51 protein-coding genes (1 of these 51 running past the window's edge) are annotated in these 57,671 nt (G+C 58.5%); 36 read left to right on the top strand and 15 right to left on the bottom strand.

Annotation, left to right across the window (positions count from 1 at the left end; all coding sequences use genetic code 11):
- Positions 1-124 precede the first annotated feature (124 nt).
- Positions 125-1,420, bottom strand: coding sequence for an O-antigen ligase family protein (locus CIC12_RS00230; protein WP_168661067.1), 1,296 nt, complete (start codon positions 1,418-1,420; stop codon positions 125-127).
- A 381-nt stretch (positions 1,421-1,801) separates the two neighbouring features.
- On the opposite strand from CIC12_RS00230, the gene CIC12_RS00235 reads away from it, so the two are divergent.
- Positions 1,802-2,647, top strand: a complete 846-nt coding sequence (locus tag CIC12_RS00235) for a glycosyltransferase family 2 protein (RefSeq protein ID WP_168661069.1) — start codon at positions 1,802-1,804, stop codon at positions 2,645-2,647.
- 107 nt (positions 2,648-2,754) lie between these two features.
- Here the strand turns inward: CIC12_RS00235 and CIC12_RS00240 are convergent, their stop codons facing one another.
- Both CIC12_RS00240 and CIC12_RS33815 read right to left on the bottom strand, forming a co-directional pair.
- Positions 2,755-3,075 (bottom strand): hypothetical protein, encoded by a 321-nt coding sequence (locus tag CIC12_RS00240; RefSeq protein ID WP_168661071.1) that lies wholly within the window; start codon positions 3,073-3,075, stop codon positions 2,755-2,757.
- A gap of 85 nt (positions 3,076-3,160) precedes the next feature.
- Positions 3,161-3,244: a hypothetical protein gene (locus CIC12_RS33815; protein WP_446727883.1), complete on the bottom strand. Its 84-nt coding sequence runs from the start codon at positions 3,242-3,244 to the stop codon at positions 3,161-3,163.
- 437 nt (positions 3,245-3,681) lie between these two features.
- On the opposite strand from CIC12_RS33815, the gene CIC12_RS00250 reads away from it, so the two are divergent.
- Positions 3,682-4,605 carry a recombination-associated protein RdgC gene (locus tag CIC12_RS00250; protein WP_168661073.1) on the top strand — a complete coding sequence of 308 codons (924 nt, stop codon included), beginning with the start codon at positions 3,682-3,684 and terminating at the stop codon, positions 4,603-4,605.
- A gap of 235 nt (positions 4,606-4,840) precedes the next feature.
- Here CIC12_RS00250 and CIC12_RS00255 read toward each other — a convergent pair whose 3' ends face one another.
- The 4 genes from CIC12_RS00255 to CIC12_RS00270 all read right to left on the bottom strand — a co-directional run bounded on the left by CIC12_RS00255 (position 4,841) and on the right by CIC12_RS00270 (position 8,927).
- Positions 4,841-6,049: an MFS transporter gene (locus tag CIC12_RS00255; protein ID WP_168661075.1), complete on the bottom strand. Its 1,209-nt coding sequence runs from the start codon at positions 6,047-6,049 to the stop codon at positions 4,841-4,843.
- Positions 6,050-6,125: 76 nt separating this feature from the next.
- On the bottom strand, positions 6,126-6,602 hold the full coding sequence (locus tag CIC12_RS00260) for a VOC family protein (protein WP_168661077.1): 477 nt from the start codon (positions 6,600-6,602) through the stop codon (positions 6,126-6,128).
- A 57-nt stretch (positions 6,603-6,659) separates the two neighbouring features.
- Complete coding sequence (locus CIC12_RS00265) at positions 6,660-7,133, bottom strand: VOC family protein (RefSeq protein WP_168661079.1); 474 nt, start codon at positions 7,131-7,133, stop codon at positions 6,660-6,662.
- Between the two features lie 156 nt (positions 7,134-7,289).
- On the bottom strand, positions 7,290-8,927 hold the full coding sequence (locus CIC12_RS00270) for an SH3 domain-containing protein (RefSeq protein ID WP_168661081.1): 1,638 nt from the start codon (positions 8,925-8,927) through the stop codon (positions 7,290-7,292).
- A 268-nt stretch (positions 8,928-9,195) separates the two neighbouring features.
- On the opposite strand from CIC12_RS00270, the gene CIC12_RS00275 reads away from it, so the two are divergent.
- A complete protein-coding gene (locus CIC12_RS00275; RefSeq protein WP_168661083.1) occupies positions 9,196-9,663 on the top strand; it encodes a TOBE domain-containing protein in 468 nt (155 codons plus the stop codon).
- A gap of 191 nt (positions 9,664-9,854) precedes the next feature.
- Positions 9,855-10,364, top strand: coding sequence for a GAF domain-containing protein (locus CIC12_RS00280; protein WP_168661084.1), 510 nt, complete (start codon positions 9,855-9,857; stop codon positions 10,362-10,364).
- A 187-nt stretch (positions 10,365-10,551) separates the two neighbouring features.
- Here the strand turns inward: CIC12_RS00280 and CIC12_RS00285 are convergent, their stop codons facing one another.
- Complete coding sequence (locus tag CIC12_RS00285; RefSeq protein WP_168661086.1) at positions 10,552-10,770, bottom strand: DUF2945 domain-containing protein; 219 nt, start codon at positions 10,768-10,770, stop codon at positions 10,552-10,554.
- A 213-nt stretch (positions 10,771-10,983) separates the two neighbouring features.
- On the opposite strand from CIC12_RS00285, the gene CIC12_RS00290 reads away from it, so the two are divergent.
- On the top strand, positions 10,984-11,793 hold the full coding sequence (locus CIC12_RS00290) for a mechanosensitive ion channel family protein (protein ID WP_168661088.1): 810 nt from the start codon (positions 10,984-10,986) through the stop codon (positions 11,791-11,793).
- Positions 11,794-12,157: 364 nt separating this feature from the next.
- Here the strand turns inward: CIC12_RS00290 and CIC12_RS00295 are convergent, their stop codons facing one another.
- Both CIC12_RS00295 and CIC12_RS00300 read right to left on the bottom strand, forming a co-directional pair.
- Positions 12,158-13,276: an extracellular catalytic domain type 1 short-chain-length polyhydroxyalkanoate depolymerase gene (locus CIC12_RS00295; RefSeq protein ID WP_168661090.1), complete on the bottom strand. Its 1,119-nt coding sequence runs from the start codon at positions 13,274-13,276 to the stop codon at positions 12,158-12,160.
- Between the two features lie 85 nt (positions 13,277-13,361).
- Positions 13,362-13,787, bottom strand: a complete 426-nt coding sequence (locus CIC12_RS00300; protein WP_168661092.1) for a CopG family transcriptional regulator — start codon at positions 13,785-13,787, stop codon at positions 13,362-13,364.
- Positions 13,788-15,191: 1,404 nt separating this feature from the next.
- Here CIC12_RS00300 and CIC12_RS00305 point away from each other — a divergent pair.
- The 14 genes from CIC12_RS00305 to CIC12_RS00370 all read left to right on the top strand — a co-directional run bounded on the left by CIC12_RS00305 (position 15,192) and on the right by CIC12_RS00370 (position 34,856).
- Positions 15,192-16,271, top strand: coding sequence for a sugar transferase (locus CIC12_RS00305; protein ID WP_168661093.1), 1,080 nt, complete (start codon positions 15,192-15,194; stop codon positions 16,269-16,271).
- Between the two features lie 126 nt (positions 16,272-16,397).
- Positions 16,398-17,522, top strand: a complete 1,125-nt coding sequence (locus tag CIC12_RS00310) for a polysaccharide biosynthesis/export family protein (protein ID WP_238812266.1) — start codon at positions 16,398-16,400, stop codon at positions 17,520-17,522.
- A gap of 34 nt (positions 17,523-17,556) precedes the next feature.
- Positions 17,557-18,960 (top strand): UDP-glucose dehydrogenase family protein, encoded by a 1,404-nt coding sequence (locus CIC12_RS00315; protein WP_168661095.1) that lies wholly within the window; start codon positions 17,557-17,559, stop codon positions 18,958-18,960.
- Positions 18,957-19,394 (top strand): low molecular weight protein-tyrosine-phosphatase, encoded by a 438-nt coding sequence (locus CIC12_RS00320; protein ID WP_168661097.1) that lies wholly within the window; start codon positions 18,957-18,959, stop codon positions 19,392-19,394. The genes CIC12_RS00315 and CIC12_RS00320 overlap by 4 nt, the downstream gene beginning before the upstream one ends.
- A 106-nt stretch (positions 19,395-19,500) precedes the next feature.
- Complete coding sequence (locus CIC12_RS00325) at positions 19,501-21,807, top strand: polysaccharide biosynthesis tyrosine autokinase (RefSeq protein WP_238812254.1); 2,307 nt, start codon at positions 19,501-19,503, stop codon at positions 21,805-21,807.
- A 92-nt stretch (positions 21,808-21,899) separates the two neighbouring features.
- Entirely contained in the window at positions 21,900-22,763 is an 864-nt protein-coding gene (locus CIC12_RS00330) for a hypothetical protein (RefSeq protein WP_168661099.1), read from the top strand.
- On the top strand, positions 22,763-24,046 hold the full coding sequence (locus CIC12_RS00335) for an O-antigen polymerase (protein WP_168661101.1): 1,284 nt from the start codon (positions 22,763-22,765) through the stop codon (positions 24,044-24,046). The genes CIC12_RS00330 and CIC12_RS00335 overlap by 1 nt, the downstream gene beginning before the upstream one ends.
- Entirely contained in the window at positions 24,043-25,257 is a 1,215-nt protein-coding gene (locus tag CIC12_RS00340; RefSeq protein ID WP_168661103.1) for a lipopolysaccharide biosynthesis protein, read from the top strand. The genes CIC12_RS00335 and CIC12_RS00340 overlap by 4 nt, the downstream gene beginning before the upstream one ends.
- A 38-nt stretch (positions 25,258-25,295) precedes the next feature.
- Complete coding sequence (locus tag CIC12_RS00345; protein WP_168661105.1) at positions 25,296-26,444, top strand: glycosyltransferase family 2 protein; 1,149 nt, start codon at positions 25,296-25,298, stop codon at positions 26,442-26,444.
- A gap of 18 nt (positions 26,445-26,462) precedes the next feature.
- On the top strand, positions 26,463-27,842 hold the full coding sequence (locus tag CIC12_RS00350) for a BNR repeat-containing protein (protein WP_168661107.1): 1,380 nt from the start codon (positions 26,463-26,465) through the stop codon (positions 27,840-27,842).
- A 250-nt stretch (positions 27,843-28,092) separates the two neighbouring features.
- A complete protein-coding gene (locus tag CIC12_RS33820) occupies positions 28,093-28,248 on the top strand; it encodes a DUF3553 domain-containing protein (protein WP_446727881.1) in 156 nt (51 codons plus the stop codon).
- 1,759 nt (positions 28,249-30,007) lie between these two features.
- A complete protein-coding gene (locus CIC12_RS00360) occupies positions 30,008-31,432 on the top strand; it encodes a TolC family outer membrane protein (RefSeq protein ID WP_168661111.1) in 1,425 nt (474 codons plus the stop codon).
- Complete coding sequence (locus CIC12_RS00365) at positions 31,429-33,537, top strand: type I secretion system permease/ATPase (protein ID WP_168661113.1); 2,109 nt, start codon at positions 31,429-31,431, stop codon at positions 33,535-33,537. Before CIC12_RS00360 ends, CIC12_RS00365 begins: the two co-directional genes overlap by 4 nt.
- Positions 33,534-34,856 carry an HlyD family efflux transporter periplasmic adaptor subunit gene (locus tag CIC12_RS00370; protein WP_238812256.1) on the top strand — a complete coding sequence of 441 codons (1,323 nt, stop codon included), beginning with the start codon at positions 33,534-33,536 and terminating at the stop codon, positions 34,854-34,856. Before CIC12_RS00365 ends, CIC12_RS00370 begins: the two co-directional genes overlap by 4 nt.
- 1,262 nt (positions 34,857-36,118) lie before the next feature.
- On the opposite strand, the gene CIC12_RS00375 is transcribed toward CIC12_RS00370, so the two are convergent.
- The gene (locus CIC12_RS00375) at positions 36,119-36,361 is read right to left on the bottom strand and encodes a hypothetical protein (RefSeq protein WP_168661115.1); all 243 of its coding nucleotides are present in this window, start codon (positions 36,359-36,361) and stop codon (positions 36,119-36,121) included.
- A 160-nt stretch (positions 36,362-36,521) separates the two neighbouring features.
- Positions 36,522-36,833 carry a ribbon-helix-helix domain-containing protein gene (locus CIC12_RS00380; RefSeq protein WP_168661117.1) on the bottom strand — a complete coding sequence of 104 codons (312 nt, stop codon included), beginning with the start codon at positions 36,831-36,833 and terminating at the stop codon, positions 36,522-36,524.
- A gap of 296 nt (positions 36,834-37,129) precedes the next feature.
- On the opposite strand from CIC12_RS00380, the gene sctC reads away from it, so the two are divergent.
- The 15 genes from sctC to CIC12_RS00455 all read left to right on the top strand — a co-directional run bounded on the left by sctC (position 37,130) and on the right by CIC12_RS00455 (position 50,006).
- The gene (gene sctC, locus CIC12_RS00385) at positions 37,130-38,884 is read left to right on the top strand and encodes a type III secretion system outer membrane ring subunit SctC (RefSeq protein ID WP_238812258.1); all 1,755 of its coding nucleotides are present in this window, start codon (positions 37,130-37,132) and stop codon (positions 38,882-38,884) included.
- Positions 38,881-39,981 (top strand): hypothetical protein, encoded by a 1,101-nt coding sequence (locus CIC12_RS00390; RefSeq protein ID WP_168661121.1) that lies wholly within the window; start codon positions 38,881-38,883, stop codon positions 39,979-39,981. Before sctC ends, CIC12_RS00390 begins: the two co-directional genes overlap by 4 nt.
- A 128-nt stretch (positions 39,982-40,109) precedes the next feature.
- Positions 40,110-40,298 (top strand): hypothetical protein, encoded by a 189-nt coding sequence (locus tag CIC12_RS00395; RefSeq protein WP_168661123.1) that lies wholly within the window; start codon positions 40,110-40,112, stop codon positions 40,296-40,298.
- A 66-nt stretch (positions 40,299-40,364) separates the two neighbouring features.
- Complete coding sequence (locus tag CIC12_RS00400) at positions 40,365-40,697, top strand: hypothetical protein (RefSeq protein ID WP_168661125.1); 333 nt, start codon at positions 40,365-40,367, stop codon at positions 40,695-40,697.
- The gene (sctJ, locus tag CIC12_RS00405; RefSeq protein WP_168661127.1) at positions 40,697-41,518 is read left to right on the top strand and encodes a type III secretion system inner membrane ring lipoprotein SctJ; all 822 of its coding nucleotides are present in this window, start codon (positions 40,697-40,699) and stop codon (positions 41,516-41,518) included. The genes CIC12_RS00400 and sctJ overlap by 1 nt, the downstream gene beginning before the upstream one ends.
- A gap of 245 nt (positions 41,519-41,763) precedes the next feature.
- Positions 41,764-42,087 carry a hypothetical protein gene (locus CIC12_RS32860; protein ID WP_238812260.1) on the top strand — a complete coding sequence of 108 codons (324 nt, stop codon included), beginning with the start codon at positions 41,764-41,766 and terminating at the stop codon, positions 42,085-42,087.
- Complete coding sequence (locus tag CIC12_RS00415; protein ID WP_168661131.1) at positions 42,081-42,812, top strand: FliH/SctL family protein; 732 nt, start codon at positions 42,081-42,083, stop codon at positions 42,810-42,812. The genes CIC12_RS32860 and CIC12_RS00415 overlap by 7 nt, the downstream gene beginning before the upstream one ends.
- A complete protein-coding gene (locus tag CIC12_RS00420) occupies positions 42,809-43,780 on the top strand; it encodes a FliM/FliN family flagellar motor switch protein (RefSeq protein ID WP_168661133.1) in 972 nt (323 codons plus the stop codon). The genes CIC12_RS00415 and CIC12_RS00420 overlap by 4 nt, the downstream gene beginning before the upstream one ends.
- A 7-nt stretch (positions 43,781-43,787) precedes the next feature.
- Positions 43,788-44,435, top strand: coding sequence for an EscR/YscR/HrcR family type III secretion system export apparatus protein (locus tag CIC12_RS00425; protein ID WP_168661135.1), 648 nt, complete (start codon positions 43,788-43,790; stop codon positions 44,433-44,435).
- A complete protein-coding gene (gene sctS, locus CIC12_RS00430) occupies positions 44,432-44,707 on the top strand; it encodes a type III secretion system export apparatus subunit SctS (protein ID WP_168661137.1) in 276 nt (91 codons plus the stop codon). Before CIC12_RS00425 ends, sctS begins: the two co-directional genes overlap by 4 nt.
- On the top strand, positions 44,707-45,432 hold the full coding sequence (locus CIC12_RS00435; RefSeq protein WP_168661139.1) for an EscT/YscT/HrcT family type III secretion system export apparatus protein: 726 nt from the start codon (positions 44,707-44,709) through the stop codon (positions 45,430-45,432). Before sctS ends, CIC12_RS00435 begins: the two co-directional genes overlap by 1 nt.
- Positions 45,429-46,169, top strand: coding sequence for an EscU/YscU/HrcU family type III secretion system export apparatus switch protein (locus tag CIC12_RS00440; RefSeq protein WP_168661141.1), 741 nt, complete (start codon positions 45,429-45,431; stop codon positions 46,167-46,169). Before CIC12_RS00435 ends, CIC12_RS00440 begins: the two co-directional genes overlap by 4 nt.
- Position 46,170: 1 nt before the next feature.
- Complete coding sequence (locus tag CIC12_RS00445) at positions 46,171-48,246, top strand: flagellar biosynthesis protein FlhA (protein ID WP_168661143.1); 2,076 nt, start codon at positions 46,171-46,173, stop codon at positions 48,244-48,246.
- Between the two features lie 3 nt (positions 48,247-48,249).
- Positions 48,250-49,587 carry a FliI/YscN family ATPase gene (locus CIC12_RS00450; protein ID WP_168661145.1) on the top strand — a complete coding sequence of 446 codons (1,338 nt, stop codon included), beginning with the start codon at positions 48,250-48,252 and terminating at the stop codon, positions 49,585-49,587.
- Positions 49,584-50,006: a hypothetical protein gene (locus tag CIC12_RS00455; RefSeq protein WP_168661147.1), complete on the top strand. Its 423-nt coding sequence runs from the start codon at positions 49,584-49,586 to the stop codon at positions 50,004-50,006. Before CIC12_RS00450 ends, CIC12_RS00455 begins: the two co-directional genes overlap by 4 nt.
- A 104-nt stretch (positions 50,007-50,110) precedes the next feature.
- On the opposite strand, the gene CIC12_RS00460 is transcribed toward CIC12_RS00455, so the two are convergent.
- Entirely contained in the window at positions 50,111-50,986 is an 876-nt protein-coding gene (locus tag CIC12_RS00460; RefSeq protein ID WP_168661149.1) for a DUF1521 domain-containing protein, read from the bottom strand.
- A gap of 1,371 nt (positions 50,987-52,357) precedes the next feature.
- On the opposite strand from CIC12_RS00460, the gene CIC12_RS00465 reads away from it, so the two are divergent.
- Positions 52,358-53,023, top strand: a complete 666-nt coding sequence (locus CIC12_RS00465; protein ID WP_168661151.1) for a response regulator — start codon at positions 52,358-52,360, stop codon at positions 53,021-53,023.
- Positions 53,020-56,334 (top strand): ATP-binding protein, encoded by a 3,315-nt coding sequence (locus CIC12_RS00470; RefSeq protein WP_446727884.1) that lies wholly within the window; start codon positions 53,020-53,022, stop codon positions 56,332-56,334. Before CIC12_RS00465 ends, CIC12_RS00470 begins: the two co-directional genes overlap by 4 nt.
- Here CIC12_RS00470 and CIC12_RS00475 read toward each other — a convergent pair whose 3' ends face one another.
- Positions 56,335-56,502 (bottom strand): hypothetical protein, encoded by a 168-nt coding sequence (locus tag CIC12_RS00475; protein ID WP_168661155.1) that lies wholly within the window; start codon positions 56,500-56,502, stop codon positions 56,335-56,337. It lies immediately after the preceding gene.
- A 1,019-nt stretch (positions 56,503-57,521) separates the two neighbouring features.
- A protein-coding gene (locus CIC12_RS00480; RefSeq protein ID WP_168661157.1) for an EAL domain-containing protein crosses the window boundary here: on the bottom strand, positions 57,522-57,671 show its 3' end. The gene runs 813 nt beyond the window's last position; the window shows 150 of its 963 coding nt (coding positions 814-963); its start codon lies beyond the right edge, outside the window — the gene reads right to left on this strand; its stop codon occupies positions 57,522-57,524.

Raw genomic sequence — 57,671 nt, forward strand, 5'->3', positions numbered from 1 at the left:
CGCCTCGCGCGACAGCGGGCGCGGCCAGAGTGCAGGCGCGGGTGCGGAAAAACGCCCGATCGGCGGAGGTAGGCGCAAGCCGGCCCCGATCCCGCCGCGCCTGTTCACCCAACCCCGCCCGCCTTCAGACCTTGACGCCGCCTGTGCGGCGAGCCGCATGTGAAGCCGCCGCCGGCGCGCTCTGCAGTTCGCGCTTCCTTGCATCGACCACCGCGAGCAGCGTGGCGACCAGCAACGCGAGCAGCACCGTGACCATGATCGGCACGAGCACGTCGATGGTCAGCCCGAAAATCACCGTGCTGGTGGCGACCGCGAGGCCGGCGTAAGAGGCCGCGCGGATCGCCGGGTCGGGCGAATGCCGGTGCCGCCAGAAATAGACCGAGATCCCATAGTAGAACAGCAGCAGGCCCGCCACGCCGATCGCGCCCATCTCGGCAAGCGCCGAGAAAAAGTCGCTATGGGCGCGCTCGTTGACGATCTCGGCCTTCACTTCGCCGCGTTTGGCCATCACGCCCAGCTCCTCGGCCAGATGTCCCTTGCCGACGCCGTACACCGGGTGATGCATGAAAATCAGCCGTGACGCGTTCCACAGCTGCAGGCGCAGACCCACCGAGGTGTAATCCTCGCCCTTGTGCATCATCGAGACGTCGGTCGACACTTCGCTCAGGCGCTTCTGGATGCGCTCCGTCGACAGCAGCGTGCCGGCCACGAGCACGATCGCCAGCGTCGCGATCAGCAGACGCTTCTTGTGCGCAAACCACTGGTACTGCATGCCGAGCAGCAGCACGAATACGGGCACGGCCAGCCAGCCGCCGCGCGTGCCCGACAGATACGATGCGTAGCCGCCCGCGACCAGCGCGAGCACCCGCGGCATCAGCACGCGCCAGTCGCGCGGCTTGTCCCAGCCGAGCGTGAAGACCGACAGGAAAGCGAGCAGCAGCGCGGTATCGCCGAATGGAATCGCGTTCGTGTACGAATTATTCAGGCGATTCGCCTCCGTCCAGCCGCCGGGGGGCTGATCGACGATCGCCCAGAGTCCGACCGCCAGCGCGCCGGCCGCGCAGCCCCAGCCGATCATGCGCAAATTGCGCGATGGCAATTGCCGCAGCAGCAGGAAGATCGGCAGCGCGAGCACGAAGCGCGACAGCGCGTCGAATTGCCGGGGCAGCCAGTAGCCGAAGAGCAATTGCTGCGCGCCGACCGCGACGACCAGCGCCAGCATGCCGATGGTGAACCAGCGGTAGGTGCGCAGCGCCGAAAAATAGCCCGGCATGCGCCGGTTGGCGACGGCGGCGCCGAGCGCCAGCGCGAGAATTGCGAAAAAGCAGTAGCCGGTGCCGCCGCGCCACATCAGATTGACCGCGGGCGCGAGAAACAGCAGGGCTGTACAGAGCCAGACCAGACTGGAAGCAAAAATCATAGGGCAACGATTTGTATGAACACTACCGTTCCGGTGGTGGAGTTGCTGGGGGAGCCGGACCATTGAGAGACGTTTTTTCAAGACGGTAGAGCGAACGGGATTATAACCGTGCCCTTCCTTGCAAAAGGCCTGCGCACGCGCGCGGAAAGGTGCGGTAAGACGCAGGCGCGGCACGGCGCGGCGAATCGGCGGGTGAAGGGTGCGAACGCAAGGCGGCGCAGCGCTTTGCGCTCGGCGTGAGTGGCCCCCACCTGGCTGCGGCACGCCGGCCGGCGCCCCGGTATTTGTCGTACGGGCGCCCTGCGGCGGTACAATCCCGCGAAACTCATGGCCGGCGCGCGGGGCATGCCGTGCCCGCACCCGGCTCAACGGACCGAATCGATGTTCTCAATCATCATCCCCACCTGGAACAACCTGCCTTACCTGCGCCTCGTGATCGAGAGCCTGCGGCGTCACTCGACGCACGCGCACCAGATCATCGTGCATGTCAACGATGGCTCGGACGGCACGCTCGCGTGGGTGCGCGACGAGGGCATCGAACATACCGCATCGCCCGGCAACATCGGCATCTGCCACGCGGTCAATATCGCCGCGGCGCGCGCGACGCGCGATTACATCGTCTACATGAACGACGACATGTACTGCTGCCCCGGCTGGGACGACGCGCTCGTCAAACGCCTCGCCCAGATGCCCGCCGACAACCTGTTCATGCTGTCCGGCACGATGGTCGAGCCGGTCGACTCCGGCAATCCGTGCGTGGTGGTGCGCAACTTCGGCCGCGACGTGGAGACTTTCCGTGCCGACGAACTGGTCGCCGCCGCGCCCGGCATGGCGCGCGCCGACTGGCGCGGCGCGACATGGCCGCCGACGCTCGTGCATCGCGACTGGTGGTACAAGGTGGGCGGCTATAGCAGCGAATTGAGTCCCGGCATGAGCAGCGACAACGACTTTTCGATGAAATTGTGGGACGCTGGCTGCCGCGTGTTCCTCGGCGTCGGCGACAGCCTCGTGTATCACTTCCAGCAGAAAAGCACCGGCAAGGTCGTCAAGAACGACGGGCGCCGTCAATTCCTGAACAAGTGGGGCATGACCCAAGCCACGTTCGACCGCTACTATTTGCGGCGCGGCACGGCTGTCGAGGGCGGCGCGGCGGTGAGCGAGCCCGAGCGGACGGGGCGTCTGCGCCGCGCGCTGTTGAAGTCGCGAATCAAGCGGGCGTTCAGCTGACGCGGCCTCGTCGTGCGCAAGCGGGCGTGCGGTCAAACGCGAGCGCCCGAACCTCCTCGGCTACGCGTCGGCCCGCAACGACAGTCCGCGCCAGTCACGCACGCCCGTCATACGCCGCCCGTCACCAGCGGCAGCACCGTCAGATCAGGATGCGTGCCGTCGACGATGCTGCGTCCCACATGCACCCCTTCGTAGAGCGCGTCGTCCTTGCTGGCGAAGCTTTCGTCGCCGTCCGCATGGAACGGCACGGCATGGCCGGGAATCGCCGGATCGGCGCCCGGATGACAGACATAGCCGACATACGTGTAGCGCTTATCAGCGGTGGCTGACGGGTTGGCATCGTCGGGCGGGGTCTTGGGTAGAAGCGCCACGTGAATTTCGAAGCCCTCGTATTCCACCATTCGCGAGGGTGCGGTTTCATCGGCCATGGCCGCCTCCGTCTTGGTCGTGTCTATCAAAAAGTCTAGGTGATCCGCGCGCGAAACGCGCTCGAAGACGGATACTGCAAAACCACTACGGCTTGATCGCGCCAAGCTGTTCGAGCCACGTCAGATGGTCTTCGAGGTGCCAGTTCTCGACGATGCGGCCATCCTTCACGCGGTCCAGATCGAACGCGTGGAAATCGACGGTCTGGCCGTGGCCTTGCAGGTTCTAAACTGACCGGTGAACTGTCCACGCAAATGCAGATGGACTGACGCGCGCTCGCCGGCCCCACGAGGTCATCGATGTCCGCATGCAGGTCGGGCACAGCGGCATCGCTCGCGGCGCAAGGGCTCAGCGTGCCGGCGAGTCCGATGGCCAGCATGACGTGACGAAGGAGGCGCGAAACCCGTGAGGGGACATCGGTACTCCAGAGAAGTGTAAGTGTATGAAACAGATTCTCCGGCTAACGGTCACGTTTGATAAACGGCGCGACAATTGAAGGATCTTCACTTTTAATTTGAAAATGGTGGCCAGATCGGGCGCGTCTGCGCCGACGCGCCCGGGCGTTCGTCATATAGAATGGCGCGCTTTGCCCGGAAACGACCTCGCCCATGTGGTTCAAAAACCTTCAGTTGCACCGTCTTCCCGCTCCGTGGTCCGTCACGCCCGAACAGATGCACAAGTGGCTCGCGCCGCACGCGTTTGCCCCCGGCCATAGCGTCGAGATGCAAAGCCACGGCTGGGCATCGCCGCGCGACGACGATTCGCTGGTGTACGCGCTCAACGGTCAAATGCTGCTGGTGTTTCGCACGGAAAAGAAACTGCTGCCCGCGTCGGTCGTCACGCAGGTCACCAAGGCACGCGCGCTCGAACTCGAGGAACAGCAGGGCTTCAAACCCGGCCGCAAGCAGATGCGCGAACTGAAGGAGCAGGTCACCGACGAACTGCTGCCGCGCGCGTTCAGCATTCGCCGCGACACGCGCGTGTGGATCGACTGCAAGAACGGCTGGCTCGTGATCGACGCGGCTTCGCAAACGGTCGCCGACGAAGTGCGCGGGCTGCTGGTGAAGTCGATCGATCAACTGCCGCTCGGCACGGTGCGCGTCACGCAGTCGCCGGTCGCCGCGATGACCGGGTGGCTTCTCTCCGGCGAAGGCCCGGCGGGCTTCACGCTCGATCAGGATACCGAACTGCGCTCGTCCACTGAAGGCAACGCCACCGTGCGCTACGTCGGACATACTTTGGACACCGAAGATATGCGCCGCCATATCGAAGCGGGCAAGCAGTGCATGCGTCTCGCGATGACGTGGAACGACCGCGTGTCGTTCGTGCTGACGCCTTCGCTGACGATCAAGCGCATCGCGCCGCTCGACGTGCTGAAGGAAGCAAGCGACCCGACCGCGCAGAACGACGACGAGCGTTTCGATTCCGACGTCACGCTGATGACCGCCGAACTCGACCGCCTCCTGACCGATCTGCTCGACGCGTTGGGCGGTGAGCAGGGCGACGCGCTCCCGCAGGCAGCGGCGGCCTGATCCGTCGGCTGGTTCGGCAAGGACCGGCGCGTCGTGCGTTGACGCGCTGGCATCGACCCGCTGGATCAGCGATATCTGAAACCCGCGTGGTTCAATCGGGTCTTCACGCTCGGGCCGTTGCGTTGCAGGGCGGTGCGCGACAAGCTCGCGAGTCAGTCCTGAATAGCTCGATTAAATGGGTGAATTAAATATCTGTCCATTGCGTCGCTGCGCATGCCATTAACTGGAATGCGCGTCATTCGCCGAGTGCCAGCGCGCGCTTGCGTCGCAGCAACGAAGAGCGGAGCGACACCGCCGCGCCGATGCCGCCCATCGCCAACGACAGCGTCACGATCAGCGGTCCGGTTTGCGTGCGCGCCGAGAACAGCCCGACCAGCAGACCGGCGAGCGGCTGCGTCAGGTTGTTCAGCAGGATCACCACGCCGGTCGTCTTGCCGTAGTCCTCCGGCGGAATGATCCGCTGGCGCGCGCCGCGAATGTAGACGTTGAACATCTTGTCGAAGCCGACGATCAGCAGAAAGCCGAGCGCGTAACCGCTGGGCGCGGCACTCGCACCGGCGATCACGCCACCCGCGCAGATCGCCGTGAACGCAACCCGGCCGAGCATCCTCGCGGGCCATGCGGTTCGCGCGATTGTCAGCAGGATCAGCACCGTGGCGAGCGCGCCGGCCGTTTGCAGCGCGGCATAGTCGTGGTTCGATCGCGCGTGATAGCCGGTCACCATCGCGGCCGACGTGGCGAGCGTCACGCCGATCACGAGGTTTTCGGCGGCTGCGAGCAGCACGAGCTTCTTCAGGCCCGGCAACACCAGCACATGGCGCAGCGCGATGCGCAGCGGCCGGGTCCAGTGGCCCGCGAGACCGGGCGGCGGATTGCCAGGCTCGAAGCCGCTCATGCGCCGCCACAGCAGCAGCGCGCCATCGGCGGTGGCGAATAACACGCCGGTGGCGCCGACCACCCATTCCCAACGCCACCAGCCGAGCAGCAGCGCGGCCAGCATCGGGCCGAGGACGAAGCCTAACTGGTCGGCGAGTTGCGAGTAGGCGAGCACGCGTTGGAACTGCTGTGTGCTGAAGATCTGCGGCAGCATCACCTCGCGTGCCACCAGCCCCTGGCTCGTCAACACGCCGCAGATTGCCGAGAGCGCGATCAGCCAGCCGATCCCGCCAAACAGCAGGTACGCGAGCACGCCGCCAAAGCACGTCAGTGCCCGCACGGTCTGACTGACTCGCATCAATCTGAGCGGCGAAATGCGGTCGCACAGCGCGCCGAAGAAAGGGAACACGAGGTAACGCGGCAGCGTTTCGATGAAGAACGCGAGGCCCGACCACGAGACCTGACGCGTCGTCTGGAACACGACGAGCGGAACGAGAAACAGCAGAATCTGATCGGCGAGACGCGCGACAAACAGCGAGCAGAAGAAAGCCTGATGATTGACGCGCACCGTGGATGTCCAGTCGTTGAGGGGTCGACACCGATGCTATCAAAGATGGCTACGCTAGTCGCGCAACGAGGGCTGCTTACGCTGTACCGCGATACGCATGCTCCAGTTGCGCGACATCCAGCTTGACCATTTGCATCATCGCTTTCATCACGCGGCTTGCTTTCGCGGTGTCCGGATCGCGCAGCATGTCGCCGAGCGCGTCGGGCACGATCTGCCACGACACGCCGAAGCGGTCCTGCAGCCAGCCGCATTGCCACGGCTTACCGCCGTCGAGGAGCTTCGACCAGTAGTGATCGACCTCCGCCTGCGAGCTGCAATGCACGAACAGCGAAATCGCAGGGGTGAACGGAAATTGCGCGCCGCCGTTCAGCGCCATGAACTGCTGGCCTTCGATCTCGAACGTGACGACCAGCACGTCGCCTTCCGGGCCCGGTCCGGCATCCGTGTAATGCATCGTGGTGGCGATGCGCGAAGCGGAAAACACGGACGTATAGAAGCGGGCCGCTTCTTCCGCATTACCGTCGAACCACAGGCACGGCGCAATCTTTTGCATGACGGTTCTCCTCCTGCCGGGCGGATCGAGCTTGCGCTGCTTTCGCTTGACTGACGCCTAGCCGTCGCATTTCATCGTGGCCATGGCCTGCTGGATTTCTTCCGTGCTCAGATCGCGGGTGTGCGTGGCGAGCGACCACCGATGGCCGAACGGGTCCTGCAACTGGCCATAGCGGTCACCCCAGAACATGTCGGCGACCGGCATCAGGACGGTCGCGCCGGCCTCGACGGCCTGATTGAAGCTGGCGTCGACGTCCTGCACGTAGTGGTGAATCGTGACTGGCGTGCCCTTCAGCGTATTCGGGCCGAATGCCTGATGGTCGGGCCACTCGTCGGTCAGCATCAGCATGGAGTCACCAATCTTCAGGCAGGCGTGCATCACCTTGCCGCCGGGCCCCGGGAGGCGGAACTGTTCGACGGCGTTGAAGGCCTTCGCGTAGAACGCGATGGCGTCCGCGGCGTTGGCACAGATCAGATACGGAGTGAGCGAGTGCATCCCGTCGGGGATCGATTTGACAGCGGCGCTGGTCATGACGGTGACTCCTTGAAGTAACAGGTTCGCGAGTTGAAAGGCTGGCTGCGTGAGCCAGGTCTTCAACGTTACGACGAGTTCAGAGCGGTTGAATCGACACTCCGGAAAAAATATTTTCAGGGGCGGCGAGTTGCGGTAAAACCCGCCAGAACCCAATCATCCGGCTGGATTGTCGTCATCCGGCGGCGCGGGTGACGGCGGCGGCAGCACCCCATCCGGCGTGCCGAGAATGCTGATCTGGAACGTCCGTGTGGCCGCGAGCGATTGCAACGTGGCGTCCTCGGGGATGTGCTCGAAGAGCGGCAGGATCACCGAGCCGCCGATCACCGCGCGCCGGCTGTTGTCGGCTGGCCGTAAGCCCCACACGTCCTGGTAGACGACCGGCACCGTGACGCCGTCGCGCGTCGTGTTGCCGATGTACAGCATCACGTGGCCGCCGATGTAGATCAGCGTGCGAAACGCTTCGCCGTACCGGGCGAGATAGTCGAGCCGCTGCGCGGGCGTGAAGGCGGACAGGTCGACCATGCGCCCGGCGCTCATCTGCGTCGATGAATGGCGCGGCAGCCACACGCCGAACGCGGCGAAGATGCTTTGCAGTTCCGACGAACAGTCGTTGTAGAGCCCGCTATTGCCCCAGCCATACGGCCGCCCGATCAGCGTTTTCATCAGCATGGCCAGATGGCGCGGTGTGGCGGCGAGCGGCATGGGTGCGATTTGCGCTTCGCTCAGCGTGGCCGTGCGGATGAGCGCGCGGCCATCGGCATCGCGGACCGGGACGAGCACTTCGCGCAGCGCGGGGCGCGGGGTCATGTCGGCGGCGCGGTTGTCGGTCTCACTGGCGCTTCCATTGGCGGACGTTTGCCGCTCGATGGGCGCCGGCGAGTCGGACGACGACGGCAGCAGCGGCAACATCGTGCCCGCCGGCGCGTCGAAGCGGAACACGCCGCGGCTGTCGCGCACGGGCGCCGATGCGAGCGTCACCGCGCCGAGCGATTTGCCGGCCGCGGCGCGCCACGCGTCGATGAAGTGGTCGTCGGCCATCGCGACACCGTCGCTATGCACCCAGCCCTGCACATCGGGCGTCTGCACGTAATGCCACGCCCCGTCGACGCTGCTGCCCAGCACATACAACGGCGTGCCCGGCCGCGCGGCCGAAATCTGCAGGTTGTCGAACGGATAGCCTTCGCCGGCCAGACGATGGTCGTAGAACGAGGGATCGGTGGTCGGCAATTCGCGCACCATCAGGTTGGTGGTGGCCATTGCGCGGCGCCCGGGTTGATAGGCTGGCGCCTGCGTGAATTGCCCGACGTTCATGTTCTGCGCGATTGCCTCGATCCATGCCTTGTCGTGCGGGCGGAAGTTCTCGCCATAGCCGAGCGCGGCGCCGCTCCTGCCCGTGTTGTCAAATCTCGCGATGCGGCGCAGCTGCAATGCGGCAATGTCCGCGCCTTGCTGTCGATACACGCGCGTGCTCACGTAAGCTGAATTCCACGGCGATGCTGCGCTTGCACCGGTGCCGAAGTAGCGCGCGTAGAGCGCCCTGAAATGCGCCTGCTGATCCGCCGCGCTGAGGAACGGCTGGTCGTAGCCTGTGCTGTCCGGCCGGAGCCAGTGATCGACGTTCTGGTCGTAACCGGCGAGCGGAAACAGCGTGACGGTATCGACCGGTGTGTGGGCGTCGCGCGGCGGCGGGGTGCTGCACGCGGCGAGTGTCGCGAGAGCGGCGCACAGCGCGGCGGCGCGGTACGCGTTCGGCCATGAAGCGGCGAAGCGGGACAGGACGGCAACGGACATGGGGTTCGGCGTGGAGGTTCGAAGGACACGATGATAAGGTGTTCGCGACGCGCGCCGTGTTGTGCGGTGTTGTGTCGGCGCTGCGTTATGCATGCCCATGTACGGCGCTTCTGTGTTTTCATGCTGATGCGGAGCGCTCAGCGCGAGCACGCGAGCGCACGTCATGCATAGGCGGCCGCAGCCGGCCAGCATGCCGTTCGCCGTTTCATACCTGAATCCCCGCCTCGCAATGTTAGTGCGGGGCCCCTGATCAACCAAGGAGCACGACATGCAAACCAGCGCGCGCAATCAATTCTCCGGCGAAGTGGCCGAAGTCAAACACGGTGCCGTGAACGACGAAGTCACGCTGCGCACTCAGGAAGGTCTGGAGATCGTCGCGATCATCACGCATGGCAGCGCGACGTCGCTCGGCCTCGCAGCCGGCAAGAAGGCGTTTGCGCTGGTAAAGGCGTCGTCGGTGATCGTGATGGTCGACGTCGCGAAAAACCAGGTGTCGGCGCGCAACTGCATCGCCGGGACGGTGTCAGCGGTGACGAAAGGCGCAGTGAACTCGGAAGTGACGATCAGCGCGGGCGGTGCGCAGGTCGCGGCGATCATCACCAACGAGAGCGTCGAGCGCCTCGGCCTCGCGAGCGGTAAAGCGGCGACCGCGATCTTCAAGGCGTCGAGCGTGATTATTGGCGTCGATCAGCAAGTCGGTGATCGAAGGTCCGGCGCGGTGCCGGGCTTCTCGTGATCAGGCGGGAAACGGGCAAGGCCGCGGCGTGCGGCGTGCAAGGCGCGGCAAGCACGGCAGGGCACCGCACCGGAGCGACAGAACGATACCGCCGCGCCGCGCAGCGACGCGCCGCACATGAACTAACCGCCCGCTTGCTTTAAACTGCACACCCTTGCTGTTCTTCTTCCGCTTTCATCACGGACGCCGTCATGTTCGAAGTCTCCTCCGCCTCGCCTCTGTCCAAAGCCGCGCATTACGACGAACTGGTCGCCCAGGCGCGCGCGCTGCTCGCTGGCGAAACCGACTGGATCGCCAACGCCGCGAATTTTTCTGCCTTCGTGTTTCATTCGCTGAGCGATCTGAACTGGGCTGGCTTTTACTTTCACGATGGCCGGGAACTGGTCGTCGGACCGTTTCAGGGCAAGCCCGCGTGCGTGCGCATCGCCCTCGGCAAGGGTGTCTGCGGCACGGCCGCACAGACCCGTCAAACCCAGGTCGTGCGCGACGTGCACGAGTTTCCCGGGCATATCGCGTGCGATGCAGCGTCGCAGTCGGAAATCGTCGTGCCGCTCGTCGCGCCGGACGGCACGCTGATCGGCGTGTGGGATGTGGACAGCCCTGTCGTCGCGCGCTTCGACGCGGAAGATGCGAAGGGGATGGAAGCGTTGTGTGCGGTGTTCGTTGAAGCGGCGTTGCCGCGCGCGGCGGCTGCGCGCTGAGCAACGAGGTAGGCGGCGCGGCAGCCGATGCGTTCGCCGCCGAAGCGCTGGGGCGCCTCGCCGAACCGATCGGCTATGCCGGGACGACGCTGAACGTGACCGCGAGCATCGCGCAGCGTTGTCGGCGGCCTCGGCGGTGAACGGCAATGTGCTGCGGCGGTCGCGTCGAGCGTCGCGTTTATCCGTTTCAATCTTTCAGATGCCGCAGCGCATCGCTGCGATGAACGGCATGCTTGCCGCTCTTATCGCTTTCTACTTCATAACGCGGGTCGGATTCCGACGCGTCGATACTTTTGCCGTCCACAGTCGTGCGAGTAGAAATGACACGCACGACCTTGCCTTGCGTCATACCTCGCGGCGTGTTCCAACTGACGCGATCGTGCAGTTTGAGATGCAGGGAAGACATGGGGTACTCCTCGATTGATGGAGGACGCAATTGGCGCACGTCGCCAAAGTGCGGAGAGGCCTTATTTCCAGTGCTCGGGCAATCGATTCGCGCGAGTCATTCAGACAGGCGCGAGCAAGCGACATGCCTCGTCATGCTCGACGTCGGCGGCCGGGAACATATCCTGCTGCACCGCATCGAAGAAGATCTCTCGCACTGGAACACAGACTTACGATGAACGATCTTTTTACCCGTCTCATGCATTTTCAGCCATCGTTGCTCGTCACTATCACGCAGGACGCCCTCCATGTCGTGTTGGCCGTGCTGATCTTTGTGGTCGGTTGGTGGCTGTCGAACCGCGTCGGCGCGATGTTCGCCAAAGCACTCGCGCGCACGCGCGCGGATCCGACGCTCGCGCCGATGCTCGCTGCGATGGGCACGTGGGCGGTGCGCGTGCTCGCGTTCATCGCGGCGCTCGGCGAAGTCGGCATCGCGACCGCCAGCGTACTGGCGGTGCTCGGCGCGGCCGGTCTCGCCATCGGTCTCGCGTTGCAAGGTACTTTGCAGAACATTGCGGCCGGCATGATGCTACTGTTGCTGCGGCCGTTTCGTGTCGGCGACGTGATCGAGGGCGTTGGCGCGGCAGCCGGGATCGTGCGCGAAGTGGGCCTGTTCACGACGCGTATCGAGCGCGGCGACGGCAACGCGGTGTTCGTGCCGAATAGCCAGATCTGGAGCAATCCGGTGATCAACTACAGCAGCGGTGGCACGCAGCGCATCGAGGTCGAAGTGGAACTGGCCGAGCGCAAGGACGTCGATGCCGCGATCGGCGAACTGAAGAAACTGGTCGCTGACGAACCGCGTGTGCTGAGCGGCGCGACGCTTGCGCCGGTCGTCACAGTCACCAGTTACCCGGACGACGGCGGGGCGACACTGCGCATCGCCGCATGGGTGCGTACGCCGGACGTGCCGCTCGCCGGCAGCGATTTACAGGCGCATGCGCAGGCCGCGCTTGAACAGGCAGGGTGCCCGGTGGCGGCCTGAGGACTGTGGTGCGCGGTTAGAGCGCGGCATATGAGGCGCGCTCGCGCGGTCCACTTTGAGTACCTTGAGCGACAAAGGCGCAGCGTTTGTGGAGCGTGGTCTACGAACCTCCTGCTGTGTTTCTGCCTCGCGCGTGCCGGGAGTTGCTTGCAGGCGTTTATGTGCCGAGTCGGCGTCGCACAGGCGCATCTGCTGTAAGCGTCGGCGAGTGAGGCAATTGCCGCGTCGACTTCGACTGCGCATGCCGCGAAACACGCCACGTCTGCGATATGCGCTTCACGAAGCTTGCGCTGCGTCGGTGCATGAGGTGAGCCGGAGCGAAGCGCTGTGTTCAGGCGCTTACTCGTCGCGCCCGTGCCGCTTGTTAAGCCCGTGGATGAGCGAGAAAGAATCGCAGCATTTCCGCCGTGGCGTCCGGCCCGGCCGGATCCGTGTACGAGCCGCGCTGACTGCCGCCGGCCCATGCGTGCCCCGCGCCGTGTATCGACCAATACTCCGCTTCGACGCCGTTTTCCGCGACGAGTCGCTGCAACGTCGCAGTACGTCTGTTGCCTGACGCACCTGCCGCCGACGGCGGGGCGACCGTCGTGGCGTTTGCCCCGAAGCTAGCAACGAGCTCACGGGCGTTCGACGGATGTACCGTCGTATCCGCATCACCATGAAACACGATCAACGGGCGCTGCGGTGCGGCGCGCGTGGAGGCGCGCGACGGCTTGGCACCCTTCATCGCGGCGAGCGCGGAGGGCAGGTCCTTCGCGCATCCGTAGGCGAGCCCCGAATGCACACAGGCGGCGGCGTACAGATCGGGTGAGGTCTTCAGCATGATGTCCGCCATCGCGCCACCCGCCGATAGGCCCGCCACGTACACCCGTGCGGCATCGACGCGATAGCGCGTCATCACTTCGCGCGTGATGCCCGCGATCAACGACGGTTCACCGTGCTCACGCTGTTGATCGGCAGGCTTGAACCAGTTCCAGCATTTCGAATGATTGGCCGCTGGCGATTGATTCGGATAGACGACGATGAAGCCGTGACGCTCTGCCATTTCGTTCATGCGCGTGCCGGCCGCGAAGTCGTCGGCATTCTGCGTACAGCCGTGCAGCATGACGATCAAAGGCATCGGCTCGTGGTTGTAGACAGCCGGCACGTACAGCTTGTATTGACGATGGCCCGCGCTGTTGCTGAAAGTGTGAGTGCTGAAGGCGCCGGGTGTGTCGGCGTCGATTGTGTAGGGGGCAGGGGCGTGCGGGCGCGCGTGGGGGTGTGCCCGAGCCTGTGCTTGTGTCTCGGTTTGGACCTCGGTCCAGGCTCGCGTCCAGTCGCTCGCCGTCGACCGCGTTTGCGCTGTCTGCGCGTGGCTCCCTTGAGCGTCGGCGCCAGCGAGCGCGCGTTGAACCGCGGCGGTCGCTTCCTGGGGACCTTTCGTACGCAGCAGATCGAAGGCGTCTTTCATCGACTTCAGGAAATCTTCGTTCATGTTCATGGTGGGTTGTATTGCCTTTGTGTGGTGGCGTGAGTGAACCGGCGACATGCCGAGGTTCAACGATGCGATCGGTCGAGCGAAACGTCTAGCTGATGCGGCCGGCAAGCACCGCTTTGACCGCCGGCGACGCGTGAAATGCGCCCAGCACGACGACCGACGCGATGGTGGCTGCCGCGAGTTCCGGTGGCACATCGGCGGCGATGCTGGCGAGGCCGAGTACGTGAATGTCGAGCTGCTCGTGCGCGGCCTGAGCAGCTTCTAGATCCCGGCGCGAGAAGTGCTGCAAGCCGAGCACCATCGCGCGTCGCGTCACGGTTTCCGTGACGACCTGCGCGTGCACGGCAAGCTGATTGCGGATCGCCGTGCGGATCAGGTCGGTGCGATTCGTGTAAAAGCCTTCTTCGACCAGCAGATCGATCTGGCCGAGGTCGATCGGTCCCAGGTTGATGGTGATTTTTTCGGTCTCGCCGCCTTTGGGGCGGGCGCTGTCGACTAGATTGAGTTTGGGCACTTTAACTCCATACGGATTCCGGACGCCATCCAAATAACATCCAATGGGATGGTTATACGCCCTGAAACCGGGGGTGGTCAAATGGGTAATTGAGGGCCAGACGGAGAGTCGGCGTATCGGGAGATTCCGGTTGTGGAGGTGCCGTCGGGGCCACATTGACGAAACCGCAGCATGATGCCGGGCATGGTCGAAGCCCACCACGCGCGGCGTACCGTAGTAACGAATGCTGGCTACCGCCTTGGCATCGACGCGTTCGTTCGAGTTCGCCACGAGAAGTGACAGAGGCATAGAACGTGATGAACACGCGCCTGCTCAACGACGGGTTCATCGACGAGGACGTATCGCATGTCCGGCTCGGATTGCACGGCTCGGCGCAATCGCGAGGGGCGGGCGGCGACTGGAAGTCCCACTTGGGAAATCAATAGTTCAACGTGCCTGCCGATGATTGTTGCCCTGGGCTTGGTAGCGGGTCCATACTGCCCCGTCGAGTCGGGGCGACGGTTACTGCATTAGTTCAGTCGTGCAGCGGGCGCCACCAAAGAAGTGGTCGGAGCTTATCGAATCTCTTCTATGTTGCTCGCTTTAAGCGGGCTGTAGCATGGTTGCTTCAGTGATTGAGTGTCTGAAGTGCGTCGCGCAGGATATTCGATTTCTTTCATTATCGTAAATATGATTAGTAGTCTTGGATTGTTAATCTTCATTAACTGAAAGTGACCGTTTTATTTCTATAAACTCGCGAAGCGTTTGCAAGGAATGGAAATCTATTTCCGTGTGGTCGCCGGAAGTGTTGAGGGCGGTGGCAATCTCCGTCGTGCGTTTGCCCGGGCTGCGCTGTGTCTCTGCACGGTCTGCCTCATTATGCTGAACGTCGCTCCGATTGCAGGCACTGACGTCGACAACTCGACTCAGCGTAACAAGCCTCTCTTTTCAAAGGCACGACTGTAGTCGAGTTGCTCGAGCGGATCGCTCTGTATGGCGGTGCGCTCACGAAGGTAGCGGTACCCGACTACGTTTCGATTCGTCATGCCACGGGTCCTGAAGGATGCGAGCACCGGCTACGCGAGCATTGTGCGCAGTTGTTTCATCTGCTGCCGTGCAGTTCCAAATTCAATTTGATCGAGACCATCTGGACAGCAAGCAAGTACTGCTGACTTCAGTTCGTCAATCGGGGAGCGGGGACCCTGGACGAAGAGTCTTCGGGCGCGCTCGTCGTATGCGGTAAAGATTTCAAATCAACTCTACGAAACACTTAGGCGGGCACGCTGAGGTTGTCGAAAACAGAAAACGCGCATCGAAGGAAATGGCGGGCGCAGTGAAGTAAATATTATGTACCGAAAATCTTCGCCGCAAAATAAGTACACCGAATTGAGCGGAAACTTGGTGAATGGCGTGGAAGGGGCGATCATGAATGGATTTTTATCGCGCGTTATGGACGGCGCGCTCATTGTGCTTGGCGCCCTGTGCGCTTTGCACTTCAACGGAGCGGATAGTGCTGGAGCCGTGCGCTTCGACGGCTCACTCGTGGCGTTCGCTGTGGCGTTGGCGCTGTCGGTATTTCCTGCTTGCGGAACTTACCGCCCGGTGCGCACGCAGTCGTTGATCAATCTGATGAGTCGCACGATTCTCGCGTGGACCGTCGTCCAGGCATGCGGCTTCGCTCTGCTTTATGTATTGCACCGCTTTCATCTGGTGTCACGGGTGTGGTTCATTTACTGGACTATCACGAGCGGGCTGGGGATGCTGATGGCTCGCACGCTGGCGCTGGCCATTCTGCAGCTGTGCTGGCGTGCCGGAAAGCGCGCGCATCGTGCGGCGCTCGAAGGCGTGAGCGCGCAGGCTGCCGCGTCAGACGAGATCGCGAGCGTCGCCGATCCCGTTCGGCTGGCGTTTAAGCGCTGCTTCGATCTGCTGTTCGCGGTGCCGATGCTCCTTTCGCTCGCACCGTTCTTCGCGGTCATTGCATTGCTGGTGCGTCGCGATGGCGGGCCGTCGGTATTCGGTCACGAACGGATTGGATTGCATGGCCGCACGTTCCGCTGTCTGAAGTTCCGCACGATGATCGTCAACGCCGACGAGATTCTGGGCGAGCTACTCGAACACGATCCGGACGCTCGTGCCGAATGGGCTCGTGACTTCAAGCTAAAAAACGACGTGCGCGTGACGCCGGTTGGGCGCTTTCTGCGGCGCACGAGTCTTGACGAACTACCGCAATTGTGGAACGTCGTGCGTGGCGAAATGAGCCTGGTTGGACCTCGGCCGGTGGTGGAGCAGGAGCTGGAGCGGTATGGCAAAGACGTGGGCTACTACTTGATGACGAAACCGGGCATCACAGGTGTCTGGCAGGTGAGCGGACGCAACGACGTGGACTATGCGAGACGTGTGTCGATGGATGTGTTGTATGCGCAGCGGTGGTCGCTGGCATGGGACGTGGCAATTCTCGTGAAGACGATCGGTGTCATGGTGCGGCGCGAAGGCGCGTACTGAATGGTGCGCTGCGCTGAGAGTCAGGCCGCCATGGTTCAGCGGCGAGCAGGAAATCCAGAAAAATCGGGAAAAGGAATGAACGAAATGGCCAGAGTGACAAGAGCTGTCGCTATAGCTCATCTGACAATGCGACGCGGCACGTTCCTGGTGTGGGGCATGTCTGCGTTTCTGGCGGCGTGTTCTTCTGCGCCAGGGATGAGAATGATCACGCCACCCACACTGCCCGTTGCTGCGCAGAAGGCAGGCGATGCTGCCACTCAGCTGGAGATCCCGATTACCGACATCAACCTCGAGTTGATTGCGAAGCTGCGCGACGAAACTTCGCAAGTGCCTTTGAGTATGCCGTCCGTTCCGCTTCAGAGCGCGGCTGACGGCTACACGCTCGGCGTCGGAGATGTGCTGCAAATCACTGTATGGGATCACCCGGAATTCGCGGCCGCTTTGGGCACGCAGCCTGCCGCATCAGTGCGCGCAAGCGACCCGACGAACGGTATCGTCGTCAATCACAGTGGCGATATTCAGTTCCCCTACGTCGGTTCGCTTCACGTGGCAGATTTGCGACCTGAGGAAGTTCAGGAGGCAGTCACGCGAGGGCTGTCGAAGTTCTTCAAGGATCCACAAGTGACCGTGCGGATCGCGTCGTTTCGCTCGAAGCAGGTGTTTGTGGACGGTGAGGTGAGGACGCCGGGCGCCGTGCCAGTAACCGACATCCCCATGACGCTTTACGAAGCGGTGAGTGAAAGCGGTGGATTCACGGCGACAGCGGACCAGAGTCATGTCGTGCTCGTCAGGAACGGGACGTCGTATCCAATCAATTTGACCAGACTGTTGGAGCAGGGCAAAAGTCCATCGCAAATCGTTCTGAGAAGCGGAGATTTGCTGCGGGTCGGCGCACGCGACGACAGCGGTGTTTTTGTTATGGGTGAGGTCACGAAGCCCGCAACTGTGTTGCCGATGCGAAGCGGCAAGCTGACGTTGAGTGAAGCACTGTCGCAAGCTGGAAGCATCAATTCCATGAGCGCCGACCCACGGCAACTGTATGTAATCCGGGGTTCATTGAACGGCAGCCCGCAAGTATTTCATCTGGACGCCGCGTCCCCCGTCTCTATGGTGCTTGCCAACGAATTCGACTTGCAGCCGAAAGACATCGTGTACGTCGATAGCAACGGTCTCGTGCGTCTGAGCCGTGTGCTGAACCTGCTGCTGCCTGCTGTCAACGCAGGGCTGACGGGGGCGATTGTCACCAAGTAACGAAATCGATATCAATCAGAGAGCGAAACCAATCATGAAGATTACCGTCGTCGGCACTGGATATGTCGGACTGGTTACCGGCGCTTGTCTCGCAGAGATTGGCAACGATGTGATTTGCCTCGATCTCGACGCCAGCAAGATTTCGATGCTGAATTGCGGTGAGATTCCGATTCATGAACAAGGCCTCGAGGACATCATTGCCAGAAACGTGCGTTCGAAGCGACTCAGGTTTTCCACGGATATCGCAGCCGCCGTCGCGCATGGGGAGTTTCAGTTCATCGCGGTGGGTACGCCTCCTGACGAGGATGGGGCCGCCGACCTGCAGCACGTCCTTGCTGCGGCGATCAATATCGCCTCGTACATGAACGAGCCAAAAATCGTCGTTGGAAAATCCACTGTGCCGGTTGGGACGGGCGAGCGCGTCAAGAGAGCTATTGCTGACGTATTGGCCAAGCGTGGCGTCACGCACAGCTTTGCGGTTGTGTCAAACCCCGAGTTCCTGAAGGAAGGCGCGGCGGTGGAGGACTTCATGCGACCGCACCGGATCGTGATTGGCAGCGATGATGACGAGGCCAGTGTGGCCGCGCGCGAGCGTATGAGGCTACTTTATGAGCCGTTTAACCGGAATCACGAGCGCACGCTCTACATGGATCTGCGTTCTGCCGAATTCACCAAGTATGCGGCCAATGCCATGCTCGCCACCCGCATTTCGTTTATGAACGAACTTGCGAACCTTGCTGATCGCGTGGACGTCGACATTGAATCCGTACGTCGCGGTATCGGCTCAGATCCGCGCATCGGATATGACTTCTTGTACGCCGGTTGCGGATACGGTGGCTCGTGTTTTCCCAAGGACGTGCGGGCGTTGGTCCGCACCGCCAATGACGTAGATTGCCAGATGAGGATCTTGTCGTCGGTGGAGGAAGTCAATGCCGAACAGAGAAAACTATTGGCATACAAAGTGATTCGGCGCTTTGGGCAAGACCTCTCCGGAAAGCGTTTCGGTTTGTGGGGACTGGCCTTCAAGCCGAATACAGACGACATGCGCGAAGCGACGAGCCGTGTGTTAATCCGCGCATTGCTCTCCCGAGGGGCGTCGGTCGCCGCCTACGACCCTGTCGCGATCGAAGAAGCCGCACGCGTGATCGACATCGATCTTGGCGACGACTTGTCCGCGAAATCCCGGCTTTCGCTCGTCGCTGACAAGCTAGCCGCGATTGAAGGGGCTGACGCGTTGATTGTCGTGACGGAATGGCAGGAGTTCAAGAGCCTGAACTTCGCAGAGATTGGCGTGACCCTTAAACATCCAATCATTTTCGACGGGCGAAACCTGTACGAACCCGAAGACATGGCTCGGTTGGGGTTCGAGTACTACGGAGTCGGGCGTTCAAATATGCCCATGGAGAAACGCCGAAGTACGATCAGGAGCCCAGATTGATTGCCTCGATACTCGTCGTCTGCACGGGAAACATTTGTCGCAGTCCTATGGCTGAGGGCTTGTTCAGGCAACGCTTCCCGAAGCTTGAAGTTGCATCAGCCGGCCTCGACGCACTCTCCGGAAATCCGCCGGCTCCCGACGCGGTTGCTGTGATGAGGTCGAAATCCATCGATATCCACACGCATCGGGCCGTCCAGCTGGAAAGCTGGATGTGCAGAACGCATGACCTGGTGTTGGTGATGGAGGCGGCTCAGAAGCACGAAGTGGAGCGCAGGCATCCATTTGCGAGAGGCAAAGTCTTTCGCCTCCTCGAGTCTGAGGCTGCGGACGTAGTCGATCCGTATCTGCACGGGCCGGTCGCGTTCCAAACGACGCTTGACGTAATTGAACGCGGTGTGAGTGCGTGGAGTATCCGACTCAAAAGGGTGACGTGATCTGGCGCTCCAGGCGTCGCCTGTAGTTTGCAACGCTGCAGGAAAGTGCCGGGCCCGTTTCGATGCCGTCGCGTCTGATTCGCGAGAAAAAGACGGACGGTGTCGCATGGGTACGTTGCAACATTCCTGGGAAATCAGATCAGGTATTGAATTCAAGATGAAAAATTTAGAACGCCCGCATCAAATGGAAGTCCAGCCGGCAGACGACTATTCCTATCCGTTCCTGGACGTCATACTTTCGAGCAAACGGACGATTGCAGCAATCTTTGCCGTATTCCTGCTGCTGGGCTCTGCCTATGCGTTCCTCGCCCGACCTCGGTATCAGGCAGACGTTGTCGTCCAGATCGAGGATAGTCCACAAGGGACGATTTCGAAAGGAGTGCTCGGCGACGTCTCATCCCTCTTCGACGTGGAGTCGACGGGTGCCGACGAAACTTTGATCATGCAATCGCGACTGGTGGTGACGAGTGCGGTCGACAACCTGAAACTTTATATCGACGCCAGCCCGCACTATTTTCCGATTGTCGGATTCTGGATCTCGAAGTTTCATACCGATCGCGGTCATGGTTTGTCCGAGCCCGGCCTATTTGGGTTCGGCGGATACGCATGGGGTGACGAAAGTATCGATGTGGAAAAATTCGACGTACCGCAGGTCTACGAAAGCGATCGCTTCAAGCTAACTGTCCTGGCGGAAAACCGATATCGGATCGCCGGTTCCGACCTGACCGATCCGGTCGAAGGTGAGATTGGTGTCGAAAAGCGTTTTCCGACCGCCGCCGGCGCGATGACGGTAAAAGTGGCAAGCGTTCATGCCAATCCCGGTACGACCTTCTCTATCTACCGATATTCGCGGCTCGATACGATCCAGCGGTTGCAAACCAACCTGATCGTGCAGCAGTCGGACAAGCAATCGAATGTAATTGCCGCGTCGATCGAGGGAAAGGACCCGCGACGGATCACGCGAATCATGAACGAGATCGGGGACCAGTACGTCGCGCAGAATGTGCAGCGCAAAGCCGCGCAGGCAGCGCAATCGCTCACCTTTCTGAACAGGCAGTTGCCGGACCTCAAGCAACAGTTGCAACTGGCCGAGGAGCGTTATACGAAGTTCCGTAACGAACACGGCACCATCGATCTAACGGCAGAAGCGCAAATTTCTCTGCAGGAGCTATCGCAGAATCAGGCGCAGATCGTGGCATTGCAGGCGAAGCGCGGTGATCTGCTTCAGCATTTAACGGCGCGGCATCCCACTGTCTTAGGCGTCGATGAACAGATCCAGGTGTTGCGGCAGAGAGACGCGCAGATATCCGGGCAGATAAAGGGGTTGCCGTCCTTGCAGCAAGAAGTTGTACGTTTGATGCTGGATGTCAGCGTGAATACGCAACTCTATACATCCCTCTTGAATAGCGCCCAGGAATTACAGCTGGTCGAAGCAGGCGCCACCGGTAACGTGCGCGTGGTTGACCGAGCGTTGCTTCCGGAAGTGCCGACCAAACCGCGCAAGCTCCTGGTCATAGCGATTGCCGGCTTTTTCGGGATTTTTTTCGCGGCCTGCTTTGTCATTCTCAGAGACATGCTGTTTGGCGGCGTGACCGATGCGTCGGAGTTGGAGAAGCATACAGGTGTCAGCGTGTTGGCCTCCATTGCAATGGCAAAGGACGCGTCGGGTTTGGAGCGAGAGGCCGCATTGTCAGGCCTTCCGAAGGTGCTCGCGATGACGTCGCCCAATCATGTGGCGGTGGAGGCGATGCGCAGTCTTCGTACCGCCATGCAGTTCGCTTTGCTGGACGCCAGGAACAATATTGTGCTATTCGCCGGGCCGACACCGGGTGTTGGCAAGTCATTCGTAGCGAGCAATATGGCGACGCTGGTCGGCATGGCAAACAAGCGGACGTTACTCGTTGACGGCGACATTCGAAAAGGTCGTTTGCATGAAATCTTTGGGGTGCTCCGCGAAGGTGGTCTTGCTGATGTAATCGCCGGCAAGCGCTCGCTGGCCGACGCTATTCATCGGAACGTCGGCAAGAATCTCGATTTACTCACGACAGGGACGCTTCCGCCTAGCCCTGCCGAATTGCTGACGAGTGGTGCGCTGTCGGACGTGCTTGGCCAGCTTGCGCAAACTTATGACGTGGTGGTTCTCGATACAGCGCCATTGCTGGCGGCAACGGACGCCGAGCTATTAGCGCCCCAGGCCGGTACGGTCGTGCTGGTATCGATGGCAGGGCTGACGAAGGTGGGAGAGGTGCTCGAATCCATCAAACGTCTTCGACACGTGGGGGTTCAACTGCCGGGAATCGTGATAAACGGCGTGAATCCGAACAGGGGTAAGTTCGGCTACGGATCGAAGTACGGCGCCTATCGATATTCGGCGTACCGTTATGAACCCGTCTCGGGCGACTTGCCGAAATAGCCGGCTTCGACCCACAAGTTCGAAAGGCATCGCACCCGGAATCCTCTCCGGCTGCCGAAGCATCTGAAGTGGATTTAAAGCGCGAGGGTCATGTGAAGAACAATTTTCTGCTTCTGTGCGTCAATTACCGGAACGATGTCGAGGTACTGGAATTCGTGCGCACTGTGCTCTCGATGGACGGGACGAATCGCATTCGCATTGTTGTTGCGGACAACACGGTACGGGCACAGGACGCGCGTGATGGCTTTGAGGGATCACTGTCGGCGTTCGGCCCCAAAGTGGCTTCTGTGTCAACGAACACGAACCTCGGCTATTTCGGTGGATTGAATGCCGCGTTGAGAAGAGGGCGAGAGCAGTTCGGCGACATCAAGTTCAAAGGTGTCGTGTTGGCGAACACGGACATCGAGTTTCCGGGAGAGGACTTCTTTGATCTGCTTGATGTCGAAGTAAATCGCGTCGTGGCCGAAAACGCCGGGCGCGCTATTGGACTCATCGCCCCTTCCATTCAGTCGTCCAGGACCCGCAAGAACCAGAATCCGTTGTATTGGCATAAGCCAAAACGCAGGAAGTTCGAATATTTGAGTGCGATCTATTCCGTGTACCCGTTGGGCGTGCTGCACCGGCTTCTTGCCAAGATCAAAGGCATGGTTTTCAGGCGTGCGATTGGTGGGGGAAGCGGCGCCAGGTCGAGAATGATCTATGCGGGACATGGATCGTTCATGGTCCTTCTTGACGAGTTCTTCACGCGCGGAGGCCATCTCGAGTATCCGGAATTTCTATTCTGTGAGGAGATCTTCGTGGCGGAACAATGCATTGATTTGCAGTTGACCGCGGTCTTCGTTCCCGAACTGAGGGTCATACATCGGGAGCATGCGACTACCGGGCTGATTCCCAGCCGAAAGATCGTCAGGTATCTGCAGCGTTCCCATCAATTTTGCAAGAACAATTACTTCTAATGGCGCTCATCGTCGTTCTCGTACAGTGCGCAGTCTGGTATCTGGCGCGAAAAATTCTGCGCAGCGCATACCACCCGGTGGTGGTTCTGTGCCAGCTCTGGCTTGTCATCGTACTCTCGACAACGGTATTCGCACCGGATTTCTATTTCTCGCCCATGGCCTTCCTGATCATCCTTCTCATGCAGATGAGCGCGATGCTAGGAGGAGCTTCATATTATATGTTTGCGGACGCGGCGAACGCACGGAACACACGGACGGTCGACTTTGACTACGGGTATTTCCGGCTGGTCGTCTACGGGTCGCTGATCTTCGGCGCCATAGCGGTCTATACGACTCTTAGAGCAGAAGGTTTTGGAATTAGCTCGATTCTTTCAGTAAGGGGAATTTTGCAGGTTGCTCGAACGATGTCAATTGCTCGTTACGAAGCACAATTCAAGATTCCATTGGCGGCTCGTATAGGGCAGATGTTTGTCTTTTTTGCGTCAGCAGTGGCCGGATTCAACTTCGCCTTGGACAAGAAAAGATACAGAAAATTTGAATACTTTTTGCCCATTGTGCCATCGCTTCTGATTGCCACTATCATGACGACGCGAGCGGCCGTGCTGTTCAATCTGACCTTCTGGGCTTGTGCCAACATGAGTTGTTCGTTGCTCTTAAGCGGACGTGTCAATCTGAAATTGATCACTCGTCGTACTGCGCTGACGCTGTCAGGCGGGATACTTTTCATCGCGGCGATGTTCATTTCACTTCAATTTGTGCGCGGTGGAATCACAGATCTTGGCCGACTGGAAGAGGTACTGATGCATCTGAGGGAGTGGCCCTTTGGGAGCATTGCCGGCTTCAGTATCTGGGTAGATAGACATTCATTTGCCGCATCGGCTACCGGCGGCTATTACACATTCTCCGGCATATTTGACCAGTTGGGGATTAGCGCCCGGAAATCCGGTCTTTATACCGACTATGTGAATATTGGAAGCGAATCATGGTCGAATATCTACACGGTATATAGAGGGTTGATATCGGATTTCACAGTGATCGGAGCCGTGGTTTTTATGGCGATCATCGGGCTGTCGGGATCGTTCGCGCTTAAAAAATGTCTCCAGGGGAAGGCGCATTTCGCAGGTTTGCTGATAGCTATCTATGGCTTCTGCTTATGGAGTCCGATCGCCAGCTTCTTCGGGTACACCGCACATCTGGGCGCCTTCGTGCTGTTCGGACTTTATCTCAGGTTCGCTCAGAGGCGCACCCGATCTGCCTACGGCCGGGTTCGGGTGGTAGCTTGAAAAAAAGAGGCTTGCCACTCTATGTGTTCGCTCGCGCCTGTCCCGCATTGGCGATGCTGGTCATTGCCGTGGTGGTCGAGAAGCGCTTTGGCGTCAGCGCCTACGGCGAGTTCTCGGTGTCGTTTTCCATCGCGCTGGCGGTCTCCGCTTTTGCGTTTGGCTGGTTAAATCAGGCGGTTTCGCGATTTAGCAATGGCAAGGACGACCTGCTGGCCTCGGCGCCGCGCATTTTCTGGTCGGGCTGGCTTAGGTGTGCTCTCGCCGTCATGCTGATAGCCGCTGCCATATCGGTGATTCGCGCCGACCATTGTCTGGCACTTCTGTGCGGTGCCGTGGCGTGCTGCCAAGGCTTCCATTCGATGGTCATCTCGATGCATCAGGCGAGGTTTGACAGTAGAAGTTACCTCGGGCTGGAGGCGTTCCGCGGCGTGTGTATTTGCGTTGGTACCCTCGGCTGTGGAGTTGCGCTGCAGAATGGCGCGACAGGGCTTGTGCTCGGTCTGCTACTTGGCATGCTGGCCAACACAAGCGTAGTTTGGTATTCGGCCTCGGCATCTCGCAATTTCACGCGCGAACGCGCCGAGGGGTCGGGACATCTGCAACAGATTTTCCGGTATGGATGGCCCATTTCGATCTGGTTGTCGCTTTCTCTGGCGACGCCCTTCATCGATCGGACGGTACTCACACATATCGCCGACGGAGTAACGATGGGGCGCTATGCCTACGAATTCGACATCGTATTCCGGGCATTCACCTTCCTTTTGCTGCCGGTGACGATTAGCATGCAGCCGCTGGTATTCCAGGCATACGCGCAAGGCGATCTCAGAAAAGTGACGGGACTGGTGAAAAGATCGTTGCTCATACAGATATGCGCCGGCATGATTTTTTCACTGATCTTCCACGTAGCCATCTTCCAGATTTTACCGATTCTGGGAGTGACACTAAACATCGACTCATCGGGCTACTGGGCCATATGCTTCGCAGCGCTTACGTGGCAGATGGCTCTGATCTGCCACAAGTTTCTAGAATGTGAAAAGCGCATTCTATTAATGGTGAAAATCCTCTTCGGTAGTTACTTTCTTGTGACGCTATTGTCGTCGGTCTGTCTATTCAGGTTGTTCGGTATCAGCGGATTTGCTATGGGTTCGGTTTTAGGCGGAGTCGTCTACTGCGTGACATCTTTGAAGCTTGGAAGCAGGATGATTTCGTAAATCATAAGGTGTAACAATACTTTGGGCTTAGAGTGATAATGTTAGCATTCCTTATCTGTGGAACGATATTTGTTTATCCGTATCTCATTTTTCCGGTACTGATTCTTGCCGCTTCGCGGTTGGTGGGCTCTGCTGAAGATCGCGTTCGACAAGATGACGCTGTGCTGCCCAAGGTAAGCCTGCTCATCTCGGCCTACAACGAGGAGAGCGTCATGCGGCAAAAGATTATCAACTCGCTGTCGCTGGACTACCCCGAGTCTTTGCTGGAAATTATCGTCGCGTCAGATGGCTCCACGGATTCAACCGTAGAAATCGTCAACAGTTTTGCGTCACGTGGTGTGCGACTGTCTCACTCGAAGTTGCGTCGTGGTAAGAACCCGTGTCTGAACGAGGCAATCACCGATGTTACTGGCGACATTGTCGTGTTCACCGATGCGAATGCAAAGTTCGATATCCACGCTGTGGCGGCACTTGTCAAGGGTTTCGACTCGCCGGATGTCGGGTGTGTGATAGGCAAGGAATGTCGAGTATCGAAGGAGCATTCTGGCACTGCAAAGTCAGACGGTGCATACTGGGCCTTCGAGAATCTGATCAAGCGAGCGCAGAATCGGCTCGGGGTAGTGCTGGTCGGAAACGGTCCTATATTCGCGATACGTAGGTCTCTGTTCAAACCGTTGGAGAGCGATGTTGCGAACGACTTCCAGACGCCGATGCAGATCGGCAACGACGGCTGGAAAGTTATTTTCGAAGAGAAAGCGCTGTCCTATGAAAGCTCGGCGACCAGCGCGCTCGACGAATATAGACGGAAGGTGCGCATTGTTTCGCGCGGCCTCGCCGGGTTCCAAAAATTCGGCCGCGATATGTCGGGGTGGCGCCTATGGGTCTTTATTTCGCACAAGTTCATTCGCTGGTTTGCGCTCTACCTTCAAATCATTCTTCTTTTGTTGAACGTAGTGCTATTGACGACCCACGGCTGGCTTGTTGCCGCGACATTGGGCGCGCAGATTGCGCTCTACGCCCTCGCCGCTGTCGGCTGGCTTAACCTGTGGAACGTGAGGCGATACAAATGTGTGGCGTTGCCATTCTATTTGTGTCTGGTCAATACGGCAGCCGCCGTCGCGATTCTTAAATATGCGAGGGGTCAGCGCGTGGCGACTTGGGAAAAGGCCGCAAGCGTCCGTCCTTGATGAAGAGGAGTGGCTAAGATGTCAAAATGTGCACGGCGACATCGTCAATCGATGCTCGCCGGGCCGTTGTTTGCATTCTTGCTAAGCCTCTCGCCCGTCAATGAGGCTTTAGCTACGACAAACGCGCCCTTTATGCCACTGCGGATAGACGGTGTATGGGCCGGTACGAGAGTAGCGTTTTCGGCGATCCAGAGCGGCTCGAAAATCTACGTAGGCTATTACGACGCAGATCGCTACCTGTCGGTGGCGCAGATTGACCTGACCGATGGATCGATAAAGAAGCAGCAGCTGAATAGCCGATTTGCTGGTTGGGACGCGCACAATTACGTCGCCTTGGCGATTGACGGAAACGGGCTCGTGCATGTCTCGGGAAATGAGCATGGCACGCCGTTGGTGTACGCTCGCATGAGGACTGTGGGAGATGTGTCGACTGTTGCGGTAGAGCGGACTCTGACAGGATCGGACGAATCGAGAGTGACCTATCCTGCCTTCCTGAAGACAAAAGACGGGACGTTGTACTTCGTTTATAGGCAGGGCGGAAGCGGCAATGGCAATCATATCATCGACAGATTCGATGGAACCCAATGGCGCAGGTTGTTTAACACGCCGCTATTTGCGAGCGGGTCGCGCGCGGATTCGTCGAGCGCCTATCCGACTGTATTCGAGCGTGACAGTAAGGGCGTATTTCATGTCGCCTGGGTCTGGCGGAAATCACCCGATGCGAGGACGAACTTCAACGTCTCTTATGCGCGGTCTTCCGACCTGGTCAACTGGTTCAATGTACGAGGAACTCGAGTCAAACTTCCATTGACGCCCTCAAGCGAGACGTTGGTCGATCGTGTTCCGACCCAAGCCGGGCTTTTCAATAACGTCAAGCTTGGATTCGGCCTTCATGGTGAGCCTATCATTTCATATCAGAAGTACGATGCCGACGGCCATTCGCAGATCTTTCATGCTTCTCTGAAAGGGACACATTGGCGTATCGGTCCAGTTACTCACTGGAGTCAACGCTGGGAGTTTGCCGGAACGGATTCGATCGACGCAAAGATAACATTCTCCGGCGTCTCTCGCACCGGGCACATGCTGACAGAAACGTTTTACAGTTTATGGCACGGGACGCAGACCTATGCATTTGACGCCAGCGGGATGAACGCGACGCGGATTTTCGCGGCAACTCCGTGGAAGGCGGCGGTTCCGGTTCCCAGCTTCCCAGCTCCTTTCCGTTTTACGCGCGCGTCCGTTGCGGACAATGGAGGATCTCCTCCCTCGTATTCCCTTGTGTGGGGTTCGCTCCCGCCAAACAATCACGACCGGCCGCGAGACTGTCAGGCGGCAGGGTCGTCGGCGGGATGCCGGTTTGTTTCGGATCTTTATCTGGTGCCGAACGGCGATCGGTGACTTTCTGCGACGTGCGTCCGCCAGGCCGCACCTGGCTGCGCGAATCACAGGATATACGCGGCCTGTTTTGAGGACATTGTGTGTCCGATGCGTAGCCCACGCACTGCAGGGGCAATCAGCGGTGCCGGCCTGGACGGCCCCAAAAATGCAGTCGGCCGGCGAAAAAGCAGCCAGCGGGTGCGGACAATGACAGACGCATGCGCAAACGCGGCGGCAAGGTCCACATTGCGGGCGATACCTTGACGTAGTCGTGGGTGGCGCCCGAACGCCCACGAATGAACAGGAGCGCGCAAGTCGCAGAGCTTGGGGGATGGGGCAGGTCCAGTTGGTAGCGGGACAAGCCGTCGAAGTGGCATTTGCGCATCATGGATACACGGCGAGACTCTGCGCAGACCGCGCGCGATAACGACATGACGGCAGGTAATCGAGCCGGGGTGAGGCACAGAAGCACCTGCTCTGTTATGACCGAGCGAGCGTGGTCGAGCGTAGCTTTTCTTGATGCCTGAGCCGGTTCTGTCGCCTCGCGCGACCATGAGCGGTTACCCGAAAACCCCTGCGGAGCCCCTTGCTATGACCTTGTTCAACGAACGCTCGTTCACACCGTGCCAATGCACTGGTCGACACACGCCAAGTCAGGCGGCAGAATTCGCAGCGAAATGAGTGGCCGGATCCGGGGTCAGAGAAGGTCGGACCATGTCGACAAGTGTCGCGCCGAGCGAGTGATCGGAATGTGCACCGCTGGATGATCTAGCCCTCCAATCTTTTTGGTCAGATGTTCCGCCGGACAGGGTTTGGTCCGTGCAACTGACCTCATGATTTCGAATTCCTTCGATGTCAGTTTAGGGCGCGGTGAGGTAACGTGAAACCACGGGCCATTTTGGTGAAGAGTTATTCGGTCAACATTTCGAATGAAAAGATATTGTGCCGCGCTGATCCTTGCTGAACGAGGGAGTCAGGCATTGACTACGCGCGGGGAGTTGGGTGGCAAAGGGTATTGTCCTGTTTGATCCACAGAGATCGATGTGGCCTATGGAAGATTTGTAGATGAAAATCTTTACAACATCGATTAAATTGCCTTGCAGAGGGCAGATAGTCGCTGTTTGTCGTTGGTTGGACAATTCGATATTGTTTCTGTTGTCGCTATTTTTCACGATGTTTTGCGTTGTACTGTTTTGTATATGGTATTTCAAAGAACTCGATTGGTGGCTGGTTGCGATCGATGTCGTCTTCGTTCTCTGCATGGGCCTGGTCGCCTTATTTTTTAGCTTCGCGACACGCGGAATAGGGAAGGGAGGAGCGAAGCAGCGTCGTCGATGATCATTTGGGCGGCGGTAGCCAGTGCGAAAGCGACGAAGGGTCAAGCAGCATCGCGTGATTCGCGGCCAGGACCGCAAGTAAAAGTGTTGGGACAACTTCGTAAAAGTATGGCCCTTCCTGACCTGTAATCTGGAAACGTCGTGGCCGACAAAGCTTACGAAGCCAACTAGATGGTTGTGCGTCGGCACGCAGTATCGTGCAAGCCACCAATCCACGCCGCACGAAGCGGCGCATACGACGTTCGCTAAACAAGCTTTTGTACCGCGCGCGACATTTGTCGAAAGCTCTTTTTGCATCAAGCGTACGGCGCATCGATATGCGCCACTGCAGGCGCGCACGGCGCTTCTTGTTTTCGCTTTGGCCGCTGCGGCAGTCTGGACGGCTTGAATACCGGCAGACCGCAGGCAAGGTTCATAACGTACTTCGGACCGAAAAATCGAACGCATTCTATTGGAGGGTGCGCCTGAACGAGACACAATGCGAATGTCGGACGTGAGTTTCACATAAACATTTCGCCGATTTAGTTGAGCGGGTGGGCGCAGGGGCCTGCAAGGAAACCACGCTCTGACTGAGTGTTGAGGTATCGCAAGCCACGCGCGGGGTATGAATACTTATCTCTCGGCAGATCAAAGACAATTGGCCGAGCCCGGTGGCGGCAACACAACCTTTTCCCCGATGCCCAGGCATTCAGGGGAAATTTTCTCCAGCTAATAGCTCAATCAAAGAAGTTCGCGAAATTTTATCGCTTTGTCATACCTCAGTTTTACTCAACAGAGTAGCCCGTTGCTATTTGGTCTTTGCGCCATGTGCTTGACGAATTCCTGGCGACGCATCGGTAAGGAGTTTTTGTGAAATTGAATTTGTCGGGTGCAGCATGCCTGTGTTTCGTCCTTTGCTCCGGGCCTGTTATGGCGGAGGCACCGGGGCAGCCTCGTGCTCCCTCTGGCAAGTTTGACTGGGGTGCCAACCGGCTGGACCCTGCAGCACTCGAGAAGCAAATCGCTGGCGATCAGGCGGAAGTCAATCTGGACGCCGATATATCAGACCGAGAATTGGATTTAAACCACGCCGTTGCCATCGCCGTTAGCCGTCATCCATCAATTGCCGACACGATTGCGGCACTGGCTGAATCAACCAGTGCCATCGACGTCGCGCGCGCAGGATACTTTCCCCAGATCACAGCAGGGCTTGGCGGTGGCAATTCTACCTTGACGGGTACGGGCAATACCACTTCCGTTTCGGTCTCCCAGATGCTGTTCGACTTTGGCAAGGTATCTGGCGCTGTTGACCAGGCGAAAGCCGGCGTAAGCCGTCAACAGGCCACCGTTCTCAAGCAGATCGATACTGTCGCGCAGCAAACCGCGGAGGCAGTGATCAACGCACACCGTTATCAGGTGCTGGAGCAGATCGCGAAGGAACAGGTTGCGGCCGTCGAGAAAGTGCTTCTTATGTCGCAGCGTCGGGCTGAAGCAGGCGTCAGTACGCGCTCTGATCCTATTCAGGCTGAATCGCGAGTCCAGAGTGCGCGGGCGGACCTGCTGCAGGTAGGCGCGCAAAAGGCGCAGGCCCTTGAACATTTACGTACATTGCTCGGCGGTCGGTTCACCGGCACGATCGCTTCGCTTCCGGAAGATAAGGCCGCGCTTGTGGCGCTGAATCCAGATCCAAATACGGACGGCTTACCAGATGTGCTAGCCGCCAAAGCAGACATGAAGTCGGCTATTGCACAGCTTGACGTTGCCAAGGCGCAGCGCTGGCCCACACTTACGCTTGATATCTCGCAAAACAAAAGTCTAAGTGGGGTCAATCCGTCGACCTATGTGCCCGATGGATCCTATAGGACGATCATGCTTGACGTTTCCTGGAAAGTCTTCCAGGGCGGTGCACTAAGCGCACAGATAAGCGCTGCGGATAGTGCACTCGCTTCTGCACGTTCGCGGGTTCAGGTCGCGCGCCTCAACGGTAGCGACGACGCGCGCAGCTTCAGAGAACTCGCGATTGGAGCCAAAGGCCGATTCGGCGTTCTGGAGAGGCGCAAGCGAAGCATTACGGAAGCACGGAATCTTTATCGCGAACAATACAAGCTGGGCACGCGTTCGATATTGGACCTTCTCAACGCGGAGCAGGAGTTTTTCCAGGCAGTCTCTGACAATGAGTCAGTCAAGCATGATTTCTGGATCAACCTGGTTGGCTACGTTGCGGCTACAGGAGCCGGTCGTGAGTTCTACGGCCTTAACAAAACCGTTGTACAAGGGATGGACGTGCTTCCATGAGTCTGCCAATTCAATATACACGTTGGCTGGATGCGATGCTCGCCGTTGCGCGCCACTACGGACTGTCCGTCTCTGCGGAGAGCGTGCGTGTTTCGTTAGCCTGGGAACAGGGCGCGCCGATCGATCAGGTACTTGAGCATATGTCCCGACAGGCAGGACTTGAACTGCGTCTCTGCCCGTTCTCTGTTGATCAGCTAGACCCGTGGCGCTTGCCTCTCGTTATTGAATGCCACGACGGCTCTGTGGGGGTGGTGCACACATCCGACGGGCACGGGAAATTCGGTGTGCTGATCAGTGGCGATATCGGGCTTGAAACAGCGATGTCGATCCATGACGTTCGCTCGCGTGCAAAGCGCATCGCGATCCTTCGGCCCCAGAATTCGGTCGCGGATGCACGGGTGGACGACTATATCCGACCTTACCGGGCGAACTGGTTCTGGGCGATCGCCCTGCGTGACTGGCGCCGCTACGGCGACGTCATCCTGGCGTCGCTCTTTGCCAACCTGCTCGCGCTGGCCGGCATGACCTTCTCGATGCAGATCTATGATCGGGTGGTTCCGTCGCAGTCGGAACCCACGCTATGGGTGCTGTTTGGCGGAGTGATGATTGCGATTGCATTTGAATTTGGCCTCCGCGTAGCACGCACCCATATTTCTGATGTCGTCGGAAAGCGCGCTGATCTGAAGATATCCGACGTCGTGTTTGGGCACGCGCTAAGGATACGCAACGATGCTCGCTCGAAGTCCACGGGCAGCTTCATTGCCCAGGTTCGTGAGCTCGATCAGGTGCGCGAATTGCTAACGTCGACGACGGTTGGAGCGCTCGCTGATCTGCCGTTCTTTGTGCTATTTCTGGTTGTATTGTGGGCAGTCGGCGGCTCGCTCGTTTTTGTGGCCCTGGCAGCCGTGCCCCTTCTCGTCGTCCCTGGGCTGTTGATCCAACGCCCGTTGGCTCGCCTTTCGAATGAGGGCATGCGCGAGTCCGCGTTACGCAATGCGATGCTCGTGGAGGCTGTGCAAGGTATTGAAGACATTAAGTTGCTTCGTGCCGAACCACGTTTTCAGAATCAGTGGAATAACGTCAACACCGTGGCCGCAGGCGTTGGCATGCGCCAGCGTTTTCTGACCAGTCTGCTGATGACGTGGACACAGGAAGTGCAGAGCATTACTTACGCGCTGGTGCTTCTGTGCGGAAGCTTTCTGGTGATGAAAGGCGACATGACAACGGGCGCTCTCGTGGCCACGTCGATCCTCGCTTCACGGATGATTTCGCCTCTGGCTCAACTCTCTTCCCTCTTTGCGCGGTGGCAGCAGGCTAAGGTAGCCCGCAAGGGTCTGGATGAGCTGATGGCACGTCCGGTCGATCAGCCGGATCGGTCAAAATTGGTTCAGCGGTCTTCACTGCACGGCGAATACCTGATCGAGGGTGCGCGCTTCCAGTATGGCAAGGACGATAAGGTGCCGGCGCTGTCGATCGCACGGCTGCATATCGGCAAAGGGGAGAAGATTGCGCTGCTTGGTCGAATGGGCGCGGGCAAGTCGACGCTATTGCAGATGCTTGCTGGATTGCAAGCGCCCAATCAGGGACGCGTTACGCTGGACGGCACGGAGCTGGGACTGATCGATCCAGCTGACGTGCGACGAGACATGGGTCTTTTGACCCAAAACGCCCGACTGTTCCATGGAACGGTCCGGGACAACATTGTGCTCGGCATGCCGCTTGCCACGGACGAGGCGGTGCTGAAGGTGCTTCGCATGACCGGTGCGTTGGCCTTTGTCGAGTCGCGCCCCAATGGTCTGGATGACATGGTCCTGGAAGGGGGATTGGGGCTGTCCGGCGGTCAGCGCCAGTCGCTACTGCTGGCGCGCACCTTGTTGCGGGAGCCGTCGATCGTGCTGCTTGATGAGCCAACGGCGAGCTTCGATGAAATGAGCGAGCGCCACGTCATCGAAGAGCTGGGAGCGTGGCTTGGTCCGCGCACGTTTGTCGTGGCGACCCATCGCATGTCGGTGCTCAGGATGGTTGATCGGGTCATCGTTGTGGATGCCGGGCAGATCGTGATGGACGGCAGCAAGGATAAAGTACTAGGAGCACTGTCCAGATGAGCGAAGTTGAAAAACGGCCTGACGAGATTAAAAAGAAATCAGAAGGAAACCGACCATCGGCTGACGCGGCTAACCGGACACAGTTGATGGCGCACGGTGAAGTACCGGGTGGTGCGCGCCGCGGGGCGACGAAGTTGCCGGGCGCGGTACCTGCGGCGCTTCCAATGGCTGCGCGATCTGATTCGCCGTTGCCAAAGTCGTCCCTTGTGACATGGTTGATCGCTGGGTTGATCGTCACGTTTCTGGCGTGGGCGGCGTTTTTCAACCTGGATGAGGTCTCTAGTGGAACAGGCAAGATCGTTCCGACGTCCAAAGAGCAGGTCATTCAGTCGCTGGAGGGGGGAATCCTGGTCAAGCTGCCGGTCAAGGAAGGCGATATCGTGGACGCCGGGCAGGTGGTGGCCCAACTGGACCGCACGCGTACCGAATCGACCGTTGACGAAAGCGAATCGAAGCTGCGTGCGTCAGAGGCAATGGCAGCCCGGCTTGCCGCCGAAGTGAATGGTACGCCGCTGACATTTCCCGAGCATGTTCAGCAAGATCCCAATCTGGTTCGAAGCGAGACCGCACTCTATCGTTCGCGGCGTGATGGACTTTCCAGCAGCCTCAACGATCTATCCCAGACCCTTGTGCTAGTGCGCCGCGAGCTTTCTCTGACCGAGCCATTGGTGGCGCAGGGCGCCGCCAGTGCTGTAGAAGTCTTGCGGCTTAAGCGGCAAATCAATGAGCTGGAAGGCAAGCAAAATGACTTGCGCAATGACTACTTTGTCAAGGCTCGGGAGGAACTTGCAAAGGCGAATGCCGAAGTTGAAGCGCAACGCTCAGTTTCACGAGGGCGCGAAGATGCGCTTACCCGTTTGACCTTTACGTCGCCGGTTCGAGGTATCGTGAAAGATATTGCGATTACCACCTTGGGCGGCGTTATTCCGCCGAACGGGAAGCTGATGGAAATCGTGCCGCTGGATGACAAGTTGCTGGTTGAGGCACGCATTTCACCGCGCGACGTTGCGTTCCTGCATCCCGGGCAAGACGCATCGGTGAAGATCACCGCGTATGACTATTCGATCTTCGGCGGCTTGAAGGGGAAAGTGACTGTAATTTCGCCGGATACAATTCAGGACGATGTCAAACGGGATGTTTACTATTATCGCGTCTACATTCGTACGGACGCCGACCATCTCGTGAACAAGGCCGGGAAGATGTTTTCGATCGTGCCGGGGATGGTAGCAACGGTGGACATCCAGACCGGACGCAAAAGCGTACTCGCCTATCTGATGAAGCCGCTGAACAGGGGAAAAGAAGCGTTGCGCGAGCGGTAATATCATCAGGACCCCCCGTTTCTGCCGGGCCGTCGCCTTTTCGCGGCGGCTGCGTCGGCTTAAGCGGTCCGATTTCCTGGATCTGCAATTCACGGGCTAAAGCGTTTTTTTCCACGTTGTCGAGGCAGTCGTGTGAAAGAGGGAGATGACAAATTTCGGATCGCTCAATCACTGTCATCGCTTTCCCGCGATGGATTTAATGGTGTCGTGCGTATAGCGTGATAGCTCTGGCAACCGCTATCGAGCCAGGGAGCCCGCCAACCGCTCCATCCACTGTTCCCCCAGCGGCCCCAGTGAGCCACCGACAGGGAAACCGGCTACGAACTCCAGTGGTGCTGAGCTAAGTCACAGCGGGCACCTTCAGGAACCGCCCGAACATGAGACAGTCGCTGTCTGTTCGCATCGGTTCACGCGCTTAGACAGCGACTTTGCTTCCATCGGTGAGCGTGAGCGTACCTGTGCGGGTTGCCGTCCACGCCTTTCCCGTGCTCGAAGAACCGGCCTTTCGTGGCGCAGCCAGCGTCGACTGCCGCTGAGGCGCTTTGAAATCCGGTCGGTGCGCCGTTGGGGCTGCTGTCCGGAAACCTGCCCGAGGCCGATCGCTGAAAACGTCAAGCTATAGGGCGCACGGAGGTCGGTCTCGATCTCGTGCTCATTCGGCGCAGGAGTGCAGCTTGGTACCATCATGGCCTTCGGAATGACTCGCGGCGCGTGGGCGGCCCGAATTCACTAGTAGCCGGAGATGCCTGGTAGTTCGCGATGGTGTGGAGTTCCTCGAAGAAGGCATTCGCGCGACTGGCCGATCTCATGCGCCACGCGGCGAGCGAGGATCTGGGTCGACCCCAAGCTGTTCACCCCGTGCCGGGAAGATCGCTTGCCCCTGTGACAGGGTGAATGATTTTGCGGATCATCCCCTCCTGCCATCACGGCATATTGGGCGATCCTGAATCCGGCGCGACGCTGAAGCGGACACGGCGGCGTCCCTCACTGTATTCCACTGCGTCGTTAAGAGGAAAGGGGCGCGCTTTTCGCGTACTCGTCATCGATTGTGCCCGCTGCTACTCGCCGGCGAAAAGATCGGATAAGACTAGTTGTTTGCTCCTTTCGACCCGGACCTCATTCAGGTCGGGATCTATAGGCACCGGATCGTCGCGTCAGTTTCTTCGACCGGACTCGTTTGCGCCGGCCGCCGCAATTCCAGAAGCGGATGACTTCCTCCATACAGTCAAAGCGGCGGCCGTCTCAATGGCGAGTAATGCGCGTTAGCCCATCATGCCGCCCATGCCACCAGCTTTGCCCGCGAGACTCATCACATCCTGGACGAGGCTCATCAAGTCTTTGAGCAGATCCCCCATTCCTCCACCGCCACCACCATTCGAGCCCGAATCTGGAGAAAACATCGGAGCCGACTGCCCTTGCTGAGCCGCGGGCGAACAAGGCGAGCAACCGGAATTACTAACGGAAGAGAACTGCGTGGTACTCATTTGCGAAATATTGACCGACATGTTTATTTCCTCAATGGGAGGCGCCCGTTATGAAAGGCAAAGTTCGATGGGCACAGAAGTACCCGAGATCTAAGAGTGAAAAGACAAATGTTTACATTGGAACCTCCCGAAGCATGAATGCGTGACGATCAGCGACAAGAATTACAGAAATTCACTCGCTTCAGGTAACACCGGGGTATTGGGACAGATCTATCTGATGAGCCGGGTCGACGCGTTTCATCAGTTGAACAACACAAACTACACGAACGTAGCCCGTAAAATTCCATACGGACTCGTGCGAGAGATCCATTTCCATGGCCCATCGTGATATCAACTTGCCTACAGTCAATGACTCTTTACGAGCAAGTTCCTCGATGATCGACCAGTAAATTTCCTCCAGCCTCAGACACGTGGCAATACCGTTCAGGCGAACTGATCGTTGTCTTAGCCTAAGAAGATCTGTGTTGAAATTGCAATACGTTGTTCGCAGCATTGGAGTCCAGAGTAATTAAGGTACTTGCAATGCTCTCGGGTTGAGATTTGCATCGGTGGTATATGCGTATGACCTTGGTGCTCAAAAGCCACGATATAGTCTCGTCACGTCAAATCCGATGCCAATTTGGGAAAATTCATATGTTCATGACGCGGAGAAGCGAGCGTGCGAGAAGCGGAAAAGTCTGTGTCATACGGTATCGAGCCGCCTTAAGCATGCGCCGGGCCTTGGTTGTCGGAATTGTGCTCCACGCTTCGCTAGGCAATGCAGTCCAGCCGGTCTGGCGCGAGGAAACGATGCATTACATTGCCCGCAATACACCTCTACCAGAGGTTTTGAGAGAGGTGGCGAATGCAGGCGGGCTGCAGGTGAAAATCTCGGCTGGTGTGAAGGACCCCGTCAACGGCGCATTCAACGAATCGCCAGAGCGCGTGTTCGCCAGGTTGATCGAGGCCTACGAGCTTGCGTGGTACTTCGACGGACATGTCATTCGTGTCTCCCGCGCTAGCGACATCCGAAGCCGGACTATTTCGTTCGCGCCTATGACGCGCGGCGATGTGGCTGGTCTGTTGTCCAATCTCGGTCTCGAAGACAGCCACCTGCCGGTTCGCTATTCGGATACCACGGCCGCTCTATCCGGGCCGTCCGAGTACGTCGATGCGATAGCCGATGCCGTTGCGCAAGCGCAGGACCTGACGGTCGTCAGTCCGGCTGTCGGCGAACTGGCTATCCGCGTGTTTCCGCTTCACTACGCGCAGGCACAGGACATCGCCTATACGTCCGGTAATCAGCAGCAAATCGTGCCGGGCGTCGCATCGCTGCTGCGCAAGCTGATGGCGGATGTCCCCGTTTCGGTACCCAATGCGCAAACGCCGATGAAGGTGCGCAGCCAGCGCCGGGAGGCTCGCGGTGGGCCACCGCCGCTCCCGAGTCTGCGCGGTCTGGGGCTGGCCGATACACTGCCGACAATCGATGCGCCATTGCCCGACTCTGGCGTAATTGCCGCCGTTGCTGCGCCGATGCGGCGCAATATCATCGCCGACGCGCGTACGAATTCCGTTGTGATCTATGACGTGCCGTCAATGATGGCCAACTACGAGCGTACGATCGCAATGCTCGACAAGCCTCAGGATCTCGTCGAAATTACGGCGGCAGTCATCGACGTTTCGACAGACGCGGCGAGCGAACTGGGCATGCGCCTCGGCGGTGGAGTAAAGGGAGGATGGGGCGTGGCTACCACCGTCACCGGTGCGCTGTCGTCAGCACAGAATGTATCCAACGTGCCGACAGCGCCCGGTGTCAGTCTCGCGACGATGATTGGCGGTTCGACAACCTATTTATTCGCAAAGATTCGCGCGCTCGAAGAGAGTGGGAAGGCGCGCATCATGTCGCGCCCGCAGGTGTTGACGTTGAACAACACGGAAGCAGTACTATCATCGCGCAATTCTGTATATGTGCGGGTTGCGGGTAATCAGGATGTCGACCTTTACAACGTCGATACCGGACTCACATTGAGAGTGACGCCGACAGTAGAGTCGGCGCCCGGCGATGCGAAGAATATCCTTTTGAGCGTGCAAATCGAGGATGGGGCATTTGATTCGTCTAATTCGGTCGATGGCATTCCGAAGGTCAGTCACAACTCCATCGTGACTCAAGCCGTTATCGAAGACGGGCAAAGCCTGCTTGTCGGCGGCTATGAATATGAACGCGCTGCAAAGTCCACGTCACGAGTGCCTGTATTGTCGGATCTCCCGTTCATTGGTCCCTTGTTCAGTGATAAGCAGGAACAGTCGGAGCGTCTGGAACGGCTGATTTTGATAACCCCGCGCATCAAGTCGATGACAAACCAGGTGGCACGACCTGCACCCGGGAAAGAGCCTTCTCCCCCGGGCCTGGCGCAACCGATAGCCCATCCCGGCGTTGTTGACGCGGTCGGTCGCACGCGGATGACGCCCCCTGCCAGATATGCGCCCGGGTGGGCGGATTCTCTTCCCCCGCTTCCGTCCGGTTCAATATCGGAGTCATCCCCGACGAAGGAGCGGATCCGATGAGTACGGGCGGAATCATTACCGTTACCGGCGGCATTCACGCAGGGGCCAGCGTGCTTTTGTCCGAAGGTCATGACATGGTGATCGGCAACGGAGAAGACGCGAATCTCGTGATCGTTGACGATGGCGTAGTGGCGCATCACGCGAGTATTTGCCTGAACGGCAACTTGTTGCGACTCACAGCACATCATGTCGGCGTTCGGGTATTCGGTCACGCATTGGCAGCGGGAAAGACGACCGTGTTGAGACAGGGGGCATCCTTCACAGTGGGCGATGCGCGAATACAGTTCAGCGGGTGCGATTTGCTGACGCCAGATGCCGTGCGCTCGGCGGAACTCGTGTGGCTGATGATGCATGCGCCCGCCGCTTACGTGGCGAAACGTTGGGCGCTGGCTTCGCGCGGCGTGAAGTTGGCGCTGCCAATCGTACTAGTGTTGGCCGGCGCTGGCGTGACATGGCAAACGCTCGGTTCGCACGTCGTCGCGAGCAGGGCACCGAAACTCGACGGTGCATTCCGGTTCGTGACAATGCATGAAGACCCGAAGACGCATGCGTATGTCTACGATGGCTATGTGGCAACTTCTGCGGATCTTGCCTCACTGTCGGCCGTGGTTCGCCGCGATACCTGTGCATCGGTGATGCGTGTGGCTGTTGTCGATCAGATCAAGGAGCAACTCGCAGACTTTCTGACCAGGTATTACCGCGGCGCGCAGATCAGGCTGGGCTCTCCTGGCACGTTCACTGTCATACCTCCGGCGGAGCAGGGCTACCTTCTGCCGGAATCGTGGGATTACGCGCGTGTCGCGCACCTTGCCTACGAGTCGATAAAAGGGTTGCACAACCTTGGGTTCGAAGGCCACGTTGCACAGGGCGGGCCGGTGCGAGCGCCCCTCGAAGCCATTGGCATGAATTTGGCACGTACGGCCTATGGCTCGTGGCTGGTCGATGCCCGGGGTGTACGTTATTTCCCCGGCGCGCAGCTGCCTCTTGGTCGAATTACAAGTATATCGGGGTGCGCGGTGACGATCGTGCGCAACGATGATGGAACGCCATATGAGTTCTCCGCTCAGAGCGGTGAGGGCAACAATAAGTGTAACTGAATAGTAGGGCAGGTTTTGCCTGACGGGCATGTGCGCGCGTGGCTCGGTGGGCAATAAGTCGATGCAAACTCAAACGCGCGCTATTTTATTAATTAGGAATGTTAATCATGCAGATAGGTGGCGTTGGTATGAATTCTCCTTATGCTGGAAATACGGGCGGCGCAAGCCCGGCGGCCAGTGCGGGCAATGGGCAGACCACTCAGGATCTTCAGGATCAAAAGGCCCAAAACGCGTTCCAGGAACAAATTACGAAGGAAAGCAACATGGAGTCGAAACGCAATCAGACCCGCATGGGCGTGATCGCGAACCTGAAATAACTGGCTGATAGAGGCGCCGCGCTGACGGCGCCTCAAATTGTGAACCACTCTTGAAGAGACAACGACATGCTGCTGCAGCCCATGGTGATGAATGTCTTTCCTGCGAATTCTGCTCCCGATTCGAGGCAAAACCAATCGTCCGAGAACACGCTTGGCAACACCGGGAATTCTCCCTTTCTTAACGCTCTCGAGCGTGCGGAAGAAATCTGCAACGCTCAGGACAGACGGATCACTGACGATCTCAACAGGCATGCGAAGAGCAGGTCATCGACGGCGGGAATGCTCAATCTCCTGAAACTGCAGTATGACCTCGACGACATGCAGGTCAACGCCACAATGGCAAAAAACATCGCAAATCAATTTAGCCAGGCATTGACCACGCTTACACAGAGAAACTGATGCGCCGCGTACTCATCCTACTGCCGTTGATATTCCTCGTTGGCTGCAAATCGTCGCTGTTCGAAAGTCTGGACGAGGACCAGGCAAATCAGATCATTGCCGTGCTGAGCCAGCACGGTATCGATGGTGTCAAGGAGCGCAATGCCGACAGGACATGGAGTGTTTCTGTAGGGAGCGGTAACGTTGTCACCGCAACCGAGATAACACGCGAATATGCGTTACCTCACGGCGGCCATGCGAATCTGGGTGAACTGTTTAGTCGTCAAGGATTGATTTCGAATCCTGGGGAAGACCAGGTGCGCTACGTGTATGGCTTGACGCAGGAACTGTCGGAGACGCTCGAGAAAATCGACGGTGTGCTCGTGGCTCGCGTTCACATAGTGCAGCCGGAGCGCGATCCGCTTATGCGGCAGGTTACAGCTCCGTCCGCGTCGGTGATGATTCGCTATCGCAGCGACTACAACGTTGACTACATGAAGGACAAGATTCGCGGGCTGGTGGCAGGAAGCGTGGAGGGGCTAGCGCCCGACCACGTTTATCTGACGTTGGTCCCGGTCACGCCTGTGGTGGACGCAGTCAATGCGAGAAACGGCGGCAATGCTTGCGCTGGCTCGTCGGACGGAAACCCACACCGGGCCGGTACGTTGATGCTGATGATTATGACCGTGATGGCGATAGCGCTAACTATTTCGGCGTGGGTGTGGGGCAAAGGAATTCGCTCATTTGCACCAACATTTTATCGGCGCAGAAAGACCAGAAAGACGGCAGAGCAAACTGTCTCGAAGCAACCAGAGCCCCCCGCTGGAAAGGACGCGCCATGACCCGCATCGCGGTTCTCGCCTTGTCGAAATGGGCGCATTTCAGTTGGTTGCCACGTGGAGAGCGCGCGCTTACGGAACGGGCACTGGTTTATGCGAATGCCGATCTGCTCGCGCGCTTTCCTCAGTTGACTTCGACGCAGACGACTCCGGCCATGCCGCCGTTTGCGACGTTGCCGCGACCGGCGTGCGCGAAAGTTTTACGGGTTACCGCGGCGCTCGCTCACGCGCGTTTGCTTCGGAAAGTCGTGAGCGCGGACACGCAGAAGATCTTTTCCGCTCGTATTGCACCGCACGTGCTCCACGCGATTCAACGTGACTGGCGCGTGGAGGAGGATATGGATCAGGGTGTGACGCTCAATGTGCTGGATCGCGCGGAAATGACGGCAGCCGGCTTGAGAGTGGCGTTGAGCGCAATTGACGACCCTGCAGTGTGCGTGCTGATGAGATTGCGGCTCCCGCGCACCGTCGAACAGCGCATGGTGCAATCCGGCGTGTGTGGCATGCACGTAAAGGCCGCTCACAAACTGCTCGATGCCGCGTACGCACTTGCCGGAGGTAAAGCATGTTGATCTGTCGAAGAGGTGAATGGCGTGTCGAGTCCGATGGTTATGTGTCGTCCACGGAACTATACGGGCTTGCCGGCTTACGGGAAATGGAAGCGTTTCGCACGCGGGATGCAGAACGCGAAGCCGCACGGCTCGCAGATCGTGTGCGCGCACTGAAGCGTCGTGCGTGGCGCCGCGGGTACGAGGCTGGTCGCCGCGCTGCATTGTACAAGTTCGTTGCGCCGCCGGTAGCGGCTTCGTTCGCGTCGCGTTGCCTGGCAGAGCGGCTTGCCGACATGGTGCTGAAGACTGTCACCCAGCTATTCGGCGAACTTCCTGCTGAAGTGGTGTTGTCGAGCCAACTGCGGCGATGTCTTGATGCATCATGCGCGCAACCGGTGCTCTCAGTGCGTGTTTCGGCAGACGATTACGAACAGACACAGCGCAGCGTACTCGCACTCGAACAGGAATTGAGCGCCCCCGTCTTTACGGTTCTGGCTGATGTGGGCTTGCCGCCCCATTCGCTTGTCGTCGAAACCGAGCAAGGTGTGATCGACGGTAGCCTGACGCCGCAACTACGTGCGCTGGAACATGGCATGAGAAAAGCAATCAAGTCCCTGCTCGACGAGTACCGCTATATCGATGAGGGATCGACGAGGCAGTTTGACATGGTCGAGAGCGCTTTGCTCGACGTAGTCGCTGTGCTTGCGCAGCCGACAGGCTCTCAGGGTGACTGGGAGGGCAAATGACTCCGTGGCGAGACATCGAGCGGATCTCGCTTGAGCACGCGCGGCGACAAAACGTTGCCGCACTGCATTTTGGCGTGGCCTATCCGGTCAGCGTCGGTAAGCAGGCGTTCACCCTGCAGTTTGAGTCGTGTCGTGCAAGCTATCCATTGCGGCTTCATGGGCAAGCGGGAGGGGCAACACTGACGCTTGATTGCGACGCACAGGCGCTTTTCCCCGAGTTGGCCCGGCAATCGCTGACGCTGGCCGGAGCCAATGCTCACGTGTTGATCACCCAGGCCTTCGAGGACTGGCTGAGCGCCCTGGAAGGGCTATTCGGGTTCACGGTCGACGTGAGCAGCACTTCGTTCGATGTGACGCCGGCGTCTGGCGCATATGGCCTCGTTCTCACGCACTCAAGGACCCATCGCGCAGCGCACTTCGCGCTGGATAGCGAAGCAGTCGATCAATGGTTGAAACACCGACCCGTTCCTGTAGAGGATCGGGCGCATCTATCGCGCCGGCTGCGTCTGCCCGTGCCGGTGTGCAAGGCTGGACCCGCACTCACGCTACGGCGCCTGCGCAGGATCAGGTGTGGTGACGCGCTGCTTCTCGATCCCACGTCGCTGTATTTACGTTTGCCGCTCTGTCATGGGGCACGTCGCATTTTTCTCAAACCCTCAGGGGAATACATGTTGATAGACCGTCCGATGATCGATGAGGACACCGACTCGACCGAGATGACCAGCGAGTTGGTGCCCGCCAGTGCACTCACGTTTTCGTTCGATGCGGTGATTGGCACATTGTCGCTAACACTCGATGAGCTGACGCGCCTGCGCACGGGCTCGATCGTGTCATTGCAATTGCCAGTGCGAAGAAACTCCGTTTTGCTGTTGTGCCAGGGCGTTCCGTTCGCCCGTGGTGAGTTGATCGACATCGATGATGCGTTGGGCGTGCGCATTGTCGATCTGGCGCACATGGCAGAGGCGTAAGGTCGTCATGAGAGATCAGATCGTCAATCTGCAACTTATCGTTCTGTTTTTTTTCCTTGGACTATTACCACTGATCGTCACGATGACGACATCGTTCACCAAAATCAGCATTGTGTTGACATTGCTGCGTTCCGCCGTTGGAGTGCAGCAGGCACCGGGCAATATGGCAATCTCGACTCTGGCCCTCGCGGCAACGCTGGTTGTAATGGCGCCGACACTGGAGAAGATCGGTGCCGATCCGGCCATCAACGAGCGCATCGTACGCGGTGAACTGCCCGATGTGGCGGACCTGTATCGGGGGGTACGCGGGCCGCTCGGTGATTTCATGCTTGAACATTCACGGCCCACCGAGCGCGCGTTCATGGTGACGGCCGTAAAGCGCCTGAACCCTGCGAGCGATGTACAAGAAACCGATTTTTCGGTTCTGATTTCTGCGTTCATGATCAGCGAAATTTCGAGCGGCTTCGAAGCTGGCTTCCTGCTTTACATGGCGTTTCTCATCATTGACCTCGTTGTGGCCAATGTCTTGATGGCGATGGGCATGGTGATGCTGTCACCCACGACGGTCTCGACTCCGCTCAAGCTACTTGTGCTCGTTTCCGTGTCGGGAATTTCAAAATTGATGCACGGCCTTATTGTCAGCTACGCGAAATGAACTGGAACCCTTCACTTCACTCGCTGGCGGGCGATGCCTTGTTGCTGGTTTTCTGGCTTTCGTTGCCCGCGCTCGTAGTCGCTACGGGGGTCGGTGTGCTGATTGGTCTCGTGCAATCCATCACGCAAATCCAGGATCAAGCGTTGCCGTATAGCGTGAAGATCATCTGTGTCGGGCTTGTGTTGATGATCGCGGTGCCGTGGGGCGAGAACGAAGTTTCCCATTTTCTCGACAAGACGTTTTCATACATTGCAGCGGGGCGCGGGCAGTGATGGCCAACTACATTGGATATATCGAGGGGCTGGCGTTCTGCTGCATTCGCCCAATCGTCGCGCTTTCACTGATTCCCTTTGCGGGCACGGAGTCCCTTGGCATAGCATTGCGACTGCCGTTGACGTTGATGCTCGCCGTACTGCCCCATCAGGTAGGGTGGCCGGACAATCCTGTCATTGCGATCGGGGTTGAAGTGTTGATCGGTTTCACGCTTGGCCTGTTGCTGAGCGTGACATTTCACGCGGCCGCCGCTGCCGGTGCGGTGATCGACCAGCAAGGCGGTTACATGATCGGCGCCTCCTATGATTCGAACTTTCGCGACGAAGCAGCTCACTTCGAAAGGCTTTTCGTCTGGTTCGCCACGTTGACGTTTTTCACCGGAACGGGCCTCCAGAGCGTCTACGGTTTTTTCACCGATGCATGGGCACTCTGGCCCCCCGGTGCGCCACGTCCCGATTACATGCGAGTGATGCAGGAGCTGGCGGAGACAAGACTGGCGCAGTCGATCGTCGAGGGCGTAAGACTGGCGATGCCGCTCATCGGCCTGATGCTCATCGTCGACATCTCGCTGGGATTAATGTCCCGCTACGCGAAGCGGATAAATCCATTTATGACCGCCCCCGCTGTCAAAGCAATTGTGTTGTCGTTCACGATTTTCTTCTGCGTGCCGATCATATTGGAACGGCTCAACGCTGTTTTCCTCGCGGGCACGATATTGCAATGAGCGATAAGACCGAAGCGCCGACTCCACAGCGGCTGCGACGCGCGCGCAAAGAGGGCGATATTGCGAAGAGCGGGCATATGACTGTTGCGGCGAGTGGCATTTTCTGGTGGCTCTTTCTAGTGATCGAAGCGCCACACATGTATCAGGTCTGCGTTTATGTCGTGGAGTCTGTGACGCAAATCGATCAGGCGCGTCCGTTCGATGAGCGCTACATTCAGGTGGCGAGCGCGCTCACCGCGATGCTGCCAGTCGTGGTCGCAACGCTCGGCATCAGCATGATCGCGATCATCGTGCCCGAAGCGGCGCAGACCGGGGGACTGATTGCATTCCAGCGTGCGGCGCCGGACATTAAACACCTCAACCCAGTGTCGGGGTTGAAGAACCTGTTCGGACTAAAGACGCTGATTGAGACCGCAATCACGCTGGCGCAGTTTTCTATCCTTCTTTTCATCTTCGGGAATGCGTTCGAGATATGGTGTGCGCAGTTGCTGCCTTCGTTTTCGCTTTCGTTTGATGGGCAACTGAGCGCCACGTGCCAGTCGCTTGCGCGCCTGCTCGCGATGATGAGCGTGTCGCAGCTCGTGCCCGCAGCCGTCGACATCAAGTTGCAGCGTTTTCAGTGGCGGCGGCGTTTAAAAATGGACAAGAACGAAATAAAACGTGAATACCGCGACGAAGAAGGCGATCCCATTGTTAAGGGACGTCGACGGGCCATGCACAGAGAGTTGAGCCAATAAGATGTTCGCAAAAACCAGATTTAGTCATATTGATTTTCCAGGCCTTTTGGCACGTTACGCGGACCTTGGTGTGGGGGGCGGCTTGCTCTGCGTGCTGGTGCTGCTGATCCTGCCGGTTCCGCCGTTCATTCTCGACATGTTCATCTGCGCGAGCTTCACGGCCAGCTTCGTGATGCTCTCGGCGACGATCTACGCGGCGAAGCCGGCAGAGCTGTCGAGCTTTCCGTCGCTGCTCCTCGTGACGACGCTACTGAGGCTTGCTCTCGCGATTGCGTCGACGAAAATGATTCTGCTTGATGCGCACGCCGGACAGATTATCAGCGCGTTTGGTGAAATGGTGGTCGGTGGCAACGTTGCGGTCGGGATCGTGGTGTTCGTCGTGTTGTCGGTGATCCAGTTCATCGTCGTGGCGAAAGGGGCTGACCGCGTCGCCGAGGTCTCAGCACGCTTTACGCTCGACGGCATTCCCGGGCGCCAGATGAGCATTGACGCCGATCTGCGAAGCGGCCAGATCGCACCGGCTGAAGCGGGCCGGTTGCGCGCCGAATTGGAGCGCGAAACATACTTTTATGGGTCGCTCGATGGGGCGATGAAGTTCGTCAAGGGCGATAGCATTGCGGGGCTCGTCGTCGCGCTTGTCAATATTGTCGGTGGCCTTACCATTGGTATCGGGCAACGCGGCATGTCGTTCGGCGATGCACTGCACACATACACGATCCTGACGGTTGGCGATGGCCTCGTGTCGCAAATTCCGTCGTTGATCGTGTCGATATCGGCCGGTCTGCTAGTCACGCGCGTCTCGTCAGGCGGCGGCAGCACGAATCTCGGCCAGGATATCGTCAGGCAGTTGTCGCTGCATCCCGCGGCACTGATGATGGCGGGTGTTGCTTGCCTTGCTCTCGCCGTCATTCCGGGTTTTCCTCATGTCCAGTTCATCCTCGCGGCGCTCACGCAGATCGGCCTGGCTGTCGTGACGAAGCGTCAGCGCGCGGCGCTAGACAGGTTGGAGCGGCCACGGATGCCGGCGATGACGCGCGATGGCGGCACCTATGTGCAACGCATTCTCGACGATGTCGAACTGGGAACAAGTTCCCCGCTTCGTGTGCGCCTTGGTGTGAAAGCATGCGACGCGCTACGCCCGGCGGAACTCAACCGCCGCTTTGCGCTGATGCGCCGCGACCTGATGGTGCGGCTCGGAGTGCCGTTCCCGGGTGTTGGGCTCCTGCGCGACACCGATCTCGACGAGAATCGCTATATCGTCGATCTCGCGGACGTGTCGTTCTACGGAGGCACGCTCGTTGCCGGACACGTACTGGTTAGCGGTGAGGCATCTCTGGTGACCATGGACGGCCTGCAGGGCTATCACCCGCAGGCGGAGAAATCGGTCTGGATACCTGAGCAGTCGGCCACTGTGATTGATGACGTACGCATCATGAAATCGAGCGCCGATGCAGCGCTTTGCGATCACCTGATGAACGTGTGTGAGCAGCATGCGTCGTCGTTCATTGGGACGCAGGAGACGCGTTTTCTCCTCGACCAGATCAGCATTGAGTTCCGGGAGCTGGTGAATCAAATTCAGCAGGTAATCACCACGGTGCAACTTGCTTGCGTGCTGCGCAGTCTGCTGGAGCAGCGAATTCCAATCCGCAATCTGCGAGGCATTCTCGAGGCAATCCTTCGCGTGCCCGAGGGGGGGCGCTCGCTTGACCGGATGGTGCGGGAAGCACGCATCACGCTCGGGCAGCAAGTGGTGCGTCCCTTCGCCGATCTGAACAGCTGGGCAATCAATGCCGCCGTGCTCGAACCGGCCTGGGAAGCTGATCTCGAGGCACAGATTGAAGTCGGTCACGATGGCGAACCACAATGCGTGCTCGACGCTGATCGATTGGAAATCTTGCAGCGAGTCTTTGCCTCGCAACGGGACACGGTGAGTCTGGTAGTGACAACGGCTCTTCTGCGTCCTCATCTCGCGCGCATTTTACGCATGCTTGGCATCCGCACTGACGTGCTTGCGACGGAAGAAATTCCTCTCGACACGTATCGTGTCCACATATTCGCGACACTCGAGCCAGATTGATGCATGCAACCTCTTAACAGAAAAAGGAAGACGTCTGTGACACCAACGCCGCTACTCTCGACGAAGCTCGCGCTCAACGCAAGGATTGTAGAAGCGCGCGGGGTGGTTGTCCGTGTGGTCGGTGCCTCGTTACGCGTCGGCGAAATGGTCCGGCTTGTCCGGCCCGATACCCAGGAAGTGCAAATCGGCGAAGTAGTCGGCTTCGCTCAGGACGGGGCACTCGTTGTACCGTTCGACGGACTGATGGGTTTGTCGAATATCACGCAGGTCGCGGGCTGTGGGCTTAACTGGCGCCGCTCTGACGCGCTCTCGCTGCTAGGACGAGTGGTGGATGGGCTTGGGCGGCCGCTCGATGGTGGCGGCGCCCCGACGACAGCAACGGCGCGGCAAGCGGCAGACAAGCTTCCGCTAGTCAATCCACTCGACCGTCCGGTGATCTCGACGCCATTCGCGACCGGTGTGCGGGCAATAGATGGCCTCTTGTCCTGCGGAGTCGGTCAGCGCGTCGGCATCTTCGCGCCGGCGGGTGGCGGCAAAAGCACGCTAATCGGAATGATCGCAAACGGGGCGACTGTTGATGCGATTGTTGTTGCTCTGATCGGCGAGCGTGGCCGCGAAGTGGCCGAGTTTATTCACGATCACCTTGGTCCGCGGCGCGCAGCATCGGTTGTGATCGCGTCGACAGCCGAGCGGCCGGCGGCCGAGCGTATCAAGGCTGCCGAACTGGCGTGCAGCGTCGCGAGCGAACTGCGCGCCGAAGGAAAGCAAGTCCTGCTGCTGTTCGATTCTCTGACGCGTTACGCCCGTGCGCTGCGCGAGGTTGGTCTGGCGGTGGGTGAACCGCCAGTGCGCCGCGGATATCCACCGCGAGTGTTCGCCGAGTTACCAAGATTGACCGAAGCGGCGGGGCTGACGCGGCAGGGTTCGGTCACTGCGTTCTTTACGGTGCTCGCCGAAGACGAAGAAATGACGGACCCTATCGCGGAAGAAGCACGTTCGCTGCTCGACGGGCATATCCAGCTATCGGGACGACTTGGTGCAGCGGGGCACTATCCGGCCATTGATGTATTGCGGAGCAAGAGTCGTGTGATGACACGTGTGACGTATCAGGAGCATCGCGACGATGCAAACCGCGTGCGCGGCTGGATGAGTCGGTATCAAGAAGTTGAACTTTTGCTGCAGATGGGCGAATACCGGCGTGGCAACGATTCCGACAGTGATCTTGCGATAGATCGTCATAAAGCGATTGAACGCTTCCTGCGTCAGCCACATGACCAGTATTGCGATTGGGAGAGCACGATTTCGTCGTTGCGCGCCCTTTGCCGCGAGGCGCGCAAATGAAGGACGCGTTACAGGTGCGCGTGTGGACCTTGCTTACACGTGTGCGGCAGCTAAGAGTGGAGCGCGCTCGCCACCTGTTGCGGGAGGCACACCTTGGTGTTCAGCGCGCGGAAGCAGATACTGTGTCAAGAGAGAATGCGATCGCGGAGCATGAGACACGGCGACGAAAAATTCTCGCCGCATGTTTCTGTGGCGAGAGCGCGTCACTGTGGCGCATGGCGTTGCAGCGGCACGATGCCGGTAAATTTGCTCTGGAATCGGCGCTTGCCGTTGTATGCGATGCCAGGGAGAAAGCGCAGGAACGGGTCATGTCCGCGCTGTATGTTCTGCAAAAGGAGATGCGCGGGCTGGACGATGCCCGCAAGCGGGTGCGCCGACTGGTCGTTGCGCAGCAGGAAGATAGCGATCCCGACGATTGATGATCTAACGCCGCATGGAGTCCATGGCCATCGGCCGTTTGAGACTTGGTATAGAACGTCGCGCATCCGGGGTCGCCGTTTTGCGGCCACCCCGGATGCTAGCGTCAGACCTTGCTGAAGTCTGCAGCCGTCGGAGCATGGCCCGTCTGTGGATCGATCCAACCCGTGCCGGAGCTATTGGCGACTAGCGTATAGCCGTCTGGGGTCTGTCGGTCGAGTTGTCGGCCATTGCGACTGCTTTGCACGGTTAGCGGACTGCTGTCAATCTGACTCAAACCATTGACCACGTAGGCCTTGTTACCCTGTGTGATTGTCACCTGGTCGGCGTAGCTGACGGCGCCCTGTGCTTGCGTTCCGACCGTGACCTTCGTGTGACCGGGCAGATCGAACGTTAGCGAGCCTTTGAATGTGCCTGATGTGCCATTGGTATCGATGTGTGGATCACCGGAGATTTTTGTCGTGCTGCCGGTCTGTTTGTTCGTCAAGAGGAGCGAGGAATCACTCTTGTTTAGATCAACAGTGTAATTACCTATATCTAGACTTGCTTTGTTGTTCTGCACCTGCGTATTGCACCAGTCACTCTGTTGATCATTGCAATTGCGTTTGTTGTTCTTGACCTGTGCATTGCTACATTCGAACTTCTGGCTACCACAAAGGTTCTTGTTAATCATGGTTTCGGTATTGCACCGGTTGTTCCTACGACTGCCGTACTGATCGGATCTGTCGTTCCTGCCGCTGACGTGTTGAAAGCTGACCGCCGAAATCGATGCTGACATACCTTTCGGTGATCGCGACGACTGCTGAGAAAAGGTCGCTAATGAGATTTGCTGATTCCCTGCGCCACTTTCCCGAAATCCGGTCGAGAGCGACTTCGAACTGGATGACTGGACCGTGCTTCGATACGAGAAGCTGCTCGTTGCGAACGAAGATTGGGTCTGGCTATACGATGCAAAGCTGCTGCGATCGATTGTGGTTTGCATGGATGAGTCCTTGAGTGGTTGGTTTGTCGGTCCGGTTGATTGTCTGGACCTATCCGGAGAAGACAGGCTTTCCCCCGTCTTGACCGGCAGGAAAAGTCTAATGAACAACCACGTCCGCCATGCACTACGGGCGTATCGCAATGCGGAACAACGGATGGCACGGCGCAGTGGAACAATGGCCCGGCACCGGACGGTATGAAAACCCGGCATGATTCCGGTTCTCACAAATCAGGCCAGTCTTCACACGTGGAACGGCGGCGTTGCCGAAACCTCGGCCGGGCAATTCTCGTTACCGGCCATATAAACAGTCCTGTGCTCACTCGTCGCACTGTTCCTGCTGTTACACACCGATGATTGACAGCGAGCCTTCCTGCGATCGGAAAGTGCGCTTTCCCTACGGGTCTCGCCTCGCTGTCGATCGGGGCCAACGCAAGCTTGGTAGAAGCATGTCGGTGCCGACGAAAAATTGACATTTCGTGACAAAAATCAGTTCGACATACGTCACAATAGTACGGTTCATTTAGTGCGTGAAAGATCTCGGTAAGCAAAGAAAGTTTGAAGTTGCTTTCGCAATGTATGTGTCAGCGTGATTTCTGATCCGTTGACGATCTTCACTGGTGGATAAGAAATACTCAACAGCCTGTAATGCACGCAGGTCTCTCACGGTTACCTATCGATCATGGCATTGACGCAGCGCTATTTTTTTTGAACCCTGTCATGCTTTAACCTGTTCGTGCACGCAGGTTCCAACCGGCGTTGCCATTTGTCTGGCGGGATGCTGAAAGCCTGAGTCGGGACGATCGATCAGTATGCACAAGGTTCCCGCATGCGACTTTCTGCGGAATTGCGAATTTGCGCGGTAACTTTTGCAAGCAAAGCGCGTGCGGGCAGGCGCCGCGCTCTGCAGTCCTGCTATCGTGGTGACTCACCGCGTCGTTCCTTGCGGTGCCATGTTTCGCATTCGTGCCATGTTCGTCAGCGCGTTGGCAACCATAGTCGGCGTGAAATGATGGCCGACGTGTCGAATGTCAAGATAGACCGTCTACCGCACCTGTCGGATTGTCTCGTCCCCGCCGAAATGCTTCTCCATGCATGTCCAGGTGAAGCGCTTGATCCGATAGCTGGCATGTCGCGAGATGAGCCCTGCGATTTCACAGCCGCCGGAACGTTCATTGTTGCGCGCGACTTGCGGTGTCTCCTTGCAGGCGGTAATCGCTCGTGAAGTCGCTCTCGTCGCAGGCACGAGCCGCTCCGCGGAGTTGTCGAAGGGGGGAAATTCGACGGTATGCTTGGTACGTTCTGGCGGAATACTGTGGTGAAGAACATCGATCCGATGAAATCTATTGCTTTCCCAATCGGGATGTCATCCTTATGAACTCTACGCGCATTGTCCACGTTGTGGTGGCGGACGATCATGCGGTCGTTCGCAGGGCCGTTGCCCAAACAATCGACGCGATTCCCGGCTTCAAAATCGCCGCGATCGTTAAATCAGGAACTGAGCTACTGGAAATACTCACGGCAGTCGAGTGCGATTTGATCGTTACCGATTTCTCGATGCAGAGGGGAACGGCCGACGAAGACGGACTTCGCCTTATCGCACGACTCAGGCGGAATTACCCTTCTACGCCGATCATTGTTTTTACAATGCTCACTAACGGCGGAGTATTGCAAAAGCTTTGCAAGATGGGCGTCGCGGGCATCGTGGGTAAGGACGAGGAATCGGCAGTAATCGAGCAGGCTTGCGTCATGCTGCGTTCGGATTCGAATGCACGCACATTTCTATCTCCAGGCATTACCCGGTGGCTCGTTCAGGATGGCAATACCGAGGAAGGATTTATCAGCGCTCCGGACCTCTCCCCGAAGGAACTCGAGGTCGTCCGCCTGTTTGGTATGGGGCTGTCTGTCACGCAGATCGCTCAACAGCTCAATCGCACCGCGACCACCGTGGCAACGCAAAAGCGCTCGGCTATGCGCAAGTTACATGTGGAGACTAACGCCGATCTGGTGAAGTATGCTCAAGAGCAGGGACTGACCTGATGCCACTGATGTCCAGGAGTGCATGGGATCCTGCTCTACACGCCTTCCATTCGATAGAAAGAAATCTAAAGCGGGAGCGGCGCGTTTTTTCGATGGTGATCATCCTGTTGATTATCGGCGCGTTCGTCGCAGCTGTCGTGACGATTGCAGGGCGACTGGCTGATTCGCTCGACCGGGAGGAAAGGGCTACGCGGCTAGCCATACAGAACCTCGCCCACGAGTTGCAGGAACGAAACAACCTGCTCACGACGGTCAGTGTGATCATCGAACTCCGGGCAAGCGGTGTTCTCCTGCCTGAGCCCCCCCGCCACGCCGACGACAACTGTGTCGCTGGCGTTCCCGTACAAGGGCCGCGGTCGATCCTTATGTCGAGTTGCGCCTCGGCAGCGCAGCTTTTGCTGGCGACAGGTTCGCGCCTCGATTTCGAGTTGATCCTCACGGACGGGCATGGAATATACGGGCACGCTTTTCCACCGCAGCCACCACATGCCCACAACTTGACATCGAAGGGACGAGCCCGGGAAGTGGTCAACGCGGTCCTTGAAAAATATCGTTCCCTTGGGCTTGATCCGCTCACGGCTGCGCGTGAAAAACGCATCGTCTGGTTGCGGTCGCCCAGAACCACGGAAAGCGATATGTCGCCAATGATTGGGGCCTCTCTTGTCCTCAAGGAGGGGGCACTTTACGCCATTGTGGTGACGACGCTAGATCTGAAAGACGTGCTTCAACCTGGCACAGGCGACACTTCAATTTCCGATCCGGTCGTAGTGACGAATGGCGGGACGGTAGCAATCGGGCACGTTACGCCGGAACAGGCGGAAGAGATAGACGCAAGGACTGGCGCGAGCACGCTTCAGTATGGCCGCTTCCATTGGGTTCCCAGCTATGGCTGGGTGATGCGACGGCCAGCGCTCATGCTTGGTTTCGGGCATATCCTTCGCATTGTGCCGTTGCGCCAACAGATCGTCGAGATGCGGTGCGGACTTATCCTGGTGCTGTCCGCCACAGTAGCGCTGGTGATTCTCCTGCTTGCCATGTTCCGTTACTGGAACTATCAATTTTTGACACGGACCTATGCGGAGGCGGCGCGCGCGCTTGAAAGCGAATTGCTCAACCACCTTCTGGTGCATGCCACGCCTGTAGGTTTGTGCATCGTCCGCAAGGACGGCTCGGAAATTGTGCTGGCAAACAAGATCGCTCGTGATGTACTGAGAATCGCGAACACGAATATGAAACTGCCTGCGGCATTGAGCCGGGAATTTCAGAAACAGGGCATCGATAACACCTCTTTCTCGCTGGCAGAAGGCGCGAAGATCTTCCAGTTTTCATTCCCTATCGAGAGGGAGGGGCTTAATAGCTTGCACTTGGAGATTACCTACGCACCCGCGATCCTCAACCGCGAAGATGTCCTGTTTTGCGCAATCGCCGATACGACTCAACATGTTCTCGCCGAACAGGCGCTTCGTGAAGCCAAGCGAACCACAGAAGTCGCCGCGAAAGCAAAAGTGAGTTTTTTTGCTTCCATGAGCCATGAGATTCGCACACCGCTCGCATCGCTCGTCGGTAACATCGAACTGCTCAAGCTCGGACCGCTTGTGCCAGAGCAGGAGGCGCGTGTGCACGCCATGCAGATCTCCGCTGCTGGGCTGTTGCACGTCGTGAACGATGTACTGGACTTTTCAAAAATTGACGTCGGGGAACTCAAACTTAACGAAGTGTGGGGATCTGTGACAGATCTCATAGGTCGCATTGTCCTTTCACACGCGCACCTTGCCGTCAAGGAAGGCTTGAAATTTTATGTTGTTCTGGATCGAGCTGTGCCATCGAGATTACTTTTTGATCCAATACGTGTATCGCAGATTGTGACAAATCTGTTGAGCAACGCGTTCAAGTTTACGCAGTCCGGCAAAATCGTAGTTCGGGTGCAGTGGATTGATTCGTCGCTGGCGATCAGCGTTGTCGACTCAGGAATCGGCATACCGGACGATCTGAAAACGCAACTATTCCAGCCCTTTATGCAGGGGGATAGCAATCGCCTTGGTCAGGCGAGAGGAACCGGACTCGGCCTGTCCATTACGGCAAGGCTCTGCGAGTTGATGGGAGGGTTCGTCATGCTGGAAAGCACTGTGGGAGTGGGAACCCGCGTCTCGGTTACACTTCCGCTTCGTTCGGCGGACGGCACGCCAGACGGAGCGGACTGGACTTTGCAGAACCACAACCCAGCTATTCTTTGCCATGCTAATGAATATAGGGAGTGGCTGACCAATCTGTTTGACCCGGAGGCGGCCACGGTGACTGTTTTTACAGATACCCGTCACGCGGTTAATCATGGTCGCTATGACTATCTGCTTGTCGCAGATGAGTTTGACCCGGCAGATGTCATTCGCTGGTGGGGAAATCCGGCTAGTATCGTGTGGGTGGGGCAAGATGGTCCTCTCGTGCCGATTTCAAGCGACAACGGCGGCGTGGCAGTTTCAGTCTACAGCCTGCCGGGAATCAGGACTGCCACGCAGATGCTCGAGTCCGCTGTCCTTGATCGGACGCACACAAAAAGAACAAAGGACGCAGGACCTGCCAGACGTCATTTCGAAAAATTGACCGTGCTGATTGCAGAAGATAACTTGTTAAATCGCGGTTTGCTACGTGACCAGCTTAGCACCCTGGGTGCAAACGTCATCGAGGCCGTCAATGGCAGCGAGGCGCTGTCGATGCTTTCGAAACGGTCGGTGGATATCGTGCTGACTGATATCGATATGCCAGTCCTGAACGGGTTTCAGTTGATTGATGCAGTTCGCAACAAAAACCTCTCACTGCCGATTTATGCCGTCAGCGCGAGCGCTCATCCGGACGACATCGCTGAAGGCAGGGCGCGGGGATTCTCCGACTACCTCACCAAGCCGGTATCCCTGTCGATATTGACGAAGGTTCTCGATGCCGCGGCAGATCGTGATAGTCGCGATGCCTTAACGGACGCCAAGGCGGTCGTACCCAGATTACCGGCTGTGCCGACCGATTACTCGGCGGCGTTTGTCGAGCAGACAAATTTGGATGTCGCGAGACTGGATTCCGTAGTCAAGATGCAAAGTGTCGAGCAGCTTCGAAGATGGGCGCACGGCGTGGCGGGGGGGCTGTCGGTGCTCGGACCGTCGCAGGTTCTCCAGCGTTGTCAGGAGCTGCGCGCTACTATTTCCGGGGCAGAGATGTGGACTGCCGAAATTGAGCGGCAAGCGTTGACGATTGCGTGTGCTCTCGTAGAAATGCGATCTTCAGGCGAGCGTTACTGCAGGCCAAGCATATTACCGTGCCGGTGATCAGATTTCCGCTACCGCCGGCGCCTGATGATGTTCGGACGATTCGTACCGCTGGTTGTGATGGGCGATTCGCTCATAAAGGGGCGATGCGATCCAAGTGGCAAAGTTAAAACTGCTTTTACTGAACGGCGCGGGTGACGCCACCATGATGAACATCGGCCGGTTCATATGCCGAACCTACGCGGATCTCTATGCGGTCAATGGGTGCCTGTGCGACGATCTGTGATAATCGACTTTGCCGCGGAACTGGCGCCATGAGAGTGGCGCTCGTTGTAATACTCGAACGCGGGCGCGAACTGGGTAAATGGTGTCAACCCGATGTCAGAGCAAAGAGTCGTGCTTTCTCCGACGTGCGGACCGAGGGCACTTCGTTGGGGTCCGGCCGGTAATCAGTTCCATGATCATTGCAGTAGGCTGCCAATCGAACTGCAGTCATCGGCTGTACGAAATACGACTTCACTCGCCTTCCAGGTCTGAAAGACGGGCAATTGCTCAATCGTCCACAAGCGTGATGTCGGTATCGCCCTTAGTCGGACTCTGTGCATCGGCTCATTGAGCGCGGAGTCGTCAAACAGACCTTGCGGCCCTGTACGTTGCGCGGTTTAAGTGACATCCCTCTCGCGTCACATGACTTGGCAGGAATGAGCTGAGGATGCTACCCGGCACAACGATCAGCGGATCCGCTTCAACCCAAGAGGTCTGCAATGGGATATGCGCACGTAGGTCACCCGTCATTGAGTGACGAGTCACGAGTTGATGACCGCGCGCGACGCCGCGGCCAAAATACGTCTGCGCGTCAAATTGAGTATGTGTTGCCAGATACTATGGTACAGCGAGATTCGTCGCCGCATGACACGCAAATCCAGTTTTCTCTTTTATATCGAATTTATCTGAAATGATCTCGTCAGTCGATGTAAGAAAAAGTTGTCATAGAGATCGTTTTCGACTCGATCGGGGCTGCAGGAAATTCAACCGGCACACCGTCTGGCATCGTGTCGGATGATCGACGGCATCCAATTGGCCACCTGCGATCAGTCACTACACTGAACTATCTATGCCTATCGCGGCGGTGCTTCAACTTACCGTTTGAAATCTACGCCCGGCAAGACCGAAAAGTTGGGTCGCGATAAGGTCATGCAGATATGAAGACCAGTTTTGAGCGGCCGCGATGGTCGCCGTGGCCAGAGCTATCGTAAGCTCATTGCGAGGCCGTGGCCCGCGACAAGATCATCGATCTGCGCAGCATGAACTGGCATGCAAATATAGGAACCTTGGCAATCAACGTTTGACATGTTCTTTGTCCAGGTGAGCTGTGCTTCGTTCTCGATACCGTCGAT

Origin of the sequence: Paraburkholderia sp. SG-MS1, assembly GCF_012275575.1 — a bacterium.
Classification (GTDB): domain Bacteria; phylum Pseudomonadota; class Gammaproteobacteria; order Burkholderiales; family Burkholderiaceae; genus Paraburkholderia.

Coding starts and splice junctions, on each gene's coding strand:
- CIC12_RS00260 (WP_168661077.1), bottom strand. CDS start 6,602: ATGCAAAAGATTGCGCCGTGCCTGTGGTTCGACGGTAATGCGGAAGAA.
- CIC12_RS00445 (WP_168661143.1), top strand. CDS start 46,171: ATGTTCGCAAAAACCAGATTTAGTCATATTGATTTTCCAGGCCTTTTG.
- CIC12_RS00325 (WP_238812254.1), top strand. CDS start 19,501: ATGGGTACGTTGCAACATTCCTGGGAAATCAGATCAGGTATTGAATTC.
- CIC12_RS00310 (WP_238812266.1), top strand. CDS start 16,398: ATGCGACGCGGCACGTTCCTGGTGTGGGGCATGTCTGCGTTTCTGGCG.
- CIC12_RS00235 (WP_168661069.1), top strand. CDS start 1,802: ATGTTCTCAATCATCATCCCCACCTGGAACAACCTGCCTTACCTGCGC.
- CIC12_RS00275 (WP_168661083.1), top strand. CDS start 9,196: ATGCAAACCAGCGCGCGCAATCAATTCTCCGGCGAAGTGGCCGAAGTC.
- CIC12_RS00315 (WP_168661095.1), top strand. CDS start 17,557: ATGAAGATTACCGTCGTCGGCACTGGATATGTCGGACTGGTTACCGGC.
- sctS (WP_168661137.1), top strand. CDS start 44,432: ATGAACTGGAACCCTTCACTTCACTCGCTGGCGGGCGATGCCTTGTTG.
- CIC12_RS00380 (WP_168661117.1), bottom strand. CDS start 36,833: ATGCTGCGAACAACGTATTGCAATTTCAACACAGATCTTCTTAGGCTA.
- CIC12_RS00455 (WP_168661147.1), top strand. CDS start 49,584: ATGAAGGACGCGTTACAGGTGCGCGTGTGGACCTTGCTTACACGTGTG.
- sctJ (WP_168661127.1), top strand. CDS start 40,697: ATGCGCCGCGTACTCATCCTACTGCCGTTGATATTCCTCGTTGGCTGC.
- CIC12_RS00395 (WP_168661123.1), top strand. CDS start 40,110: ATGAATTCTCCTTATGCTGGAAATACGGGCGGCGCAAGCCCGGCGGCC.
- CIC12_RS00440 (WP_168661141.1), top strand. CDS start 45,429: ATGAGCGATAAGACCGAAGCGCCGACTCCACAGCGGCTGCGACGCGCG.
- CIC12_RS00390 (WP_168661121.1), top strand. CDS start 38,881: ATGAGTACGGGCGGAATCATTACCGTTACCGGCGGCATTCACGCAGGG.
- sctC (WP_238812258.1), top strand. CDS start 37,130: ATGCATTACATTGCCCGCAATACACCTCTACCAGAGGTTTTGAGAGAG.
- CIC12_RS00270 (WP_168661081.1), bottom strand. CDS start 8,927: ATGTCCGTTGCCGTCCTGTCCCGCTTCGCCGCTTCATGGCCGAACGCG.
- CIC12_RS00305 (WP_168661093.1), top strand. CDS start 15,192: ATGAATGGATTTTTATCGCGCGTTATGGACGGCGCGCTCATTGTGCTT.
- CIC12_RS00335 (WP_168661101.1), top strand. CDS start 22,763: ATGGCGCTCATCGTCGTTCTCGTACAGTGCGCAGTCTGGTATCTGGCG.
- CIC12_RS00285 (WP_168661086.1), bottom strand. CDS start 10,770: ATGTCTTCCCTGCATCTCAAACTGCACGATCGCGTCAGTTGGAACACG.
- CIC12_RS00230 (WP_168661067.1), bottom strand. CDS start 1,420: ATGATTTTTGCTTCCAGTCTGGTCTGGCTCTGTACAGCCCTGCTGTTT.
- CIC12_RS00375 (WP_168661115.1), bottom strand. CDS start 36,361: ATGTCGGTCAATATTTCGCAAATGAGTACCACGCAGTTCTCTTCCGTT.
- CIC12_RS00290 (WP_168661088.1), top strand. CDS start 10,984: ATGAACGATCTTTTTACCCGTCTCATGCATTTTCAGCCATCGTTGCTC.
- CIC12_RS00365 (WP_168661113.1), top strand. CDS start 31,429: ATGAGTCTGCCAATTCAATATACACGTTGGCTGGATGCGATGCTCGCC.
- CIC12_RS00400 (WP_168661125.1), top strand. CDS start 40,365: ATGCTGCTGCAGCCCATGGTGATGAATGTCTTTCCTGCGAATTCTGCT.
- CIC12_RS00240 (WP_168661071.1), bottom strand. CDS start 3,075: ATGGCCGATGAAACCGCACCCTCGCGAATGGTGGAATACGAGGGCTTC.
- CIC12_RS00450 (WP_168661145.1), top strand. CDS start 48,250: ATGCAACCTCTTAACAGAAAAAGGAAGACGTCTGTGACACCAACGCCG.
- CIC12_RS00295 (WP_168661090.1), bottom strand. CDS start 13,276: ATGAACATGAACGAAGATTTCCTGAAGTCGATGAAAGACGCCTTCGAT.
- CIC12_RS00250 (WP_168661073.1), top strand. CDS start 3,682: ATGTGGTTCAAAAACCTTCAGTTGCACCGTCTTCCCGCTCCGTGGTCC.
- CIC12_RS00420 (WP_168661133.1), top strand. CDS start 42,809: ATGACTCCGTGGCGAGACATCGAGCGGATCTCGCTTGAGCACGCGCGG.
- CIC12_RS00415 (WP_168661131.1), top strand. CDS start 42,081: ATGTTGATCTGTCGAAGAGGTGAATGGCGTGTCGAGTCCGATGGTTAT.
- CIC12_RS00460 (WP_168661149.1), bottom strand. CDS start 50,986: ATGCAAACCACAATCGATCGCAGCAGCTTTGCATCGTATAGCCAGACC.
- CIC12_RS00350 (WP_168661107.1), top strand. CDS start 26,463: ATGTCAAAATGTGCACGGCGACATCGTCAATCGATGCTCGCCGGGCCG.
- CIC12_RS00435 (WP_168661139.1), top strand. CDS start 44,707: ATGGCCAACTACATTGGATATATCGAGGGGCTGGCGTTCTGCTGCATT.
- CIC12_RS00280 (WP_168661084.1), top strand. CDS start 9,855: ATGTTCGAAGTCTCCTCCGCCTCGCCTCTGTCCAAAGCCGCGCATTAC.
- CIC12_RS00345 (WP_168661105.1), top strand. CDS start 25,296: ATGTTAGCATTCCTTATCTGTGGAACGATATTTGTTTATCCGTATCTC.
- CIC12_RS00475 (WP_168661155.1), bottom strand. CDS start 56,502: ATGAACCGGCCGATGTTCATCATGGTGGCGTCACCCGCGCCGTTCAGT.
- CIC12_RS00425 (WP_168661135.1), top strand. CDS start 43,788: ATGAGAGATCAGATCGTCAATCTGCAACTTATCGTTCTGTTTTTTTTC.
- CIC12_RS00465 (WP_168661151.1), top strand. CDS start 52,358: ATGAACTCTACGCGCATTGTCCACGTTGTGGTGGCGGACGATCATGCG.
- CIC12_RS00370 (WP_238812256.1), top strand. CDS start 33,534: ATGAGCGAAGTTGAAAAACGGCCTGACGAGATTAAAAAGAAATCAGAA.
- CIC12_RS00265 (WP_168661079.1), bottom strand. CDS start 7,133: ATGACCAGCGCCGCTGTCAAATCGATCCCCGACGGGATGCACTCGCTC.